At 60.5% G+C, this 56,282-nt stretch carries 52 protein-coding genes and 4 pseudogenes (1 of these 56 only partly in view); 32 read left to right on the forward strand and 24 right to left on the reverse strand.

Features of this window, described 5'->3' with window-relative positions; genetic code table 11:
- Positions 1 to 75: 75 nt before the first annotated feature.
- The 3 genes from AC3FKH_RS21835 to AC3FKH_RS21845 form a co-directional block, all read right to left on the reverse strand.
- Positions 76 to 1,452 carry an MFS transporter gene (locus AC3FKH_RS21835; protein ID WP_483735028.1) on the reverse strand — a complete coding sequence of 459 codons (1,377 nt, stop codon included), beginning with the start codon at positions 1,450 to 1,452 and terminating at the stop codon, positions 76 to 78.
- A 98-nt stretch (positions 1,453 to 1,550) separates the two neighbouring features.
- Complete coding sequence (locus tag AC3FKH_RS21840) at positions 1,551 to 2,585, reverse strand: GlxA family transcriptional regulator (protein ID WP_483735027.1); 1,035 nt, start codon at positions 2,583 to 2,585, stop codon at positions 1,551 to 1,553.
- A gap of 535 nt (positions 2,586 to 3,120) precedes the next feature.
- The gene (locus tag AC3FKH_RS21845; RefSeq protein ID WP_483735026.1) at positions 3,121 to 3,807 is read right to left on the reverse strand and encodes a M24 family metallopeptidase; all 687 of its coding nucleotides are present in this window, start codon (positions 3,805 to 3,807) and stop codon (positions 3,121 to 3,123) included.
- A 278-nt stretch (positions 3,808 to 4,085) separates the two neighbouring features.
- Here AC3FKH_RS21845 and AC3FKH_RS21850 point away from each other — a divergent pair, with 278 nt between their 5' ends.
- Together AC3FKH_RS21850 and AC3FKH_RS21855 are read left to right on the forward strand one after the other, a co-directional pair.
- On the forward strand, positions 4,086 to 5,087 hold the full coding sequence (locus AC3FKH_RS21850; RefSeq protein ID WP_483735025.1) for a GlxA family transcriptional regulator: 1,002 nt from the start codon (positions 4,086 to 4,088) through the stop codon (positions 5,085 to 5,087).
- A 144-nt stretch (positions 5,088 to 5,231) separates the two neighbouring features.
- Positions 5,232 to 6,206 (forward strand): MBL fold metallo-hydrolase, encoded by a 975-nt coding sequence (locus AC3FKH_RS21855; protein WP_488677905.1) that lies wholly within the window; start codon positions 5,232 to 5,234, stop codon positions 6,204 to 6,206.
- Between the two features lie 6 nt (positions 6,207 to 6,212).
- Here AC3FKH_RS21855 and AC3FKH_RS21860 read toward each other — a convergent pair.
- Positions 6,213 to 6,459, reverse strand: a pseudogene (locus tag AC3FKH_RS21860) (H-NS histone family protein).
- 79 nt (positions 6,460 to 6,538) lie between these two features.
- Complete coding sequence (locus AC3FKH_RS21865) at positions 6,539 to 7,243, reverse strand: dienelactone hydrolase family protein (RefSeq protein ID WP_483735023.1); 705 nt, start codon at positions 7,241 to 7,243, stop codon at positions 6,539 to 6,541.
- 316 nt (positions 7,244 to 7,559) lie between these two features.
- Here AC3FKH_RS21865 and AC3FKH_RS21870 point away from each other — a divergent pair, with 316 nt between their 5' ends.
- The gene (locus AC3FKH_RS21870) at positions 7,560 to 7,787 is read left to right on the forward strand and encodes a hypothetical protein (protein ID WP_483735022.1); all 228 of its coding nucleotides are present in this window, start codon (positions 7,560 to 7,562) and stop codon (positions 7,785 to 7,787) included.
- A gap of 890 nt (positions 7,788 to 8,677) precedes the next feature.
- Here the strand turns inward: AC3FKH_RS21870 and AC3FKH_RS21875 are convergent.
- Together AC3FKH_RS21875 and AC3FKH_RS21880 are read right to left on the reverse strand one after the other, a co-directional pair.
- Positions 8,678 to 8,995: pseudogene (locus AC3FKH_RS21875) on the reverse strand (PDDEXK nuclease domain-containing protein); the annotation flags it as partial.
- A gap of 339 nt (positions 8,996 to 9,334) precedes the next feature.
- Positions 9,335 to 9,949 carry a TetR/AcrR family transcriptional regulator gene (locus AC3FKH_RS21880; protein ID WP_483735021.1) on the reverse strand — a complete coding sequence of 205 codons (615 nt, stop codon included), beginning with the start codon at positions 9,947 to 9,949 and terminating at the stop codon, positions 9,335 to 9,337.
- Positions 9,950 to 10,058: 109 nt separating this feature from the next.
- On the opposite strand from AC3FKH_RS21880, the gene AC3FKH_RS21885 reads away from it, so the two are divergent.
- From AC3FKH_RS21885 to AC3FKH_RS21925, 9 genes are all read left to right on the forward strand, one after another.
- Complete coding sequence (locus AC3FKH_RS21885) at positions 10,059 to 11,351, forward strand: NAD(P)/FAD-dependent oxidoreductase (protein ID WP_483735020.1); 1,293 nt, start codon at positions 10,059 to 10,061, stop codon at positions 11,349 to 11,351.
- On the forward strand, positions 11,348 to 12,106 hold the full coding sequence (locus AC3FKH_RS21890) for a DUF1365 domain-containing protein (RefSeq protein WP_483735019.1): 759 nt from the start codon (positions 11,348 to 11,350) through the stop codon (positions 12,104 to 12,106). The genes AC3FKH_RS21885 and AC3FKH_RS21890 overlap by 4 nt, the downstream gene beginning before the upstream one ends.
- A gap of 115 nt (positions 12,107 to 12,221) precedes the next feature.
- Entirely contained in the window at positions 12,222 to 13,379 is a 1,158-nt protein-coding gene (locus tag AC3FKH_RS21895) for a class I SAM-dependent methyltransferase (RefSeq protein WP_483735018.1), read from the forward strand.
- 2 nt (positions 13,380 to 13,381) lie between these two features.
- Positions 13,382 to 13,921: a chalcone isomerase family protein gene (locus tag AC3FKH_RS21900; protein ID WP_483735017.1), complete on the forward strand. Its 540-nt coding sequence runs from the start codon at positions 13,382 to 13,384 to the stop codon at positions 13,919 to 13,921.
- Positions 13,918 to 15,216, forward strand: coding sequence for an MFS transporter (locus tag AC3FKH_RS21905; protein ID WP_488677907.1), 1,299 nt, complete (start codon positions 13,918 to 13,920; stop codon positions 15,214 to 15,216). The genes AC3FKH_RS21900 and AC3FKH_RS21905 overlap by 4 nt, the downstream gene beginning before the upstream one ends.
- Positions 15,213 to 15,749 carry a DUF3833 domain-containing protein gene (locus AC3FKH_RS21910; protein WP_483735015.1) on the forward strand — a complete coding sequence of 179 codons (537 nt, stop codon included), beginning with the start codon at positions 15,213 to 15,215 and terminating at the stop codon, positions 15,747 to 15,749. The genes AC3FKH_RS21905 and AC3FKH_RS21910 overlap by 4 nt, the downstream gene beginning before the upstream one ends.
- Positions 15,750 to 15,759: 10 nt before the next feature.
- Entirely contained in the window at positions 15,760 to 16,548 is a 789-nt protein-coding gene (locus AC3FKH_RS21915; RefSeq protein ID WP_483735014.1) for an SDR family NAD(P)-dependent oxidoreductase, read from the forward strand.
- Complete coding sequence (locus tag AC3FKH_RS21920) at positions 16,545 to 17,006, forward strand: nuclear transport factor 2 family protein (RefSeq protein WP_483735013.1); 462 nt, start codon at positions 16,545 to 16,547, stop codon at positions 17,004 to 17,006. The genes AC3FKH_RS21915 and AC3FKH_RS21920 overlap by 4 nt, the downstream gene beginning before the upstream one ends.
- A gap of 68 nt (positions 17,007 to 17,074) precedes the next feature.
- Positions 17,075 to 17,452 (forward strand): response regulator, encoded by a 378-nt coding sequence (locus AC3FKH_RS21925; protein ID WP_483735012.1) that lies wholly within the window; start codon positions 17,075 to 17,077, stop codon positions 17,450 to 17,452.
- 342 nt (positions 17,453 to 17,794) lie between these two features.
- On the opposite strand, the gene AC3FKH_RS21930 is transcribed toward AC3FKH_RS21925, so the two are convergent.
- From AC3FKH_RS21930 to hpsN, 10 genes are all read right to left on the reverse strand, one after another.
- Positions 17,795 to 18,583 carry an HpcH/HpaI aldolase/citrate lyase family protein gene (locus tag AC3FKH_RS21930; protein WP_488677940.1) on the reverse strand — a complete coding sequence of 263 codons (789 nt, stop codon included), beginning with the start codon at positions 18,581 to 18,583 and terminating at the stop codon, positions 17,795 to 17,797.
- Between the two features lie 122 nt (positions 18,584 to 18,705).
- Positions 18,706 to 20,175 carry an NAD(P)(+) transhydrogenase (Re/Si-specific) subunit beta gene (locus tag AC3FKH_RS21935; protein WP_483735010.1) on the reverse strand — a complete coding sequence of 490 codons (1,470 nt, stop codon included), beginning with the start codon at positions 20,173 to 20,175 and terminating at the stop codon, positions 18,706 to 18,708.
- On the reverse strand, positions 20,172 to 20,531 hold the full coding sequence (locus AC3FKH_RS21940; protein WP_483735009.1) for an NAD(P) transhydrogenase subunit alpha part 2: 360 nt from the start codon (positions 20,529 to 20,531) through the stop codon (positions 20,172 to 20,174). Before AC3FKH_RS21940 ends, AC3FKH_RS21935 begins: the two co-directional genes overlap by 4 nt.
- Positions 20,532 to 20,541: 10 nt before the next feature.
- Complete coding sequence (locus AC3FKH_RS21945) at positions 20,542 to 21,660, reverse strand: Re/Si-specific NAD(P)(+) transhydrogenase subunit alpha (RefSeq protein ID WP_483735008.1); 1,119 nt, start codon at positions 21,658 to 21,660, stop codon at positions 20,542 to 20,544.
- A 648-nt stretch (positions 21,661 to 22,308) separates the two neighbouring features.
- Positions 22,309 to 23,484, reverse strand: a complete 1,176-nt coding sequence (locus AC3FKH_RS21950; protein WP_483735007.1) for a UxaA family hydrolase — start codon at positions 23,482 to 23,484, stop codon at positions 22,309 to 22,311.
- 59 nt (positions 23,485 to 23,543) lie between these two features.
- A complete protein-coding gene (locus AC3FKH_RS21955; RefSeq protein ID WP_483735006.1) occupies positions 23,544 to 23,825 on the reverse strand; it encodes a UxaA family hydrolase in 282 nt (93 codons plus the stop codon).
- 134 nt (positions 23,826 to 23,959) lie between these two features.
- On the reverse strand, positions 23,960 to 24,973 hold the full coding sequence (locus AC3FKH_RS21960) for a galactitol-1-phosphate 5-dehydrogenase (RefSeq protein WP_483735005.1): 1,014 nt from the start codon (positions 24,971 to 24,973) through the stop codon (positions 23,960 to 23,962).
- 55 nt (positions 24,974 to 25,028) lie between these two features.
- On the reverse strand, positions 25,029 to 26,381 hold the full coding sequence (locus tag AC3FKH_RS21965) for an MFS transporter (RefSeq protein WP_483735004.1): 1,353 nt from the start codon (positions 26,379 to 26,381) through the stop codon (positions 25,029 to 25,031).
- A 108-nt stretch (positions 26,382 to 26,489) separates the two neighbouring features.
- Positions 26,490 to 27,272, reverse strand: coding sequence for a (S)-sulfopropanediol 2-dehydrogenase HpsO (hpsO, locus tag AC3FKH_RS21970; protein WP_483735003.1), 783 nt, complete (start codon positions 27,270 to 27,272; stop codon positions 26,490 to 26,492).
- Between the two features lie 2 nt (positions 27,273 to 27,274).
- A complete protein-coding gene (hpsN, locus tag AC3FKH_RS21975; RefSeq protein WP_483735002.1) occupies positions 27,275 to 28,585 on the reverse strand; it encodes a sulfopropanediol 3-dehydrogenase in 1,311 nt (436 codons plus the stop codon).
- A 228-nt stretch (positions 28,586 to 28,813) separates the two neighbouring features.
- Between hpsN and AC3FKH_RS21980 the strand changes: the two genes are divergently transcribed.
- Both AC3FKH_RS21980 and AC3FKH_RS21985 read left to right on the forward strand, forming a co-directional pair.
- Entirely contained in the window at positions 28,814 to 29,824 is a 1,011-nt protein-coding gene (locus AC3FKH_RS21980; RefSeq protein WP_488677908.1) for a LacI family DNA-binding transcriptional regulator, read from the forward strand.
- Positions 29,825 to 30,217: 393 nt separating this feature from the next.
- Positions 30,218 to 30,349 (forward strand): annotated as a pseudogene (locus AC3FKH_RS21985) (LysR family transcriptional regulator); the annotation flags it as partial.
- Positions 30,350 to 30,389: 40 nt separating this feature from the next.
- Here the strand turns inward: AC3FKH_RS21985 and AC3FKH_RS21990 are convergent.
- Together AC3FKH_RS21990 and AC3FKH_RS21995 are read right to left on the reverse strand one after the other, a co-directional pair.
- Entirely contained in the window at positions 30,390 to 32,003 is a 1,614-nt protein-coding gene (locus tag AC3FKH_RS21990) for a Fic family protein (RefSeq protein ID WP_483735000.1), read from the reverse strand.
- 229 nt (positions 32,004 to 32,232) lie between these two features.
- Entirely contained in the window at positions 32,233 to 32,934 is a 702-nt protein-coding gene (locus AC3FKH_RS21995; protein WP_488677909.1) for a P-type ATPase actuator domain-containing protein, read from the reverse strand.
- Between the two features lie 78 nt (positions 32,935 to 33,012).
- Between AC3FKH_RS21995 and AC3FKH_RS22000 the strand changes: the two are divergent.
- A pseudogene (locus AC3FKH_RS22000) lies at positions 33,013 to 33,129 on the forward strand (hypothetical protein); the annotation flags it as partial.
- 272 nt (positions 33,130 to 33,401) lie between these two features.
- Here the strand turns inward: AC3FKH_RS22000 and AC3FKH_RS22005 are convergent.
- Positions 33,402 to 33,590: a hypothetical protein gene (locus tag AC3FKH_RS22005; protein WP_483734997.1), complete on the reverse strand. Its 189-nt coding sequence runs from the start codon at positions 33,588 to 33,590 to the stop codon at positions 33,402 to 33,404.
- 2,088 nt (positions 33,591 to 35,678) lie between these two features.
- Here AC3FKH_RS22005 and hxsA2 point away from each other — a divergent pair.
- From hxsA2 to AC3FKH_RS22065, 12 genes are all read left to right on the forward strand, one after another.
- Positions 35,679 to 35,960 (forward strand): His-Xaa-Ser repeat protein HxsA2, encoded by a 282-nt coding sequence (hxsA2, locus tag AC3FKH_RS22010; RefSeq protein WP_483734996.1) that lies wholly within the window; start codon positions 35,679 to 35,681, stop codon positions 35,958 to 35,960.
- Between the two features lie 61 nt (positions 35,961 to 36,021).
- Positions 36,022 to 36,312: a His-Xaa-Ser system protein HxsD gene (gene hxsD, locus AC3FKH_RS22015; protein ID WP_483734995.1), complete on the forward strand. Its 291-nt coding sequence runs from the start codon at positions 36,022 to 36,024 to the stop codon at positions 36,310 to 36,312.
- Positions 36,309 to 37,769 (forward strand): His-Xaa-Ser system radical SAM maturase HxsB, encoded by a 1,461-nt coding sequence (gene hxsB, locus AC3FKH_RS22020; RefSeq protein WP_483734994.1) that lies wholly within the window; start codon positions 36,309 to 36,311, stop codon positions 37,767 to 37,769. The genes hxsD and hxsB overlap by 4 nt, the downstream gene beginning before the upstream one ends.
- Entirely contained in the window at positions 37,751 to 38,917 is a 1,167-nt protein-coding gene (hxsC, locus tag AC3FKH_RS22025) for a His-Xaa-Ser system radical SAM maturase HxsC (RefSeq protein WP_488677910.1), read from the forward strand. The genes hxsB and hxsC overlap by 19 nt, the downstream gene beginning before the upstream one ends.
- 732 nt (positions 38,918 to 39,649) lie before the next feature.
- Positions 39,650 to 40,969 carry an MFS transporter gene (locus AC3FKH_RS22030; protein WP_488677911.1) on the forward strand — a complete coding sequence of 440 codons (1,320 nt, stop codon included), beginning with the start codon at positions 39,650 to 39,652 and terminating at the stop codon, positions 40,967 to 40,969.
- A 416-nt stretch (positions 40,970 to 41,385) separates the two neighbouring features.
- Entirely contained in the window at positions 41,386 to 42,279 is an 894-nt protein-coding gene (locus tag AC3FKH_RS22035) for a MurR/RpiR family transcriptional regulator (RefSeq protein ID WP_488677912.1), read from the forward strand.
- Positions 42,280 to 42,328: 49 nt separating this feature from the next.
- Positions 42,329 to 43,114 (forward strand): transporter substrate-binding domain-containing protein, encoded by a 786-nt coding sequence (locus tag AC3FKH_RS22040; protein ID WP_488677913.1) that lies wholly within the window; start codon positions 42,329 to 42,331, stop codon positions 43,112 to 43,114.
- A gap of 34 nt (positions 43,115 to 43,148) precedes the next feature.
- Complete coding sequence (locus AC3FKH_RS22045; protein WP_488677914.1) at positions 43,149 to 44,531, forward strand: MmgE/PrpD family protein; 1,383 nt, start codon at positions 43,149 to 43,151, stop codon at positions 44,529 to 44,531.
- Positions 44,528 to 45,190 (forward strand): amino acid ABC transporter permease, encoded by a 663-nt coding sequence (locus AC3FKH_RS22050; protein ID WP_488677941.1) that lies wholly within the window; start codon positions 44,528 to 44,530, stop codon positions 45,188 to 45,190. The genes AC3FKH_RS22045 and AC3FKH_RS22050 overlap by 4 nt, the downstream gene beginning before the upstream one ends.
- A 3-nt stretch (positions 45,191 to 45,193) precedes the next feature.
- Positions 45,194 to 45,838, forward strand: coding sequence for an amino acid ABC transporter permease (locus tag AC3FKH_RS22055; protein WP_488677915.1), 645 nt, complete (start codon positions 45,194 to 45,196; stop codon positions 45,836 to 45,838).
- A 38-nt stretch (positions 45,839 to 45,876) separates the two neighbouring features.
- On the forward strand, positions 45,877 to 46,641 hold the full coding sequence (locus tag AC3FKH_RS22060) for an amino acid ABC transporter ATP-binding protein (RefSeq protein WP_488677942.1): 765 nt from the start codon (positions 45,877 to 45,879) through the stop codon (positions 46,639 to 46,641).
- A 99-nt stretch (positions 46,642 to 46,740) separates the two neighbouring features.
- Positions 46,741 to 47,706: an agmatinase gene (locus AC3FKH_RS22065; protein WP_488677916.1), complete on the forward strand. Its 966-nt coding sequence runs from the start codon at positions 46,741 to 46,743 to the stop codon at positions 47,704 to 47,706.
- Positions 47,707 to 48,002: 296 nt separating this feature from the next.
- Here the strand turns inward: AC3FKH_RS22065 and AC3FKH_RS22070 are convergent, their stop codons facing one another.
- Both AC3FKH_RS22070 and AC3FKH_RS22075 read right to left on the reverse strand, forming a co-directional pair.
- Positions 48,003 to 48,392: a hypothetical protein gene (locus AC3FKH_RS22070; protein ID WP_488677917.1), complete on the reverse strand. Its 390-nt coding sequence runs from the start codon at positions 48,390 to 48,392 to the stop codon at positions 48,003 to 48,005.
- A 176-nt stretch (positions 48,393 to 48,568) separates the two neighbouring features.
- Complete coding sequence (locus AC3FKH_RS22075; RefSeq protein ID WP_488677918.1) at positions 48,569 to 49,591, reverse strand: GlxA family transcriptional regulator; 1,023 nt, start codon at positions 49,589 to 49,591, stop codon at positions 48,569 to 48,571.
- A 112-nt stretch (positions 49,592 to 49,703) separates the two neighbouring features.
- Between AC3FKH_RS22075 and AC3FKH_RS22080 the strand changes: the two genes are divergently transcribed.
- Genes AC3FKH_RS22080 through AC3FKH_RS22100 form a run of 5 tightly spaced genes read left to right on the forward strand, consistent with a single transcriptional unit; the run spans position 49,704 to position 54,498 of the window.
- Positions 49,704 to 50,753 (forward strand): ABC transporter substrate-binding protein, encoded by a 1,050-nt coding sequence (locus tag AC3FKH_RS22080; RefSeq protein WP_488677919.1) that lies wholly within the window; start codon positions 49,704 to 49,706, stop codon positions 50,751 to 50,753.
- A 15-nt stretch (positions 50,754 to 50,768) separates the two neighbouring features.
- Positions 50,769 to 51,821 (forward strand): ABC transporter ATP-binding protein, encoded by a 1,053-nt coding sequence (locus AC3FKH_RS22085; RefSeq protein ID WP_488677920.1) that lies wholly within the window; start codon positions 50,769 to 50,771, stop codon positions 51,819 to 51,821.
- Positions 51,818 to 52,660 (forward strand): ABC transporter permease, encoded by an 843-nt coding sequence (locus tag AC3FKH_RS22090; RefSeq protein WP_488677921.1) that lies wholly within the window; start codon positions 51,818 to 51,820, stop codon positions 52,658 to 52,660. The genes AC3FKH_RS22085 and AC3FKH_RS22090 overlap by 4 nt, the downstream gene beginning before the upstream one ends.
- A complete protein-coding gene (locus AC3FKH_RS22095) occupies positions 52,657 to 53,445 on the forward strand; it encodes an ABC transporter permease (RefSeq protein ID WP_488677922.1) in 789 nt (262 codons plus the stop codon). Before AC3FKH_RS22090 ends, AC3FKH_RS22095 begins: the two co-directional genes overlap by 4 nt.
- A gap of 39 nt (positions 53,446 to 53,484) precedes the next feature.
- The gene (locus AC3FKH_RS22100) at positions 53,485 to 54,498 is read left to right on the forward strand and encodes a proline racemase family protein (protein ID WP_488677923.1); all 1,014 of its coding nucleotides are present in this window, start codon (positions 53,485 to 53,487) and stop codon (positions 54,496 to 54,498) included.
- A gap of 170 nt (positions 54,499 to 54,668) precedes the next feature.
- Here AC3FKH_RS22100 and AC3FKH_RS22105 read toward each other — a convergent pair whose 3' ends face one another.
- Complete coding sequence (locus tag AC3FKH_RS22105; RefSeq protein WP_488677924.1) at positions 54,669 to 56,042, reverse strand: MFS transporter; 1,374 nt, start codon at positions 56,040 to 56,042, stop codon at positions 54,669 to 54,671.
- 228 nt (positions 56,043 to 56,270) lie between these two features.
- Positions 56,271 to 56,282 carry the final stretch of a pyridoxamine 5'-phosphate oxidase family protein gene (locus AC3FKH_RS22110; protein ID WP_488677925.1) on the reverse strand. The gene runs 612 nt beyond the window's last position, so only the last 12 of its 624 coding nucleotides appear in the window; the start codon falls outside the window, past its right edge; its stop codon occupies positions 56,271 to 56,273.

Here is a 56,282-nt window from a genome sequence, read left to right on the forward strand (position 1 = left end):
GCCGTTGTTGGCATTGGCAAGCAGCCAGCTGGCGGCGCGGCATGGTGTTCGAGCCAAGTTTGGAAGCGTGTCAGGTCAACGCGCGTTGCAAGGCTGAACACTACCTTCCTGCGGGCGCGTGGCAGTGACCGTCATCGAGTTCTGCCGTCGGTCAATTAATGCGACTGCAACCATTGCGATAGCAGCTGGAATCGCCATAAGCAGGAAGTTTTGATGGAGCGGGAGTTGCATCCCGACCACGGCGCCCAGGACGACGGGCGCCGAGATGGCGCCCGTCCGTCCCACGCCGGAACCGACACCGATGCCAGTCGAACGAACCGACAACGGATAGTACTGTCCCGCATAAGCGTAGACGACAATCTGCGTGCCAATTGTCGATGCACCCGCTACGCACAGGAGGAAATACAGCACCGGCGTTGATGACCTGAATCCCAGCAGCGTGATGGAAACACCGGCCAATGCGAACATGAAGATGAGCACACTGCGAATCTTCATGCGGTCCGCAAGCATGCCACCACCAATTGCGCCAAGCATGCCACCAATATTCAGGATGAGAACGAACGTCAACGCCGATCCCAGGCTATAGCCCGCGTTGGCCATGAGCTTCGCCAGCCAGGAACTCAAGGCGTAGACCATGAACAAGCACATGAAGAACACAATCCAGAACATGCATGTACTGAGGGCCCTTCCATCGCTGAACAGGGTGCGCAGCGAAGCCTCGCCATCGCGGTTCGCGCCAATAACGAATTGATCATCGTGGCGGAACACGTAGGTACTATCGAGCTTTGTACAGATGCGGCTCAACTCCTGCCGGTGATCGTGCTTGACCAGGTAAGCGATCGACTCCGGAACATACTTCAAGACCCAGGGAACGACCAGTACAGGCGCTGCCGCTGCGTAGAAGACCGCCTGCCATCCGTAGCTCTCGATGAGACCCTTGCCGAGCAGGGCGGCGATCATGCCTCCGACAGAGTAGCCACTGAACATCACCGTAACCAGCGTGGTCTTCAACTTGCGCGGCGAGTATTCCGTCATCTGTGCCACTACCGCGGGCATCACGCCACCGATGCCGAGTCCGGCAATAAATCGCGCAATGCCAAAGGCCACCGGAGTTGTGGCCATGCCGGCTATCGCTGTAAACAGACTGAAGAGCGAGACGCACAGCGCGATTGCACGACGTCGCCCGATACGGTCAGCAAGGGTACCGAGCAACACCGCGCCGCACATCGCCCCAAACAGTGCTGAACTGACCATCATGCCGGCGCCGGTGGCGTTGATATGCAGATCGCGCATGATGGATGGCAGCGCTATCCCCGCAACAGCGAGGTCATAACCATCGAAGATAATGATCAGCCCGCACCACGCCAGTACCAGTGCATGGAAAGCGCTGAACTTTGCATCGTCCGCGACCTTTAGCAAATCGATAGAACACCCAGTTCGTTTTTCGTCCACCGTTGTCTCCTTTCTGATATCGCCTGATTGAATGCGAAATGGTTCCCCATCCTGGAGAGTCCTTAATCGCCAGGAATTGCACTGCTGACAATCTCGAGTCACGCGGTTATGGTCGTCTCGTGCAGGCGCTCATCAGGCCGCACCTTGCGCTGACTGCGCGTCCGGGTCGCTGAAGACGGATCAAGAAAATGTGCGCGATAGTCCTGGGGTGAAATCCCCAGGCGCCGCCGAAATACCGAACGCATACGGTGCGCGCTGCAGAATCCGCACTGGTACGCGATGGTCTTGATGGGCTTCGATGAGGTTTCAAGCAGGCCTCTTGCCGCATCTATCCGCACGGCCTCGACGAAATCCATGACGCTGAGGTTGGACTCGCGCATGAAGATTCGCGTGAAGTGGCGGACGCTCATTCTCACGACGTCCGCCAGAACGTTGAGGGAAAGATCAGCAGCCAGATTGGCAAATACATACTGCTGTACCTGCGAGACCAGTGAATTCGGCTCTACCGAGATATTGAGGTAGGAACTGAACTGGGACTGTCCGCCCGCGCGATGGGTAAAGAGCAACAACTGCTTGGCCACGTTGACGGCGACTTCCCGGCCATGGTCTCGCGCGAGCAGATAGAGGCTCATGTCAATGCCGGCGGTGACTCCGGCAGACGTGACCAGATTACCGTCCTGGATATATAGTCTGTCCGCATTTACCACGGCGGACGGACATTCCCCTGCGAGACTGGCCGCGTCGTTCCAGTGCGTCGTGACATGCTTGCCATCAAGCACGCCAGCTCTGGCCAAAAGAAAGGTGCCATTACAGATGGTGCAAACACATGCTGAATTTGCGGAGGCCGTCCGCAACCAGGCATACAAGGACGGCGCAAAGCGCTGTTCAGGCAACGTAGGACCTCCTGCTATGAGCAACAAGTCGTAGGCGCCATCCGAGTCCGAAAACAAGCGATTGGCATGGATTTCCAGGCCATTCGAGCAACGTACGCGGCCGCTCTCCGTGCCCAGGATTTCAAAGCTGTACTGATCGTCTGCAGAAAGAAAGCGATTCGCTTCCGCAAAGACATCGAGCGGCCCTGAGACATCCAGCCCCTGAACCCCCGGGAATACCAATATGGCTGCGGTTTTCATGTACGGGCCTGCACTTCAGGTGATCTCAAACCACGGCACCTCTACAAGGCCGCACTGGCCGTCTTGCTGTCACCCGGGGCCGGGCTGGCTTGCCCTGCGGGTCCGTCATACAGATCGGCAAATCTTCCGCTCCGGCTTGCTTGCTCAAGCACGCGTTCCGGAATCAGTGTGACAAGGAAGTATGTTGTGTACCCGCCGAACAGTAGCGCCAGCAGAAAGTACGTCACGGAAAGTAGCGCGAACATTTAATGGTGCCAGTCCAGGAACCTAAAGAAAGTGCGCTATAACGTCCTTCTCAAGACGGTCCAGCGACACGCTGATTGGCCCGTCGCATCCCTGTATGCAGGTACGGGCCCTCACACGGCAGTGTAGGCGGTATGGAACGCGTCTCTCGTGCAGAGGGCGAACGAATCCGGCCAAAGTACGGTGGTTTCGGGTCGCGGTGGTTTGGACGATATCCCAGAGGGGATACGGCACAGCATTTTGTGATGGATCCTGCCACCGCACTTCGCGTTGTGACCAGCGCAGAGCCGAGTTATCGGTAGTCCGCGTCTTCCAGCAGCATGTCCTCGAAGAACGCGCCGAATCGTTTCCTCGGATCGCGCAGGTGGATCTCGAGAATCCAGCGCATTGCCGCCGGGCTGTCTTCGAAATCCGCCAGCGAGCCGGCGTGGATCGTGGCGTGGGGAAAGTCCGACACACGGTGACCCGGCAGTTCGAAGTTGAGTTCCCAGCCCATCGACTTCGCCATACGGTCCGCTTCGGCGTACAGCTCCTGTCCGGTCAGACGTTCACGCTTCCAGACACTGCGTACCTCGTGGAACAGTACCTCGGCATCGCGTGCACAACGTTCGTACTCCGTATGCTGCCCCACCACGAATGACGCCCCGCCGTCGCCTTCCCAGGCATCCACGCGAGGCGCGATGTCAATGAAGAAGATGTCGTTCTCCTGCAGGATCACACCGGGCTCCGAAGCCAGCTTCATTGGCTTGATGGTGTTGCGGCCGAAACGGACACGAGTGGGATGCCAGCTAAGGACAAGGCCTGCGTCAAGCATGACGCCCTTGGCCATCGCGACGGCGTCTTCCTCGACCATGCCCGGAGTAACGCGTTCCGCGATCCGGGCGATTGCCTGGCGGGTCTTGTTGCGCGCCAGCAGCATGCCATCGACAGTAAAGGCCGGGCCGACGCGCTCGGCGGGGGATGCGGGAACTGCGCTCATTCAATGCTCTCCTGTGAGAAGGCCGAAACCGCTTCGGCCTTGAGCAGTGATTGTTCCCGCGTTCGTCGTTCCAGGCAGCGCAGACAGACAGCTTGGGAGTGCCAATCAGCGTGCCTTTCGTGCCAGTCTCTAGTGGCCGCGATGTCAGGGGAGATTTCGGGCCAAAATGCGTTCAATTCCGGCTATGGCAGAGGAGCTGCCATGGCTCGAACCGAGGCTTTCCGATATCGTTCGAGATTCAAAAAAGCCCTCGTCCGCCGCCTTTTGCATCTGCGCCCGTGACCCGAACTGTTGCCCTCCTCGTTTTCCCCGGCGTGCAGGCACTGGACGTCGGCGGTCCGATGGACGTGTTTGCCGAGGCGAACCGCTTCGTCCCAGAGGACGCTCGCTACGAGATTGAAGTCATCGGCATAGGCGTTGATGGGTTGATCGCCTGCTCCAATGGCTTGCTGCTCAAAGCGCATCGTGCGTATGGCGACGTCGATCCCGTGGTAAGCAGTTACGACCTGGTTCTGACAGCGGGCGGGCCAGACTTTCCCAAGGTCATATGGAATGCCGGTGTCTATGACTGGTTGCGGCGCATCTGCGCAGTATCGCGGCGTTACGGGTCCATCTGTAACGGCGCCTTCGCTCTCGCGCGTGCAAGACTGCTCGACGGGCGCACCGTCACCACGCACTGGAGCGATGCCGGGCAGCTTGCGAACCTATGCCCGAACGCACGGGTGGAGGCTGACCGGATCTTCGTACGTGACGGCAACCTTTATACGTCGGCAGGCGTGACGGCGGGCATTGACCTCTCGCTGTACCTGGTTGCGCAGGACCATGGTGACGATGTAGCACTCAACGTTGCCCGACGCCTCGTCGTGTTCAGGCAGCGCGCGGGTGGGCAATCGCAGTTCAGTCCCTACCTCACTCCCTGTGCGGAGCCGACTTCGCCGGTCGCGCTGGTGCAGGAATACGTGCTTGGGCACTTGTCGGAAGAGCTCAGCGTTCGCGTCCTCGCCGGCGTTGCGAGGATGAGCTTGCGCAACTTCGCGCGGGTCTTTGCGCGGGAAGCCAGGATGACACCCGCCGCCTTCATCGAAAGCGCTCGAGTCGATGCGGCGCGTGCCATGCTTGAGAAAGGCAAGGCACCGCTCAAGCGCATCGCCTACGAATGCGGATTCGGCGATGCCCACAATATGCGGCAGATCTTCAAGCGGCGCTTCGGCGTGTCTCCTCAGCAATACCGCGCCACCTTCTCTGCACCGGCAACTGACCCGGTCCTCCCAATACGTTGACGCCAATGCTTAGGCTGGCACGAAGGCATTGCAGTTTGGCTTGAATCGTCCCCCTGTCGCGACGCTGACGCTCGCCCCCCATTGCCATACTTATCGCTGATGCAGGCAATCCAGCTCGCGTCCCCGTATGAGACACACGACTTCATGTTAAAGCGACTTCTTCTATCTACTCTTATCGTGGCGAGCCCGCTGCTCCCGTGCGCAGCGATTGCAGCCAATCGTGGCAGTCAGTCGCTCGCCAGCCCCGAAGCCACACCAGACGATTACTTCCATACCGGTGCAGGGGCCCGCTATCTGCGTCGCGCCGATGCCGATCTCGTTGTTCAACCCTTGCGCGGAAACATCACCGTGCTGATGGGATCCGGTGGCAATATCACGGTGCTGTCGGCCAAGGAAGGAATGTTCCTAGTTGACGCAGGTATCGGCAAGTCGCAGGAGAAACTGCGGGCGGCGCTCATGAAGATCAGCCCGGCCCCGCCAAGGTTTGTCGTGAACACGCATTGGCACTGGGATCACACCGATGGCAATGCGTGGATGCACGCGGCGGGCGCCACCATCGTCGCGCAAGAGAATACCTTCAGGCATCTGACGGAAACCACGCATGTGAACGCCTGGAACTGGAGATTCGATCCTGTGCCCCAAGCGGCCCGTCCAACGCTGCTGGTCAAGGACGGGAAGATCTTCAACTTCGGGGGCACCCGAGTCGAAGTGGAAAATTTCGGCCATGGCCATACCGATGGCGATCTATGGGTCTACTTCAAGGACGCAGACGTACTGGCGCTCGGCGACACCTTCTGGAACGGCTTCTATCCGTATATCGACAACGAGGACGGCGGCAGTATCGACGGCGCAATTAAATGGGCCAACAAGGCTGTCGCGCGTACCACCGCGCGCACCATTGTCATTCCCGGCCACGGTGCGATCGGCACGCGCACGCAGCTGGTCGAATTTCGAGACATGCTAGTCACGGTACGCAACAACGTGGCGGTCCTGAAAAAGCAAGGCAAGTCACTCGACGAGGTCATCGCGGCCAGGCCGACGGCCACGTTCGACGCGAAATGGGGAAATTTTGTGTTCAACGGCGACCAGTTCACAAAGATGGTCTACGCCGGCTTGTAGACATCGCTATCCGATGCGGAAAAACTCGATGCTCTGCCCCGCATTGACGGCACGCTTGAGCCACGATGGCATCTCGCCCTGCCCGCCCCAGGTCAGCCCTTCCGCGTTGCGGTAGCAGACCATCGGCGCCGGTGATGCGGGCGGTGTTCGTGGGGGTGGACGTGGCCGCTGCATCCAGGTCTTCCAGCGTCAGCCCGTAGGCGGCCATCTGGGTCTGGATCCGGCGGATGGCCGCCGCCCGCTCATCTTTCATGTCATCGTTGCCGTCGCTGCCATCATCCCAGCTTCAGGACAGCGTGGGCGCAGACGGGATGCTTCCCGGCTGGCGATGATCAGCGCCAGAGGTGGCGCGCGAAGAACGTCAGCGTGCGGTCCCAGGCGACCTGCGCCCAAGCGGCGTCGTACTGAGTACCGGCGATGCGGCCGTCGCCGATGGCTTCCTCGTTGGCAAAGGCATGGTGCGCGAGGTAACGGTGAAAGGTCGCGTCGACGCCGCCGGCGCGCAGCTTCTCCTCGAGCTTGTCGAAGTCCTCGGCCGCAAAGAACGCGTCCTGCGTGGCCGAGTGGACGAGTACCGGCGCCTTGATATTGGCGGGGTCGATAGCTTCCAGCGGCGGCATGCCGTAGAACGGCACACCTGCCTTCAGTTCGGGAATGGCGTTCAGCGACAGCAACGTCAGGGCACCACCCATGCAGAAGCCGGTGATACCGATGCGGCTGCTCAGGGTGCCGAGGTACTGCACGGCGCCGCGGATGTCCTGCGCCACGGCGTCGCCGAAGTTCAGATTGGACATCAGGTGGTGGGCCTCCTCCTGCTTGACCGTTATAGCGCCGCGGTAGAGGTCAGGCACCAGCGCGTAGTAGCCGGCACGCCCAAGGCGGTCGGCCACGCCGCGAATCTGGTTGTTCAACCCCCACCACTCCTGGACAACGATGATGGCCGGGGCGCCGTCGGTGAGATCCGGCTTGGCAAGGTAGCCGTTGACCGACTGGCCGTCTGGACGGGTGAACGAGACTGTCTGACCGATGTGTCGCATGATGGGCCGCTCCTGTCGTTTGCTGTGGACCAGATGGGCCGGATGATAGCGCAAGGGAGGTGCTCCGGAATGCGCGGGCAGCGACAAGCGGCGATCCCGGCGGCTATCCGACCCGGAAAAACTCCGCGTTCTGCACTGCGATAGCTGACTACAGCTGGCGGTAGCGAGGCGGCGGATCGAAGCACCCCACCGCTTCCAGTCTTCCAAAGTCGACGCCAAGTCCGCCCTGTGCGCCCGGATTCAGCGAATCGCTGCGCACCGTCACAGACGGCCGCCTCGTCGGCTAGACTGGCGCAGGAAGCCACAAGGAGCCACGATGGACCCGGATGACGTGATACGTGACTTCGAGCGCCTTGCGCTGGATGACACGACAGAATTGGAGGTTGACGACGCGATTGCGGGCTTGGCGGTGCTGTTGGCCGATCCTGCGATTGCGGGGAAAGAACGGGCCCTGTTGACCCAGGTAGGTGCAACACTCTACCGGTTAGGCTTGAACGAACGAGTGCTGGCGGCGCTCACGAAGCGGGGCAACACGCCTCAGTGACCCTGCCCATCCACCGGCCGCCGCGGCTTTCCTGGGCATTGAAGGACAGTGGGGGAATGCTGAGGCACCGGCTTCAAGACTCTCGACAACGAGCCCGTGGTGGCTCGTCGGCATCCGCCGAGTCCGCGAAAATGTGCCGGTTGTGAAGGCGGCTGTGCACCGTCTCGCAGCGGATCAACCTCTTAGCCGCAGGCTCCTCATCCTCATCGGCAGTGCTGGCTTCCGCGGCGCTCCGTAGGTAGACTTGCCGGGACACGATAGCGACGATCACAATGATGGTGCCGACGCAGCAGGCTCGGGCCAAAAATTGAAGGTATCGTGCCATGGGAATCGCACCGGATTGCAAGGTGATGGGTGGCGAGACTACACGAAAGTGCCACAAATCGATTGCTATGCCGTGGCAGTATTGACACCGCCTCCGTTACGTCATAACGGGGTCGGACTGCGGCGTGTGTACCGGGCTGATGGCCTTGCCAAAGACAATCGCGCACCGTGTCGAGCGACCATTACCGGGCCACGCTTCATCTGCCCTTTCCGCTGGACATGCGAACGGCTATGACGAAGCTTTCACCGACGCGCACTGCGTCAACGACGGCAAATGGGCCATCTAGGGACGGAGAAGAGGTCCGGGCGTGAAATACCATCTATGCCGCTGCGCATTTCGACTTTTCAGCCATTTCGAGTGCCTGGACGTCGACGACTGACTGAGGAGCTGGCGGCGACAATGGGCATCCGTCTCTTCCTTAAACTTACTCTCCCACCAACCAGCAAAAATTCGGTTCGGGTGTTATGTTGAGTGAGGAATCCAGCCAGCCTGTGATGAGGGCAGCCCAAGACATTAACGAAAACTGCGGTCCTGCGGGATCGTAGACAAGCCTCAGTTAAGCAATGACGGTCGGATGATCCGCCTCGCTTTTCATCTGTGCGTCAACGGCCCGACAGATAGAAACTGATTTGATCAGCATACTCAGGTTTAAAGGCGCCCGTTTTTAATTCAATGACGATATAGCAGCGCAGCTTGAGGTGATAGAACAGTAGATCAAGATAGAAGTCATCGCCTCCAACTTCGAGGTAAACCTGTCGGCACGCCATAGGCGAAGCCGGCCCCGAGCTCGAGAAGGAAAACGAGTAATATGATCGACCAGCGCTGCCTCCAGGTCTCGTTCGGTCGCATTAGCACGCAAACTAAAAAAATCGAAGACGTAGGGATGAGTCGGCCGATCAACCGCCGGAGCGATAGTTGAGGCGGATGACCGCTAGACTCGGATAGCCGCCATCGAGTTGTGGAAGCCTTGAGCGGCTCAGAAGGGTCGAAAGCGGGAGTCCGTGGTTGCTGCGGGCCTGGCGACCGGCGAACTTCCGCGTTCGGCTATCACAGCCATTGGACAATATTTGACTAGCGTCTGCTGTTCGAACAAGAGCCGACCCTAGTGCGGCTTTCTTGATTGGCCCAATGGCGCTCGTCCCAAATCGTCTGGCGTCGACGCGGTCAAGCGCCGAAGCAGAAGCAACGGCTTGGGGCACAGTGGAAAGCGAGACGACCCGGATTATTGACGCGCGGCGATGCCATGAAAACACACGTCTAGCATATGGGAAACGATTTGCTCGTCGTCCATCTTGCCATATAGGCGCAAGTAGTCGACCGCCGGGTCGCAAGTACGCGAGTAATAGGAAAAAAGGATGACGTCATCAGGAAGCCCCGCGTCCAAGTCACCTGCCTTCTTTGCTTCGCCCACCAGCCCCTTCAGAACCCCGTTCAGCTTGAGCACGCGCGTCACATAGTGCAAATTGCGCGTGAGCATATCGCGAACGCTCGGGCTCGTTGAAGGCAGGAACGGCAACCCGCCCTCCAGGCGGACTCGCAACGCCCACGCCAGCAGCGCACGCAAGTGAAACGCCGCAGTTTGCTCTTGCGGCAATCCATCAAGAAATTCCAGCGCACCGTCGATCAAGCGAATCATTGCTGCCCCAACGAGGTCGTCCTTTGACTTGAAATGCTTGTAGAGGATGGGCTTTGAAATTCCCACCTCGCCCGCGACGTCGTCCATCGTCATCAAGTCGAACCCCTTCCCCGCCAGGATACGTGTCGTGGCATCCAGGATTGCGTCCTCGCGCAACCGGAAGGTTTGGTCCTTGAAGCTCAGCTTGCCCAGAATACCCATTTGTAAATTTCGTTACTATGCAGTAACCTTCTTTCCGAGACAGTAGGGATATGGTAGCACCCTGGTTAGACGGCGCATCAATAAATGCAAAAAAACTAGGAAGGTGGTCATGAGCGCTTCTTCAGTCACTCAAACGGGATTGCGAATTGCTGTGGTTGGGGCCGGGATCTCGGGGTTGGCGAGCGCCTGGATGCTTGCACGGGATCACGCCGTCACGCTTTTTGAGGCGGGTAACTATCTTGGCGGCCATTCCAACACGGTCGACGTGTCCCTTGATGGCTACCTTTGTCCGGTAGACACCGGCTTCCTCGTATTCAACGAACGCACATACCCGAATCTGGTAGGGATGTTCGAGGCGCTTGGCGTACGGACTCATGCGAGCGATATGTCTTTCGCGGTCTCACTGGATGAGGGACGTCTTGAATGGGCTGGCACGAATTTGAGCACCGTCTTTGCCCAACGACGCAACGCCTTTTCACCGACGTTTCTCGGCATGCTGCGCGACATCGTGCGATTTAACGGTGCTGCCCAACACCATCTCGCGTTCGCCGAGCGCAGCGGCTGTTCAGTGGGTGACCTGTTGACGGCCGGCCAATATGGACAGCCCTTCCGTCACCATTACCTGCTGCCCATGGCCTCCGCCATCTGGTCGTGCGCGACGACCGACGTCCTGCGCTTCCCGGCGGCCACCTTCCTGCGCTTTTGCTTGAATCACGCGCTTCTGCAAGTTCGCAACCGCCCGCAGTGGCGCACGGTCGCGGGCGGTGCACGTGAATATGTCAGACGCATCGCCGCGCATCTCGACGACATCCGGCTGGGCGTTGCCGTGCGCGCGGTACGCCGGGACGAAACCGGCGTGACGGTTATGACCGACGAAGGCTCTGCGCGTTTTGATGCCATAGTGTTCGCATCGCACGCCCCGGATACCCTCAGGATGCTTGCGGATGCGACAACAGATGAACGAGCAGTGCTTGGCAGTGTGCGCTACGCCCCGAATGTCGCTATCTTGCACACCGACGCAACGCTGCTGCCCAGGCGCTCGCGTGTATGGTCCGCCTGGAACTACCTCGGTCGCCGCCATGGCGATGCCGAGCGTGCAGTGTGCGTGAGCTACCTTCTTAACCAGTTGCAACCTTTGCCGTTTCGCTCGCCCGTCGTGGTGACGCTCAACGCCTACCGGGACCCGGCTCCCGGCACGGAGTTGCGCCGCTTTCACTACGAGCATCCTCTCTTCGACCTCGCTGCCATTGCAGCGCAGCGGCAACTCCCCGCGTTGCAAGGCAAACGACGGACCTGGTACGCCGGCGCCTGGACCGGCTACGGCTTTCACGAAGACGGCTTGAAATCGGCTCTGAGAGTGGCTCGCGATTTTGGCGCCTTGCCGACCTGGTCAAAGCTATGAAGCCCCCTGCATTGCTATTGCGCTGCCGCGTCATGCACGACCGCCTGCGCCCGGTGCGCAACCGCTTTGTTTACCCCGTCTTTTGCCTGCGCGTCGACATCGATGGGCTGACGGCCTTGCAACAGTGGTGGTTCGGCGTGGACCGCCAGAGACTTTTCAGCCTGCAAACGCGCGACTACGGACCACGAGATGGCACAAGCCTGAGCGATTGGATTCGTCCACGTCTTGCAGCCCTGGGGCTGCCCGATGACGGACCGATCTGGTTGCAGACCACACCCCGCATCTTCGGGTATGCCTTCAATCCCGTGAGCTTTTGGTATTGCTACGACAAGGCTGGCGAACTGCGGGCGTTTGTCGCTGAAGTGAACAACACGTTCGGCGACCATCACGCTTACCTTGTTACGGCACCGGACCTCGGGGCGATCCATGCGCGCACAGTGCTCGCGACCCGCAAGGTCCTGCATGTGTCGCCCTTTAACACCATGCAGGGCCACTACGCGTTTCAAGTGCGCGAGACGGAAAGCACTGCCTATGCCGCCATTGACTATTTCGACGACGGCGGCCTGTTGCTTCGCACCTCGATCGGCTGTCGCAAGTTCCCGCTCACCCTGCCGCGCATGCTGATGGCCTTGGCAACTCAGCCTTGGGCGGCAATCGCCGTCATCGTACGCATTCACTGGCAGGCGTTTCGATTGTGGCGGATGTCGGTTCCCTTTCATGGCAAGCACCCGCCTTCGGTACCTCCCGTCGGCTAACACCCATTTCTGTCCGGCAATATCCGCTCATATGACCCGCCCTCCTGACCAACGTGCACTGCTACAACCTTGTATCCCGGCCCTGCTGCCGTCACGAACGTCCGTATTTGCCCGGATGTTCCTGGCCGCGCTCGAGCGCGTGGCCGTGGGCCATCTGGTGCTCTTACGGCCGGACGGGGAGGAGGCGATTTACGGCGATCCGCATGAAGCGCCGGGGGCTCGGCTGACGTTGCGAGACTGGCGCGCCTGCGAGGCCATCCTTCGCGCCGGCGATATCGGTTTTGCCGAGGCCTATCGTGCCGGCTGGATCGACACGCCCGATCTGGTTGCCCTGCTTCGCCTGGCCCTTGAGAACGAATCGGTCTTGTCAGGCGCCATTGATGGTGCATGGCTGGGCCGCCGCTGGTATCAACTGCGACAGATTTTCCGCAGGAATACACGGCGCGGCAGCCGGCGCAATATCCACGCGCACTACGATCTGGGCAATCCTTTCTATGCCCTGTGGCTCGACGAGACGTGGAGCTATTCCGCCGCGTACTTCGGCGGGCACAACGAGCGCCTCCTGGCAGAGGCACAGGAAGCCAAGTACGCGCATATCTTCGACACGCTTGGGCTGAAGCCGGGGATGCACGTCCTTGAGATTGGGTGTGGTTGGGGCGGCTTTGCCATGCACGCGGCCAGACGCGGCGTGAATGTGCACGGCGTCACGATTTCCGCCGCTCAATTGGCGCAGGCACAGATCCGCATTGAGCAGGCGGGCATGACCGACCGTGTCAGGGTGGAGTTGCGCGATTATCGCGACCTGCAAGGCAATTACGACGCCGTCGTATCCATCGAGATGTTTGAAGCGGTGGGGCAGGCCTATTGGCCCGTTTTCTTTGATCAGGTCTGCCGTAGGCTTCGCCCGGGCGGCCAAGCCGTCGTGCAATCGATCACGATCGACGATGCACGCTTCGATGCGTATCGGTATGGCAGCGACTTTATCCGCGAGTACATCTTTCCGGGCGGAATGCTCCCAAGCCCGGAGAGATTTGCACAAGCCGCCAGCCGAGCGGGGTTTTCAAGCCGTCAGGTATTGGCCTTCGGCAAGGACTATGCCGAAACGCTGCGGCGATGGCGCGAACGTTTCGAGGCCCAGAACGGAGCAATCCTGACACTTGGCTTCGACGACGCATTCGTACGCATGTGGCGGCTATATCTGTGCTACTGCGAGGCAGGATTCGATGCGGGTCGCATCGACGTCGTGCAATTCCTTCTCACGCGCGGCGACTAGCAATGGGACGGCACCTGGCAGCCTGGACGCTTGCGCTGGCAACTCTGCCCGGTATTGCGGCCGACTCGTGGCGCGACGCCCTGCCGCAAGCGCATATGGTCGGGCAAGGTGAATACCGCTGGTTGGGGATGCGCATCTATGAAGCGCAGCTTTGGAGAGGCCACCCTCCCAGCCCCGGGGACCCGGCGGGCGTGCTCGACGAGCCGTTCGCGTTGCGCCTCATCTACGCGCGAGACATTGGTGCACAACGCCTGGTGGACACCAGCATCGAGGAAATCCAGCGCATCTACGGAAATGCCTTGTCCGAATCCACCGTTGAACAGTGGCGACAGGCGCTTTCACGTGTATTGGTCAACGTGCGTGCGGGAGATCGCTTAACCGGCGTGTACGCGCCAACGCTGGGCGCGCGCTTCTTCGCCAACGACCGCGAGACCGGCCAAATCGCCGATCCGGTGCTTGCCCGTGCATTCTTTTCCATCTGGCTTGGGCCCTCGACGCGGGATCCGGCACTGCGCCAGAAGCTCCTTGGATTGGCACGATGACGATACGCTCGACGCAGCTCCTCGCCTATGGTGCCCTTGGCCTCCCGCTCGCCATGGTGGCGCTGCCGGTATACGTGCAGGCCCCAGCCTACTACACCTCTCGCCTTGGCATGCCTTTGTCCACGGCTGGCCTCATCTTGTTTCTCGCCCGCCTTGTCGATACAGCACAAGACCCGTTCTTCGGGCGCTGGGCAGATACTCTGGCGCGCAGTGGCCGGCTGCCAGCGACCTTGTGGATCAGTGCCGTATGTCTTGCCGCCGCCTTTGCGGCCCTGTGGATGCCGTTGGCAGAAGGCACGGCATTGGCCGTCTGGTTTACCGTAGCCGTTGTTGTGGTATACGCCACCCACAGCTTCATGAACATCGCGTACCTCGCGTGGGGAGCCAAGCTAGGGAACGATAGCGACGTGTTGACCAGGGCGGCAGCGTGGCGGGAAGGCGCTGGCCTCGTGGGCGTCCTCATCGCCAGCGCGGGCCCCTCATGGCTACTGGCAGGCGAAGCGTCGGCGCCGCAGGATGCCATGTCCCCGTTCATTGTGCTTTTCTCCGTTCTGCTAATTGGAGCACTGTGGGCGCTCCGCTTTGCTCCGCCCTGGCAGGCATCACGCCCGCCGTTACATAACCCCGGGGGCGGGCGAGCAGACCCTTCCATTCGGATTGTATGGAGAGCCGTGCGCGACAACCGCTCGTTCCGCAGGATCTTGCGGCCGTATTTTCTGAACGGCCTAGCTGTCGCCATACCCGCCTCCCTGGCAGTGTTCTTTATCGAAGACCGCCTGCGTGCCATGCACTGGGTCGGGCCAAGTCTTGGACTGTATTTCCTGGCTGCCGCCCTGGGGCTCCCAATATGGGTTCGGATATCCAGGCGCGTCGGTCCCCAGCGTGCCTGGAGCACCGCAATGAGCCTGGCAATCGCCGCGTTCGTCTGGACGGCGACGCTCGGACAGGGAGACCTGGTGCCGTTCCTCGTGGCATGCATCGGATCGGGATTTGCGCTCGGGGCCGATCTTGCATTACCGACGGTCCTGCTGGCCCAGTGCATTCCCAATCGGGAAGGGTCCGGCGCCTACCTGGGGATCTGGACCCTTATCGGCAAGCTATGCCTGGCACTGTCGGCACTGATGCTGCCGGGACTGGCCTGGCTGGGCTATAAACCGGGCGCACCCGCCGTCGGCGCGCCAGGGGTGGCGCTCGCCCTTGCCTACGCTGGCCTCCCCTGCCTGCTCAAGTTCGGAGCCCTTATGGCACTGCGCGCGAATTCGTCCACCACAACCGTCACAGAGGAACGCCAATGAAGCCGCTCGCCGCGATGATCTTCGGTGCCGCTACGATTCTCGGCACGGCCTGCACTACGCCAGATGTCAGCCTGTATGCACAGGAGCGCCCCGTTTTGGACGTGACGCAGTTCTTTGCAGGCAAGACCGAAGCCTGGGGAATGTTCCAGAAGCGCAGTGGCGAAATCGTCAAACGATTCCATGTGGCCCTCGACGGTCGCATGTCTCAGGATCAATTCGTCCTGCACGAGGCGTTTCGCTACAGCGATGGCACGACACAGGAACGTACCTGGACGCTCCAACGCGGGCCCGACGGCGCCTGGCGTGGCGAAGCCCCGGACATCGTTGGCACGGCGAGAGGAGAATCTGCTGGCAATGTCCTCCGGTGGCGCTATACCTTGCACCTTCCGGTCGAAGGGAAGGTCTACGACGTCCAGTTCGACGACATGATGGTCCTTATCGACCCGCAGACGATGATCAATCGCGCCCGTGTCACCAAGTTCGGCTTCGAAGTCGGACAGGTGACGCTCGTTTTTCGCCGTCCGGCACCGTAGGAGCACGAACATGATCCTCGGTTGGCACCTTAACCCCCGCTTGCGCGACTGGCATGGCAAGCGCGTCTGGCTGGTCGGCGCCTCGAGCGGGATCGGTGCGGCACTCGCCAGGGATTTGCTTTCAAAAGGGGCATGGGTCGCAGTGTCGGCGCGTCGCGCTGGCGCACTGCTGGCGGTCGTTGAGGGCCATCCCAAGGGCGTCGTGCTGACCATGGATGTACGCCAGCCTCAAGATTGGAAAGCGACTCACGACGCGCTGTGTGAAGCGTGGCAAGGGGTCGACCTCGTGGTCTTCTGCGCGGCAGATTACCGCCCCCTAAGCCCTTGGGAATTGAATGCGCGAGAAGCACACGACACGATGGAAACCAATGTTTGCGGCGTGTATTACGGGTTGAGCGCCGTGCTGCCTACGATGCGTTTGCGGCGCTCGGGCGGTATCGCCATCGTCGCAAGCGTCGCAGGCTACGTGGGCTTACCCAACGCCACGCTATATGGACCGTCCAAGGCGGCCCTGATCAACCTGGCAGAGCTCTTGTACGCGGAACTCCATGCGCACGGCCTCGGCGTGTATCTGATCAACCCGGGCTTCGTCAAATCGCGCCTGACGGCACGCAACACCTTCCGAATGCCCGCGCTCATGACACCAGAAGCCGCTGCCGAAGCGATTGTCGACGGGTTGGAACGAGGCAGATTCGAAATCGCATTCCCGCAACGGTTTACGCGCCTGGTTCGCCTCGTCAGTCTGCTGCCTTACCGGTTTAGCCTGGGCCTGCTGCAGCGATTAACCCATGCAACATGAACGCTTCGTCCGACATGCCCGATCAAGATACCCCGACGCCCCATGCCCTCGCCCAATTGTTGACGTGGTACGAGGCGTTATCGCCTTCCTCGCTAGCGCATCTGGAACACTATTACGCACCGCATGCGCGCTTCTGCGACCCATTTAATGACGTCTGCGGGGTCGCCTCGATCCGTGCGGTCTTTGAGCATATGTTCGAGAGTGTCAAGACGCCACGTTTTTCGATCCAGGCACGAGCGAGCAGCGGGCGTGAAGCGTTTGTTGCCTGGAGGTTCACGGGGAAAGTGCGCCGGCATCCCTTCGACGTACCCGGCTGCACCCAGCTTTCCTTTGATGACGACGGCCTTGTTGCAAGCCATCAAGACTTCTGGGACGCTGCCACACTGTGGCGTCAGTTGCCGCTCATCCGCGCTCCCGCTGCGTGGCTGTGCAAACGCTTTTCAGCAACAGTTGCATGACACATGCCTCCGAGTTGGAACAGTCATACCGTCATGCCCCGCTAACACGTCTTGCGAATTTCCGAACCATGGCCACCATTGTTGTCATCGACGACGAGCCAATGAATGCCGATGCGCTGGCCCTCATGCTTTCGGCGGAAGGGTTTTCAGTGCGAACCGCCGCCGATGGCGAAGCAGGTCTGCGTTTGGTGGCAGAGACTCATCCGGACTTGATCATCACGGACTTTATGATGCCTTTAATGACGGGGCTTGAACTTGCGCGGGAGCTGCGAGCCAACGCCACCACCGCTCATATTCCCGTCGTGCTATTGACTGCTGCTCAGGCAGAATCCGGCCGCCGTTATCCACACCTGTTTGACGCCGTCTTTGCAAAGCCTTGTCTTCCCTCAGACATTTTCGGCGCGGTGTCGCGACTACTGAAAAGCCAAGCCAGTCGTCGAATATAAGGCATTCATGACTCGACAATGGCTGATGCCTCGGCAGCAAATCTGAAAACACGCAATCAGCCAAACCATCGCTGAGTTTGCCGGCCGCAAGGACGGCGTCTCCCAATACCAACATGGTTCTCTATGTAGGGATTCGTCTGGAGTCGCGCCAACTTCGGACGTTCGTTTCGATGTACCGAGAGACGGAGATGGGTCGTACTCTGCCCTACGCGGACCGGTCCAGGGGGAGCGCTCGGTTGTGCTCGGCGTCGGGCCGGACCCGGCCATTTACGGACGCTCACCCGCGGCTTCAAGCGGATATTCGAACGGCGCATCTACATCGGAAACCGGCCATTCGGAAACTCAGTCTTCTCCCTCAACGTGGGAGAGGATTCGATGCGCTAGTCGTAAATGCGGTCGGTCGACCATAGCGTTTCCAAGCCTCGCCACACCTGAGGCACCGACGCTTGAGAACGCACTAACAATTTCCCTCGCCCATCGGACCTCTTCCTCCTGAGGCATAAAGGCCTCATTTATTGCGCGGATGTGGGAGGGGTGAGCTGCAGCCTTCGCAGTGAATCCGTCGCGCTTTGCTCGCGCTGCTTCTTGACTAATATGCGACGGGTCGGCAAGGGTCGTGCTGACGGCATCGATTGCATCAATGCCGGCTTGCGCGGCTGCAAGCAGACACATCGTGCGCGCCACTGAGAACGGGGCAGTCAACTCACTGCCAGCATGAGATGAGAACGCGCCGAGGTCTGCAGCCAGATCGTCTACGCCCCACATAAGTGCTTGGAGGCGCATCGGAGCGTTTCGATAGGATGAAAGCCCCAAGACGCCTTCCGATGATTCTGTCGCCATGGCAATGACGGCCGTCTCCCACTTGCCATCCAGAAGAGCCCGCAAGGAAATCGCAGATTCTATGCACATCCTGAACGCTGCGGCATTTGGGCAGCACGATCTGTCGCTATCAGCCGGAACGAAGAGTAGGGACCGCAGTCGATGGGGCAAGGCCGGATGCATTCTCGTTGATCTCCTGAGGTGCGCCGAGTTGTCTAGCAGCCGGAAGCGGCTCCCTTTGACTCTGATGGCGCAAGTGGGAAGAATCGACATGCGGAAGCGCACGATCGAACTGCACCTTACCCGCCGCATATGAATCTTCGACGACACGGCTTATCTCACTTCCACAAGATCGGCAAGTGGTGCCGCTCGTCCAACTGGGCCCGGGGAGATGCTCAGATAAGCGCAACGCCGGTCCCGGAAACGCCAGCTATTCAATCCACCGCCTTGAACATATCCTCGACCACCTTCTTGGCGTCGCCGAACACCATCATGGTCTTGTCCAGGTAGAACAGTTCGTTGTCCAGGCCGGCATAACCGGCGGCCATCGAGCGCTTGTTGACGATGATGGTCTTGGCCTTGTAGGCCTCCAGGATCGGCATGCCGGCGATCGGCGACTTCGGGTCGGTCTTCGCCGACGGATTCACCACATCGTTGGCGCCGAGCACCAGCACCACGTCGGCCTGGCCGAACTCGCTGTTGATGTCTTCCATCTCGAAGACCTGGTCGTACGGCACCTCGGCCTCGGCCAGCAGTACGTTCATGTGGCCCGGCATGCGTCCCGCCACCGGGTGGATCGCATACTTCACGGTCACACCCTTCTCGGTCAGCTTCTCGGTCAGTTCCTTCAGTGCGTGCTGGGCGCGCGCCACGGCCAGGCCGTAGCCCGGCACGATGATCACGGTCTCGGCATTGCCCATCAGGAACGAGGCGTCATTGGCCGATCCCGACTTCACGTTGCGCTGGGCCTGCGCGCCGCCCGCGCTGGCCGCCGTCGCATCGCTGCCGAAGCCACCCAGGATCACGTTGAAGAACGAGCGGTTCATCGCCTTGCACATGATGTACGAGAGGATCGCACCGCTGGAACCCACCAGCGAACCGGCGATGATCAGCATGGGGTTGTTCAGCGAGAAGCCGATGCCCGCCGCCGCCCAGCCCGAATACGAGTTCAGCATCGACACCACCACCGGCATGTCGGCGCCGCCGATCGGGATGATGATCAGCACGCCGAGCACGAAGGCGATGGCCAGCATCACCAGGAAGGGCATCCAGTCCTGCGTCATGAAGAACGCGATGCCGAAGCCGACCATCGCGACCGCCAGCGCCAGGTTCAGCATGTGCTGGCCCGGGAACACCACCGGTGCGCCCTGGAACAGGCGGAACTTGTAGCGCCCGGCCAGCTTGCCGAACGCGATCACCGAACCCGAGAAGGTAATCGCGCCGACGAAGCAGCCGATGAACAGCTCGATGCGGTTGCCCGTCGGGATTTCATGCGAGCCCGCCGCCGCGATGCCAAAGGCCGCTGGCTCCGCCACGGCTGCCACCGCGATGCACACCGCGGCCATGCCGATTAGCGAGTGCATGGCGGCCACCAGCTCGGGCATCTTGGTCATCTCGACCTTCTTCGCCACATAGGCGCCAATGCCGCCGCCGACCACCAACCCCGCGAGAATCAGCGCTAGGCCCGAACCCGCACCCGTGCCAGCGCCAGCCGCGAGGAACTCGCTCTTGAGCTTGGCGATCAGCGCCACCGTGGTGAGCGCCGCCACCGCCATCCCGATCATGCCGAAGGCGTTGCCCTTGCGGGCCGAAGCCGGATGCGACAGGCCCTTCAAGGCCTGGATGAAGCAGACCGACGCACCAAGGTAGAACAGCGTCACCATATTCATGGACAGGGCATTCATCGCGGCATCTCCACCAGTTCGCCGCCCGCATGCGGGGCCTTCGCGTTGCCTTCGGCCTTCACCTTGGGCGCCTTCTTGCGGAACATCTCCAGCATGCGCTGCGTGACCAGGAAGCCGCCGAACACATTGACCGCGGCCAGTGCCACCGCCAGCGTGCCCATGGTGCGGCCCACGCCGCCTTCGGTCAGGCCGGCCGCCAGCATGGCGCCGACAATAATGATGGCCGAGATCGCATTGGTTACGGCCATCAGCGGCGTATGCAGTGCGGGCGTGACGGTCCAGATCACGTGGTAGCCCACGTAGATCGCCAGCACGAAGATGATCAGGTTGATCACCGTGTGGTTCACCATTTCCATCGAACTCTCCTTAACAGGCCAATGCCTCTTCTTCCCGCCGTGTCATCAGGCAGGCGGCGACGATGTCGTCGTCCGGGTTGAGCGTGAACTGGCCTTCCTTGTCGATGACCAGCTTGAGGAAGTCCAGCACGTTGCGCGCATAGAGCGCCGAGGCATCGGCAGCAACCATGCTGGCGAGGTTGGTGTGACCGACGAAGGTCACGCCATGGCGCTCGACCACTTCGTCTGCCACGGTCAGCGGGCAGTTGCCGCCTTGCGCGGCGGCCAGGTCGACCACCACCGAACCCGGCTTCATCTGCTGCACCGTGGTTTCCTGCAGCAGCACAGGTGCCTTGCGGCCGGGGATCAGCGCCGTGGTGATGATGATGTCGGCCTGCTTCGCGCGTTCGTGCACCAGTTCCGCCTGGCGGCGCATCCAATCCGGCGGCATCGGGCGCGCATACCCGCCTACGCCCTGGGCGATTTCGCGCTCTTCGTCGGTAATGAATGGCACGTCCAGGAACTTGCCGCCGAGCGATTCGATCTGCTCCTTAACGGCCGGGCGCACGTCGGAGGCCTCGATCACCGCGCCCAGGCGCTTGGCCGTGGCGATGGCCTGCAGGCCAGCCACGCCGGCGCCGAGGATCAGCACCCGCGCCGCCTTGACGGTGCCGGCGGCGGTCATCAGCATCGGCATGAAGCGCTGGTAATAATGAGCGGCCACCAGCACGGCCTTGTAGCCGGCGATATTGGCCTGCGAAGAGAGCACGTCCATGCTCTGCGCGCGCGTGGTGCGCGGCGCGGCTTCGAGCGCGAAGGCCGTGATGCCGGCGGCCGACATGCGCGCCTTGTTCTCGACATCGAACGGATTGAGCATGCCCACCAGCACGGCGCCCGGCTTCATCTGGGCCAGTTCCGCGGCTTCGGGCGCGCGCACCTTCAGCACCAGATCGGCCCCGAGCGCCTCGGCGGCGCTGCCGATGCGGGCGCCCGCGGCCTCATAGGCGGCATCCGGCTGGCTGGCCCGTACCCCGGCACCCGCCTGCACCACGACCTGATGGCCCTGAGCGACGTATTTCTTGACCGTCTCCGGAGTGGCGGCGACTCGAGTCTCGCCGACTCGTGTTTCTTGAGGGATGCCGATGTGCACGTTACTTTCCTGTTTTGATTACGTTAAACCTCTGCAACAGACCGGCTTTCTTGCTCCTTAATTACCGGCGACTTACTGTCACTCAACTGTGATGTGCTTCTCTTCCATGAGCTTTGCCCACCGCATCACTTCCGCGCTAAAGTATTCGGTGAACGGCAGGCCGTTCTGGCGTACCAGCGTAAAGTCCGCCGCGATAATGCGATTGCGTACGGTTTTCAGATGCCAACATGCGAGAAGCGGAGGTGGCAACCGTGTCGACAATTGGGCGCGACGAGCCAACGGACATCAGCAAACCAGTCCCGTTTTCGACAATCACCGGATAGCCGACCTCGGTCACGGTTGGCAAGTCAGGCAGCAGCGGATACGCGTGGTCAACGCCAGGGCGCGCAGCTTGCCTGACTTCACATATGCCAGCGACTCTGGAAAATTGGAGAAGACCACCTCGATCTGATCGTGAGTGCTGCGGCGCAGTCAGCAGCCCCGCAGCTACCTGGGTGCCCTACGAAGATCAGCACCGGGGCACCACTAAGAGCCTCGACCAGGTGTTGCGCATGCCGACTTAGCCCGGCTCGTCCCGTAAGTCAAAGCCGGGTGTCAGCGCCTGCACCGCGAAGGGGTTCATGTCTGCACTGATGCAGCGCGGTATCGTTATGCGGACTCGTGGATGCGGGTCAGCACGAACTCACGATGGCCGAGCGCCTCAGCCGCGGTCCAGCGACCATTGACAGTCTCCAGCATGCATTCGAGCAGCTTGTCGCCAGTCTGGTCCAGCGTCTGTTCGCGTTGCAGCAGCCCCGAGCAGTCCACGTCCATGTGCTCGCTCATGAGACGCACTGTACGCGGGTTGGCGCACAGCTTGATGACGGGGACGATCGGGTTGCCGATCACATTGCCTTGGCCGGTCGGGAAGAAGTGGACGACATAGCCGGCGGCGGCGCAGAGCGTGACCATCTCGGCAGCAGCCGAGGATGAGTCCATGAACCACAGGCCCGGATGGGTCGGCTCTTCTGCCTTATCCAATACACCATCGACGGTGCACTTCTTACCAATCTTCTGGATGTTGCCGAGCGCCTTCTCCTCAATCGTGGTGAGACCTCCAGCGATATTTCCCTTGGTCGGCTGCGACTCGGAAAGGTCTGAGGTCTTCCAGCGGTCAATCATGCCCTGGTAGCGCTCGAACATTTCCATGAACTTATGGCGAACGTCATCGTTAGCGCAACGGGCAGCGACGATATGCTCGCCACCAGTCAGCTCCGAGGTCTCGCCGAACACCAGCGTGGTGCCAAGCGGATGGAGCTTATCGAAGGCATTGCCGACCGTCGGGTTGGCACCGCAGCCGGAAGTGGTGTCCGACTCACCGCACTTGGTCGACACCCACAGTTCGCTGATCGGGCACTCGACGCGTTGCAGTGCAGTGGCGTACTGCACGAATTCCTTTGCTGCCTTCGACGCCCGCATAATGGTTTCATGGTCGCCGTGGCCCTCGATGCCAAAGCCGACCACCGGCTTGCCGGTCTTGGCGATGCCATCAACGACCTTCTTCGTCCAGCCGTCTTCGATACCGATTACTACTACCGCCGCGACGTTCGGGTTGCTGCCCGCGCCAATCAGGGTACGGAAGTGCAGGTCGAGGTCCGGACCGAACTGCAGGCGCCCATACGGATGAGGGATGGCCATCGTGCCCTTGATGGCGACAGCGACGGCTTCGGCGGCGGCGTTGGACAGGTCATCCAGCGGGAGGATGATGACGTGGTTGCGAACGCCCACGCGACCGTTGTCGCGGCGGTAGCCCCAGAAAGTGGTGTTTTGGTCAATAACGGACATGACGTGGTCCTCGGATGCTTTGATGAAAAGGTGGATTCGGAGGGATGCGGTGGTGCGGCTTACCAGCGCTTGGTCTTGATGTTGTGAACGTGAGCGTGTTCACCCGCCTTGATCGGCGCGACAACATTGCCAATGTCGATGCCGTACTTGTAGACCGTCTCGTTCACGTCCATGTCGCGCAGCGCGACCTTGTGGCCGATGGGAATCGGCTGGAGCGCGGTAACCGTGATGACCTTGTCCTCGTCCATGATCCAGGCGTTCAGCGTGGTGCCCGGCTCAATCCCCTCGACCACGGCCACCGCGACGGTGTCCTTGGCGTCATGTAGTACTACGTGAATCATCTTTGTCTCCTTCGTGCAGTTTATCGGTGAAATCATCTTAGGTAGCCAATTCATCCATGGCACCTAGATCATATATATGACGTGGCAAGGCAAAAAAATTTCTTCTACGTAAGTCGATACGGGTTGGGACTTTCCTAGGCAAGCTCGGGAATCAATACAACTTTCCCCGCTGCCACCCGCCCCGCGGCGAGATCAGCAAAGGCGGCCGGGCCATCTGCCAAGGAGCGGGTTTCTACCCATTCAAGCGAGCCAAAGTTGCCTTGCTCTAGCGCCTGAACAGTAGCGTGCATGTCGGACATCGTGTAGGTGTAAGTCCCCAGCAGCGTCAACTCGGCAAGGGTCAATTTGCGCATATCGATCTCGCTCGACCATGCTTGCAAACCGATATGCATGACAACTCCCCCGGGTCGCGTCGCGGCGATGGCAAGGTTCCGGGTTGGAGCGGCGCCAACCGCATCGATGACAACGTCGAACGCGGATTCGGGAGGCAGACTGACAGTTGGATCGATCACCTCGCATCCAAGATGCCGGCTTACCGACGCCTGTCGGAGGGCATTGGTCTCAGCCACGCAGACACGTTTGCAGCCGTAAGAGGTCACCAAGGCAGCGGTCAGCATGCCTATCGCGCCGCCGCCGATGATCAGCACACTCGCCTCCGGCAAGGGCCGACTCATCGCCCGCATCGTGAGGTTGACAGCATGGAGCGCTGTGGCTGCTGGTTCGGTCAGCGCTGCGCTGACGCTCGGTAGCGTGTCGGGGATCGGGATTGCGCAGCGAATCGGGATCGCGAGATATTCGGACAGTGCGCCGGGCCGGTTCATGCCAACCATGCCGCGATTGGCGCAGAGGTTGTCACGTCCCTGGAGGCAGTAGTCGCAGTGACCGCATGTAACAAGTGGGTTCGCTGTGACGCGCTGACCGACGGCCATGCGGGCTTCGTCGGAAGAGGCGATGACAGTACCCGCAAACTCATGGCCGAGAACCAGCCCGGGCTTGCGGCGGGGATCGTGACCATGGTAGGCGTGGAGATCCGAACCGCAGATGCCACTAGCATCGATGCGCAACAGAATCTCACCGGGCTCGAGGTCCGGCATGTCTCGGTCCAGTACCGCGACGGCGTCCGGTTGGGTATAGACGATTGCTTTCATGGTTTACCTTATCCTGAATCGGGTGTTAATGCAGGTGATGAAGCGGAGTCGCGCGTTAGCCATGGACCTTGGAAGGCTCCAGGCTTACGCGGTTGGCGTGCGCCGACCGAAAGGCAATCCACATCGTGCAGGCGGCGCTCATGATGCCGACTGCCAGCACGTATGAGCACAGATACCAGGGTTCCCCGCCTGCCTTGGCGTTAAGCCAGGTGGCGATGATCGGCGTCAATCCTCCCGCAAACACGCCGGCGAACTGGTAGACAAAGGAGATGCCGGTATATCGAACGCCAGGGTCGAACACTTCCGAGAACATCGACGACATCGTGCCAAATACCGCCGCGTGGAAGATGCCGAACGGAATGATGATCGCTGCCCACACCAGCAGCACATTGCCACCGGAATGCTGCATCAGCCAGAATGCCGGGAAGGCCGAAAGACCTGCGAGCAGCGCGCCGGTACCGTAGACGATGGGCCGTCCGACACGGTCGGATACGGCGCCCCATAGCGGAATGAAGAACGTCATCACGCCAGCACCGATCAGGACGCCCAGCAACGCCTGGTCACGGGACAGCTTCAACGTCTGCGTAAGGTATGCCAGCGAGAAAACGCCGAACACATTGAAGAAGACCCCATCGATAAAGCGCGCCCCCATGCAGGCAAGCACCACGGCCGGATACTGTCGAAGCATGGCGAAGAATGGAAGTCCGGTCGCCTCCTTGCGATCATGCTGCGCGGCCGCGAACTCCGGGGATTCCTCCACATGCGAACGCATGTACGAACCGATCAAGACCATCACCGCACTCAGCATGAAGGCAATGCGCCAGCCCCATGCCAGGAAGTCCTTGTCGGACAACAAGAGAGACAGGATGGCGATGACGCCGCTCGCTAGTACCAGCCCAAGAGACATACCTGTCTGCGGCAGACTCGCAAAAAATCCACGACGATGGCTTGGAGCGCTCTCGAAGCTCATCAACACCGCCCCGCCCCACTCGCCACCGAGGCCAATCCCCTGCGCTACCCGACATACCAACAGTAGGATCGGCGCCCAGACACCAATTTGCTCATAGGTGGGAATCAGGCCGATGGCAGTAGTCGCCACGCCCATGATCATCAGCGTCAGTACCAGCATGCGCTTGCGACCCAGGGTATCGCCGAAGTGTCCGAAAATCACCCCCCCAAGCGGCCGGGCCACAAAGCCTGCGGCGAAGGTTGCATAGGCCAGCAGTGTGCCGACCACGGGATCCGTTGAAGGAAAATACAGCTTGTTGAACACGAGCCCAGCTACCACCCCGTAAAGGAAAAAGTCGTACCACTCAACCATCGCGCCAATCGTGCTCGACGCAACAACCTGGCGTAATTTTCGCGCCGCGTCCTGGGCGGACTGCACCACCGTTGCCTGCTTCGTCATGCTTGCCTCCTAATTCGGTCTTGTCCCGTGGTTGCGCATCAGAGGCGCTATTTTCGGTACGGACAGCGGCGGTGTTGCGCGCGCTGCCCTTGTGGGTTGCCGCGTTGCTTACCGAGCTGTATAGCCTCCGTCAACCATGAAGGTCTGGCCAGTGATGTACGCTGCCATATCGCTGGCTAGGAAAGCGACCAACCCGTGCAGATCCTCGAGTTCGCCATTGCGCCCAATACAAGTACGGCTGGCGTGATACTCCGTGAGACCGGCATCCGCAAACACGGGACCGGTCAGCGCTGTCGGGAAGAATCCCGGACCAATTGCGTTGCAAGTGACCCCGTGACGAGACCACTCTTCGGCGATAGCTCGTGTGAGCTGGACGATGCCACCTTTTGCCGCACCATACGGCGCACTGTTAGCGAAGGCGCGGTGCGACTGCAGGGAAGCGATGTTCAGGACCCGTCCCCACCCCTGAGCCTGCATTGCGGGTGCAAGCGCCTGCGTGAGGAAAAATGGCGCACCGAGATGGGTGTCGAGCTGGAGCCGCCACGAAGACGGCGTGACGCTTGAGTACGATTCACGCAGATTCATTCCCGCCGCATTGACGAGGATATCGATGGTGCCATGTTGCTGTTGCAGTGCATTCGCCGCAGCCGGAATGGCATCGAGATCGGACACATCACACACGTGGGTATCGACTGCGATTCCCATGGCGTCGAGGCGGGATGCAGCGGCATCGAGCTGGGACTGGCGCCTCGCCACGAGAATCACTCGCGCGCCGACCAAGCCCATCGCAGTGGCAATGGCCTCTCCGATGCCGGAACTGCCGCCCGTTACGAGGGCCTGCCTTCCTGAAAGATCAGGCACAAGCCTCCCGGCATTTTGGAGTCCGGTCATCGTTATACCTCCACCGGCGTGCCCATTTCGAAGGACGCGTTCGGAAAGTACTTCACCATGCGGTCATCCGCGGTACGGGCATGTGCTTCCATGCCTTCGAGCCGCGAGATGCGAGCTGTCACCTGGCCAATCTGGCGGGTCGCTTCACGCGTCATTTGTTGCCACGTCAGCGTCTTCATGAACTTGTGCACGGACAGGCCGCCGGAGTAACGCGCCGCGCCCTTGGTCGGAAGCACGTGGTTGGGCCCGCTGGTTTTGTCGCCGAACGCCACGGTTGTCTCCTCACCGAGGAAGAGCGAGCCGTAGCAGGTCAGATTGGCCAGCCACCAATCGAGATCCGCCGTGTGGACTTCCAAATGCTCGGAGGCATAACGGTCAGAGACCTCCGCCACCTCTTCCCGGGTGTCACACAGGATTACCTCGCCGTAATCACGCCAAGCGGCGGTGGCGGCATCGCGGGCGGTCGGGGGAAGCTTGGCGATCAGTTCCGGCACCAGCGCCATGACACGGTCTGCCAGATCACGCGAAGTGGTGAACAGCCAGGCGGGCGACTCATGGCCGTGCTCGGCTTGCCCAACGAGGTCGCTGGCGACGATAGTCGGGTCGGCGGTCTCATCGGCGATGACGGCGACTTCCGACGGTCCGGCGAACACGTCAATGCCGACTTGGCCGTAGAGGGTCCGCTTGGCCTCTGCCACGAATTTGTTGCCTGGGCCAACCACCACGTCGGCCGGCTTACCAGTGAAGAGACCATAAGCCATGGATGCGATCGCTTGCACCCCGCCCAATGCCATGATGACGTCGGCGCCTGCAGCCTGGAAGGCGTAAAGGACGTGCGGATGGATGCCTTGGCCGCGGAACGGGCTCGAGCACGCCACTACAGTCTTGACACCCGCAGCCTTGGCAGTAGCCACGCCCATATACGCTGACGCGATGTGCGCGTAACGCCCTGCCGGCGCGTAGCAACCAACCACATTGACTGGCAGCACCCGTTGTCCCGCAGTGACGCCCGGATGCAGTTCCACAGAGAACTCTTTCAGGGATTCGCGCTGCGCCAGTGCGAAATCGGTGACCTGCCGAATGGCGAAGTCAATGTCGGCGCGCACGGCCGCCGACACGTCCCTGGTCTGCTCTCGGATCTGATCAGGCGTAAGGACAACATCGCCACTCCAGCCGTCGAGTTGTTTGGCGTACTGACGCACGGCGTCTTCACCGCGCGCTTGGATCTCGGCAAGCATCTCCGTCACAACCTTCTGTGCTGTCGCCGTTTCGGTCTGGGGCGTCTTTTCCGCTTTTTTCAGATACGAGATCATTTCTGCAAGTCCTCAGGTGTGGGTACGATAGAAATGTAAGCGCTTTCATTTTTTGACACACAGCCACCAATTTCGGTTGTGTTTCGAATGAAAGCGCTTTCATGTAAAGAATAACTCGTACGCGGCGGACCGCAAGAGGGGGTTTTCCCGAGGGTTGTACGCACCCACGTTGTAGTTGCTACAGCACCTCCTTACAGATCGGCGACAATAAGGCACTGGACGGGAATAATGAAAGTGCCTAAAACGAAACTTGAAGATGTAGCGAGGTTAGCCGGCGTCTCCATGGCGACTGTGTCGCGAACACTCTCCTCACCTTCGTTGGTGCGTGAAGATACTTTGGCGCGGGTGCGGCATGCCATTCAGGCACTCGGATATGTCCCCGACGCTTCTGCACGGACGCTGGCTTCTGGTCGGTCCCGCACGATCGCAGCGGTTGTGCCTACTCTGGACAACGCCATCTTCTCGCATGCCATCCAGGGGATGCAGGGTGTGTTGGCCGCGAACGGCTACCAACTTCTCCTGGGCTCCCACAACTACGACTCTCAAACCGAGATAGATGTCGTCCGTGCATTGTCAGAGCGCGCCGTGGATGCAATGGTTCTGGTCGGCGCCGACCACGCTCCTGAAACGCTCTCAGTTCTACGACAATCGGGCACGCGGACTATCATCACGTGGGCGTTGTCGAACGACTGTCCCTGCATCGGGTTCGATAACTTTGAAATCGGAGCGCTCGCGGCCAGATACCTGTTCGATCTTGGGCATCGGCACTTCGGCATGATTTCCGGTATCTCGCGGAACAACGATCGCGCACGATTACGCACCGAAGGCTTCGTCAATACTTTGCGAGCTCTGCGTGCCGAAATCGTTCCCGGCGCGGCCTGCGAGCAGCCCTACTCGTTTGCAGGTGGCCGTATCGGACTGCGAAACATACTTCGCGACGCATCGACCAGGCCAACGGCGATCTTTTGTGGCAATGACGTGCTAGCGCTCGGTTGTCTGTTCGAGGCAACAGCGCTAAACGTCAAAGTGCCTGATCAGCTTTCGATCGTTGGCTGCGATGACTTGCCGATTTCGGCCGAAGTCGCGCCGGGCCTCACAACCGTAGCGTTGGAAAGTAGCTTGTTGGGCAAGAAAACTGCGGAGGCTTTATTGCGATGGCTGCAGGACGGCACGGAACCGGGTCGTACGGAGATGCCCATTTCACTGATTCAGCGCGGCACTGCGGCTCCGCCTTCGTGACTCGATCGCGCAGTCTCGGAATCCGTTATGCTCGTTAAGCATCAGCCTTTGCAGAGGCTCCCGCGTGCCATCCTTGCTCAGCTACCGCACCTCTTGCAAATTCAGGCCGGTGTCCCCTTTGCCCAATTAATCGTCCGGCAATTAAGCCGGGCGAACGGCGCCTGTATTTCCGGAAGCGGTCGTTACGGCCTCTGAAATCCGAAAGGCGGTTGAGAGTCGTTCTGGGACGGTCTGGCTCGCGCCGCGGCATCTAGGTTGGCCGAGTGGGGACTAGTGCGAATCATCTGAACCGTCAGAGCGCATGCCCACGGGCTGCACCATGGCCACGCGCACTGCAAATGTCAACCCCCGTCGTTTCTCTGGCTGGCCAGCTTCGCAATATCCCTGCCCAACATTGCCGAGAGAGCGGGCGAAATCTACCGGCACGCAGAAGAGGCTGAGCACGCCGCCAAGGACCTGTCGACGCAGCCACGGGGCCTCATCCGCCTTTCTGTACCGATGTCCTTTGGCGTGCGCTGGGTTAGCGCTACTTGGCGTGTCCATAAGTCGACCGGTCTCGCGCACATTACTTGCCCGGGGGTTTGGTCGGGTGATAGCGCTCGACCACGTGCGGGTCCGCCGGCGCATCGTTGCGCAACGCTGCCTCGACAGTCTCGACAACCGTTTCCCAGATGCCGGGGCGCTCAAGCACAGGCATTTCCTTTGCCAGGACGTTGCTGAGCTTCCCCTTGTTCTGCTCGATGGAGCGCAACACCCGGTCGGCTTGCTCGTCGGGCATCTCCACGATTTCCTTGAGCGCTAGCCTCGCCTGCGTGTGGCTGCGCAGATATTTCGATTCCTCTCGCATCTGTTCGGTGAGCGTGCGCTCGATGATCTTGGAGAGATACACGACGTGGGGAGTCAGATCGAGATGTCGCCACAGCGGCCGAGCGAGCTCATCGCCGTGGAACTCCAGGTTAGACGAGATGCCGTCCGGATATTGCGTTCTCGTGGATGCGAACTTAACGTGGTCGCGAACGAGTCGCATCAGCGGGGCAGACACCTCATCGAGCACCCGAGCGTATGCGCGGCGCTCGCCGGCGTCATCCGTGATGACCGCTGACACCGGGAGGATCACCGGCGCGGGGATGACGCCGTCTCGACGTAGCACATCGTTGATCAGGAATCGATGCACCCGTCCGTTGCCATCCGCCATCGGGTGGATGTAGACGTAGCCAAACGCGGCCACCGCGCTACGCATCACCGGCGACTGGCCGGCGGTGCGCGCGAGGAACACCCGCAGCCCTTCCATCATGTCGGCGACATCTTCCTGACCAGGTGCGACGTAGTGAACGACTTCGCTGAAGCGGACGGTCTCGCCCACGAACACAGGCGATTGGCGAAAGCCAAAGCGCGTGACCGTCGTGATCTCGCCAAGAATCTCGCGTTGCAGCTCGGCCGTTGCCGCGTCCGTCAGCGGCAGCTCGCCCTCACCTGTACGCCGACCCATCACATCAGCGAAGCGCTGGATGCGCGTGGTGCGATCGCCCTCGCCCTCAATGACGAAGCTGCTCTTGCTCTCGCGCAACGTAATCCAGGCCGCGGCGCGCATGAGCAACTCCTCGCCGAACTCGTCCGTCAGGCCCGTATAGAGAGCGGCGACATCGCGTGCCGCCGCAATCAGATAGGCATCAGTCTTCACGAGCGTGGGGCAGAAGTAGCGGGTGCCAGGCATGTTGTCGTTTACGCGCCAGCGGGCAATCTTCTGAGTCGCGTTTGCCGACGCCGTCACCTGCTTGTCGTCGTCAAGTGCGTCGACGTAGTTGCCGCCCAAGCGTTGGGGAACCTCGAGTTCGGCACCGGTGAGCCATTCATAAAGGAAGGCGGCCCGTCGGGCGTATTGCCCGGTAGGCTCTCGAGCGACCCATTCCTGGACAAACTCTCCGCCCGCCCGCGCGAAGAGCCTTGCTAGGAATTCCAGTTGCGGGACCTCATGGCGCAGATGGAACTGCAAGTTCGCCGCCGGCGTCTCGTCGGGGCGCATCTGCTCGGTGTAGGTCTCCAGACGAAAACCATCCTCCGCCTCGGTCGTGCGGCGGGTGCCGATGCGGCTACTCACGGGCAGTGTCGCCATCTGCGGCAGATCGAAATGCCTGATGAGCCAAGCCGCGCCGATCGGGTTGTCGAAGGGTTGTGGCATGCTCCTCCGTATGTCAGCGCCGCGACGGATCGATTAAGAGGCGGGCTCATGATGGGGTTGACGATTACGACTGCGTGAAATCGATTATAAACTGGCGCATCTGCACAAAATCAATTATCAAATGTGCGCTTTACGGCTCATCAAGGATTTCGGGTGGTGCTGAACGGTAGATGTGGCGTTTTTGCTCGTTTGGAACCCGCCTGTCCAATATTTTGAACAGTTTTGGACCTCACTGTGCCGCCGCGGCGGCGACCATGCGGACGATGCCGGCAAACGTACTTTCCGCCTCCGTGGCGCCAGACATCATTTCCAGCGCGACCCCGGTATTCACGGCGCCGCTCTTGATTGACTCGCCCGCGACGCACTGGCGCATGGCAGACTCGCCAGTCAGCGCCGACTCGTCCAACTCCGCGGGCATCGTCAGCGCGCCGTCGACGGGCAAGACCACGTGTCGGACCATCAAACGGCCTCCCGGACGGACTTCAGCGACATCGACCTGCCGCCATTGCACCGCCTCGAGCCGATTGGCGACCTGCGAGCGTGGCTCAGGCTGCGCCGTCATCTCCCGCCGGGCGCGAGATCGGGCGTAGTTCTGCAAGGCACGACCGGTCGCCAGCATCAGCGATACGACAGCCGGCACGAGAAACTCTCCGAAGATCAGCGCGACCACGATGGATAGCAACGACAGCGCGTCGATGCCAGATTGCCTACCGATCGCTGCGCCCGCGCTGGACATCACCAACGCCATCGCATTAGGCAATGTCCCGGCTATCCAGATCCACTCGGCCAGCGTCTCGTCTTGCATCTGGCGCGCAACGAGACCTCCCGCCAGCGTCACGGCGGAAACCGCAAGCAGCGCACCGGTGAGCCGGCCAGCGGGCAATCGCATGCCCGTCCCCTGCAACATGCGGCGTCGGGCGCCGTCCTTCATGACGAAATCGTGCCAGAGTGCACCGGACTCATGCAACCCGACAAAGACATACACAACGGGTAGGGGGAATCCGGAAGGCTGCGGCGCGATCACGCGCCGAAAATCATCCTTGCCGGCAGCGGCATGGCGACGGGCGGACATGGGGTGCACCATCTTGCCACCTTCAGCACGGACCCGCGCTGCACCATTCTGCTACGCCCTATCCTCTTTCCGGACGGCTTTGAACAATCGCGAGCATCCGCTGCTAGGCCCTCGTTAGCGGATCGCCGAGCATCAGCGCTTCGCTATGCGCGTAGCGTGGCATGATGGTGTTGCGGCCAGCCGCTTTTGCCTGATACAGGCCCAAGTCCGCCTTGCACAGCAACTGTTCGGCGGATTCGCCCGGAGATCGCTTGCCGTCGAGCGTGGCCGGCGCATAACAGGCGCTGGCGACCCCGATGTCGCTGGGGGCCAGAATGGCGGCGAGTTCAATGATGTCTGCCGATGGCCTCGAGTAGTTTGAGCCCTTTCCCCGTCACGCGTATTTCACGTTCCGCCAGTTCGAGACGCACCAGTTGGCGCTCTACGAGCGCGTCGACGTCAGCGGGATCCAGTGCCTCATGGGCGTTCGCATCGTTCAGAACCAGCAAGGCCGCAATTTCGTGTGGACTCAGCATCGCCTGTCTCCGGCATGGTCGTTGTGTCTCGTGCTTTTTCTTGTGCGGCGCACTGCCATGGGTTCTGTTCAGCTTCTGGCCAATCGGTGTGCCGGCAGGTCCAAGGCACTATATAAGTTGACGCCCCATGGGCGTAGATGGATCCACCAATTATTGCGTTTCGTCAAACTGGTGCTGGTACGGTGTGCCCAAAACGCCGGATGGAAGATGCCAGCCGTCCATACTCAACATTGCGCAACGCGAGCAGCTTGCCAGGCGGGCTCCCCGGCGCGATAACGCGCGTCGCGCGATCCGATGCGCTGCAGGCACGCTGCATCAGCCTGCGCCGAAGTGCGCGCCCGGATACGTTGTGGTACTGCACGTCGAATTCCGTGTCGAGCCTCCCCTTGGCGGCCACGCGGCTGCGCGGGATGGCCTCAGCGTCCGCGTCTGCCGCCCCGGCAGCGGCACGCCGGTGGGCGCTGCCAAGCGGCGCGGTCACACTTGCGCTGGGTATGTGATCGGCCCCGCGAGAAACGGGACGAACATGCCGACCGTCGAATCCGGCTTACGCTCCAAGTCCGGGCGGATCGCTGGCGCAGTGCCGCCGTTTCCTGCGCTATTCGAGGACCAATAACGCGTGCCTGCCGGGCAAGTCCGCGCCCAGCGCGTCGGGCGGTCTTATGGAGCGCCGGGGACAGCAGCGCGTCCGTGCTGATTTGCCGATGCGGCGAGTCTCCAACAATTCATTCGGTGTGACAAGAACCGTGTCCCACCGTACGCAGAAACAGGTACACGCTCTAACGCGTCCGGCAAGTATCAGATATGGCCGGGCAAGCACTATGCTGCGCTGCTGGCGAATAAATCATCGTCTCCCTGTCGCCGGTAACTCGACGAATGCTACGACAAGATCACCGGAATCGAGCACGGCGATACCTTCGGCGTGGGCATGCGCCACAAGTACCTCAAATCTTGCGACATCAGCTGCAAGCTAAGCGGGCGAGAGACTGTGCGACCTCGCTACAAACTACAAAGTTACAAAGGAAAGGCTGTGACGACTTTGCCGTCGCCGGAGTTCTTCACTTCAAACACAACACGTACCCGCGTTGTCGACTTGCCGCTCACGCCGGTTCCAACCTGCTCGCCCACTCGGGTACCTTCCGCCTGTGACATCACGACAAAGAATTTTTCTTTGTTCAGGCGTTATGTCAAACGAGCGATCGTGCTGACTCATGACAAGACAGCCCAGGCCTCGACGAAAGCCGAAGCCGTGTGGGATCGGAGCTAGCCTCCGGTTGATGCGATGATTTTCCATCTATCTCAAGCAAGGGCGGCGGATCTCACTCTGAATCGCCCTCCGGCCGGACGTCCAATTCCAGTTCTTGTGTCAGTGTTGTTTTCGCTGAAAGCTGATCTTCAACGAGCCGAGGACTTGGCGTGGCACGCAGCAAGGGCGATTTGGGGCCAAGCACGAGATGTTCGGTCTTGCCTAGTCTACCGACACCTTGATCCAGTAGACGAGTCGCGAGCCGATATCTTCGGCGATGCGCTCACTCTTATTGCGGGCCGTGCGCTTGCGTCCAGCTCGCGTAAGCTGCGCCGCTCGCTGGCTTCGGCGCGTTCCTGCGTCACCGCCTCGCGGGCCGGCTCCAGCTCCGTCGAGAATTGGGTGCGCAACGCTTCCATGTGGCGCCTGCCCGTCTTGAGCTCCGTCCGCCCCGCCTCGAGCCGGGCCTGCGTCGCGGGGCGGGCCTGCCGCTCGGCGGCCAAGTCCGATGCGCGAGCTGGACGGCAATCGTCGCGACGTCCTCGCGTGCGGCGGCCTTCTCCACGCGCGCCGCATCTCGCTCGGCTTCCGCAGTCCGCGAACTGCAAGTCGGATGAGCCTCATCCTCGACGGTGGGCTCGCCCCCTACAAGAGAGGGGTCGTTGAGTGCTCTAAAGTAGGCACCAACTTGGGGTCACCCGGTATACACTTGCGAAACCTGCTAGTAACTATTTGTAACGTCGCCGGACAAGCCAGATAAGATTCTAGGACGGCTGCGAAATGCGCACCAAACGCGCATTTGTTGCTGTGGGGAAACATATCAACCAGGGGGGACGGTCAAAATGAAGGTATTCCTCAAAGCATTTGCAGCAGTGGCAGCGGGATTCGCCGCGCAAAACGCGCCGGCGATGCAAGTTCCGACTCATGATTCTACGGGGCAGAACTCGATCTCACCGTCGGATTCGAAGCCGACGGAGCGAATCGCAGTACGTACTCAAAGCGGTGATGCATTCAACTTCGTTCTGAAGCGCAACGCCGAAGAAGGCACGTTGATGGCCTACCACCATTCCCACGCCTCGCATGCTTCGCACGCATCCCACGCATCGCATTACTCTGGTCGTTAATCGTCCAGCAGACTGATTTGCAGTATCGGCTCCATATCGGAGCCATTTTTTTGAACCTACGATGACACTACGTCTGGAACTGGACCCCGCCATCTATCGACTGGAGGCTGTTCAGAAGGCAGCCTATCGGTTCATTGATCGCCTTACTATCCTGATATCTCAAAGCGGGGATAAGCTCGTCTGCGAAATCGATCCAGTGAAGGCGGGAAGCACCACGCTGGACGACATGGTGGCCAACTTTAAGAGAGAGTTGCTTGACCAGCAGTTGCGCCTGCAAATCAAAGAAGAGACGGAGCCTGCCCGAAATCTCATCCTGGCATACGCCTTTTCGCGCACCGGGCTCCAAGGATGAGTAAGTTTCAGCCCTTCGAGAGTTACCTCGACAGCTCCGGTAAGTATCATCTCTTGCCGTTTCGATTCGAGCCGTTGAATGACGAAGAAGTAGTTCTCACGAACGCAGTCGGCGAGTTCACTTTCTTGTCGCGCGCAAGGCTCGACGACCTGCTTGCCCATCGTCTAAAGGCCACCGACGATGACTATATTTCGCTACGGTCGCGGCACTTTATTAGGGAAGAGGGCGACGAAGCCAGCCTGGAACTTCTCGCACTCAAGACGCGCACGAAGTTCAGCAAGCTCGCGAATTTTACGAACCTGCACCTGTTCGTCGTTTCGCTTCGTTGCGACCACAGTTGCCAGTACTGCCAAGTATCACGTCAGTCGGAGGACAAAGGCGCCTTCGATATGACGCGCGAGACCGCAGACAAGGCCCTGGAGCTTGTCTTCCGGTCGCCCAACTCGGCCATCAAAATTGAGTTCCAAGGTGGTGAACCTTTGCTCAATTTCGACCTAATTCGATACGTAGTCGAGAAGGCCGAGCGACGTGGCCTAGCGGAAGACCGTGATCTGGAGTTCGTCATTACGACGACCCTTGCACTAGCTACCGACGAAATCTTGGAGTACTGCAGGGACCACCATATCTATCTGTCTTCATCGCTTGATGGTCCGGAAGATCTACACAATAAGAATCGTCCGCGCCCAGGACGTGATAGTCATGCACGGTTTGTCGCAGGACTTCAACGAGCCAGGGATATTGTCGGGTACGACTCTGTGTCGGCGCTGATGACAACATCGCCAGCGAGCCTGAACAGAGTTCGCGACATCATCGACGAATACATCAAGCACGGCTTAAGCGGCATCTTTTTGCGGCACCTCTCGCCCTATGGGTTTGCTCTGAAGACGAAGAGCTTCCAAGCCTACAACGCAGAACGCTGGCTGCAGTTCTACAAGGAAGGTTTGGACTACATTCTGGAACTTAACAAAGCCGGTTTGCCATTCACCGAGTATTACTCCAGTCTCATTCTGACGAAGATGTTGACGTCGGATGATCCTGGTTTCGTCGACTTGATGAATCCGGCAGGCGCAGGTATCGCTGCGGTAGTGTTCAACTACGATGGCGATGTGTACGCGTCGGACGAGAGCAGGATGCTTCGAGAAATGGGCGACACAACGTTCCGGCTTGGCAACGTCCACGAGAACACCTACGAGCATATCTTTACGAACGACGCTTTGCTCAATGCGCTAGAGGATTCTTTCACGGGTTCGGCGCCGATGTGTAGCGATTGTGCCTTCGAGCCGTGGTGCGGAGCCGAGCCGGTGTTCCATCATGCAATGTACGGCGATGTCCTGGGACGAAAGCCAGAATCAGAGTTTTGCAAACGCATGATGGGCGTAACCAAACACTTGCTAGACATCATGCGCCGAGATGCCGACGCGAAGGAAATCTTCATGCGGTGGGTAAACCGATGCTAACTCTCTCAGGCCGCGTCATCTGGACGGAAAAAACTACCGCTCGGCGCCAGATTTTAAGTCTGAGCACAAATCGCACGCTACCCGCACCGCTGCGCGGAGGCAAGGCTTTCCTGGTCAAGGGCTCCGGGCCTGTACCGGCTGGATTTGCGCACTATCTGGCGTTCAATCGCCGCCCCGCAGATCTCAGCGAAAAAACACCGTGCACGCTGTTAGGCGACGAGTTTGCGTATCTGGACGATGGCGATGTCATCGCTCTAAGCGGCGATGGCCGTGTTCGATCCTTGTATCGCGCAAGTTCCAATCACAACAGCCTTTTGCTTACGGAGCAGTGCAACAACTATTGCTTGATGTGCTCCCAGCCGCCAAAACGCGTAGATGACAGCTGGCTCTTGGAAGAAGCGAAGGAAACGGTTCGCCTCATCCCCCGAGAGACTCGCAATCTCGGTATCACCGGAGGCGAGCCAACGTTGTACGGCGACGGGTTCATTGGCTTGCTTTACCATATCAAGAACTGGCTGCCACACACCTCGCTGCATATCCTTTCTAACGGCCGAACCTTTTCGGATTCCCAGTTCGCCGCGAAGTATGCTGCTATCGGCCATCCCGATATGATGGTCGGCATCCCAGTTTACTCGGCGGATCCGTCACGCCATGACTATGTCGTACAGGCAAAGGGAGCATTCGACGAAACCGTCCGCGGCATCCTGAATCTCAAGCGCCTGAACCAGAAGGTCGAGATTCGTGTGGTGCTCCACAAGCAAACCTGCGAGGGCTTACCGGAGTTGGCTGAGTTTATTGCGCGCAATCTACTGTTCGTGGACCACGTTGCTCTCATGGCTCTCGAGATGACGGGCTTCACTCGAGCGAATCTGGATGCGCTCTGGATCGACCCTATCGAGTACAAATCGGAACTAAGCAAGGCCGTGAAGATATTGAGGAGCTACGGCCTCAAGACATCCGTGTACAACCATCCGCTGTGTCTCGTGAATCGTGACATCGAGCCATCCTACGTCAGGTCAATATCGGACTGGAAGAACGAGTACGCGACGGAATGCGGACCTTGTGTGAGGAAGTCCGACTGTGGTGGCTTTTTCTCGTCTGGCATCCAGCATGGTTACAGCAAGTCTATACAGCCGTTCCTGGCATAAACTCCGCGAAGAGGGGGCACGCGCTTAAGTCCTCTTACAAGGGCAAGTGCTCCCGTATCACGGGAGCCCACTGCCGCCGCGTTGTGTTTTCGCGACCGGAGCGAGTCCCGCCTTTGGCCGCGGCGTATCCTGGCACACCGGCCCTGAGCCAGACTTGGGGTGGCACTTAAACGCGACGATCTGTTGTGCCCGCCCGGAGACCGTCAGTGCAACCGGACGCCGACACCCGGCGCGCGCGGTTGGAGCAGGCCGTGGCCCTGACGCGGGCGGCAGGATGGACGTCGGCCGGCGATCCGACCATTCAGCCGAGCATTGGTCCGACGAGGACGGCCATCGTCGCAGCGTTTCCCTCCGCCACGCTCGTATGCAAGATCGGCGAACACCGCGTTGCCATCCGACGCTCCGAACGCTGGATCAGGCGCTGCGCGCGACCCTGGCGAAAGCCCGTGCGCGTCCATGCGGCGGGCCCTCCTATTTCTGACGGCTCGTTGCCACACGATCGGGAATAGACAAAGGGGGGTATGTCAAAATTCTGCGAGAGGGGCGCCTTGCGAGCAGCCCAGGGGCACATCGCCACGACCGCTCAGCCAGTCAAATGGGCGGTATGAATCGCGCACCGTAATCCCTCCGACAGATTCGCGCGCCCAGCGCCGAAGCGCGCGAGTGGCTGGCAGCAACTAGGCAGACGTCCCGTCGCCTGCAAGGCACGGCTACGCGACAAAAGGAGATGCAATGGCAGCAGCGCAGCCAACAGAGATGGCCGCATCGAAGCCAACACGCTACCGATGGTTCATGGTGGGCCTCGCATTCATTGCGATCGTGACGAACTACATGGACCGGGCAAACCTGTCCGTAGCTCTACCCTATATGAACGCGGAACTGAATCTCTCTGGCGCAGAATCCGGAATTATCCTGGGAGCTTTCTTTTGGACCTATGCCGCGTTTCAAATCCCGGCCGGCGCACTTGTCGACCGCCTGGGCGCCCGAGTGGTATTTGCGGCAGCGGTAGTCTGGTGGTCGACGTTCACGATTGCAACAAGCTTCGTCCGGTCCAGTGCCGGGCTGCTCGGTGTCCGTCTGATGCTCGGCGTGGGGGAAGCTGGCGCGTTCCCCGCGGCAACCAAGTTCGTCGAACGGTGGTTCCCACCGACCGAGCGAGGGCTGGCGACCGGCATCTATGACAGTGGTGCGCGGGGCGGTACGCTAATTGCGATTCCGTTGTGCACGGCAATTATCGCCGGATTCGGATGGAAGGCCTCGTTCATTGTCACAGGTCTGATCGGATTCCTTTGGACAGCGGTATGGTTGCTCACTGCGACCGAGTTTCCGGCGCAGAGTCGGTTCGTGAACAAGGCCGAAGTCGAGCATATCAACCACGGCGAATCGGACGAGCACCTCTCGTCGGTACGCATCAAGTGGCGATCGCTGCTGAGATCGAAGACGATCTGGGCGATGTCTCTTGGGTTTGCATGTCAGAGCTACGTGATCTACTTCTTCATTACCTGGTATCCCACATACCTCGTCAAAGAGCGCGGGTTTTCGCTTCTGCAGCTAGGCTTCATCGGGATTCTGCCCGGCCTGCTTGGACTAGTAGGCTCCTGGGTGGGTGGTTGGGCCTCCGACAAGATTGCAGAAACCCGCTATGGTCTCAGCTTTGGACGCAAGATCTGCATCGTCGTCGGTATGTCGTTGAGCGCGACGATTGGACTGGCAGGCATCGTTCCGCAGGCATGGTTCGCCCTTGCGCTCCTGTCGATCGCGTTTTTCGGCGTCTCCGCTGCGACTTCCGCGATTCTTGCACTACCTGCCGACGTATCGCCTCGGGGGTCGCGCTCGATCGTGGGTACGATCGCCGGATTCCAGAACTGCGTCGCAAACTTCGCGGGCCTTGCCAGCCCGGTTGTCATTGGCTACCTCAAAGACCGGACCGGCTCATTCACGCCAGGGTTGGTGTCCGCATCTATCGTCGCCCTCGTCGGTTGCCTCATCTACATCTTTGCATTGGGTCCTATCAAGGCTGATCTCTTCGAGCACGCAATCGAAGACCGCTAGCCGATCAATCTCCACAAGCCTCTCCGCCTTTATCCCACCTCTGCCGTGTTCCCAGCATCCCGGTAGATCACTCACGCCACCCTTCAGCAACGACCAAAGCAAGTCGGCCGATCACTTCGTGCCATAAGCGACTGCATCGGTCGCGTGCCGCACCGCGACGAGCTCACCGTCGACGGCCCCGTCCACAACTGAGCGCTGCACAACCTCGACGCTGCAATGCTCCTGCGGACCAAAGATCTATGGACCATCGGTCTTATACGGCACATTGGATCAATTTTGATCCAGCCCGCGGCGCCCTTGCGCGTTCCCCCCCAGCAAATCAAAGGCTTAGCAGGTAAACCCTTACACGAATTATTGACCCAAATGACCCATTATCATCTATCAATGACTCGTCTGAACTACACTCGACTCACACCATGAACCGCGCAACGAAAGTGGAATACTCAACGATCATCACCCTCCTGAAGGAACAGCTGGACGTCATGCCGAAGCAAGAGCGGCAGGCTGCCAAGTTCGTGATGGAAAGCCCTCAGGAAGTGGCTGTGATGTCAATGCGTGATCAGGCTCGGATGGCTGGCGTTCCGCCGTCCACCATGACGAGACTTGCAAAGCGTCTGGGCTTCGCCGGCTTTGACGATATGCGGCAGGTATTCATTGACTCGGTCCGCTCCAGAAGTCCGGCGTACGGCGGACGCGTAGAAGGATTGATCGAACTGAACCGTCGCATTGGCGAACATGCACTGGTCCAGGACATGGCGAACAACGTCATCTCGCATATTCAGTCAATTTGCTCGGAAGCAAATCTGGCCGCCATTGTCCGGTCCGCTCGACGGCTCGCGGCTGCCCGAAACATCTACTCGCTCGGCGTACGCTCGTCCTATAGCGTTGCCTTTCAGTTCGCTCACGTCGCAGCGTACTTTGCCCGTAATGTCCGGCTGGTCGAAGGGGCGGGTGAAAGTGGTGCGATGACAATCATCAACCAGGCGGGCGTCGGCGATGTCGCGCTAGTCTGCAGCATGCCCAGATATGCCCGCCGCGCAGTGACACTCGCCAATTTTCTACATCAGCAGGGCGTGGCGATCATTGCCATCACGGATAGCCCAGCATCCCCGGTCGCGCGCTTCGCTAGCGAAACCATCATCGTCAGAAACGAAGCACCCTCGTTCTTCGACACAGCTACTCCAGCTCTGCTAGTCAGCGAGATTCTTGTGGCGCTGCTTTCTGCCAAGAGCAAGGGTGACACGCGTAAGGCTGTGACTGAGAACGAGCAAAAGCTAATCGGTCTCGGGGAATGGTGGGACATCAGTTGACGTCCCTATCCTCAAACATCAACGCCCTGCCCCTACAGGAGACATCACCATGAAGCTGCTCAATCCGCTCGTCATTCTTCCGCTCGCTATAGCAATGCTCCCCGCCTCGAATGCTGTTGCCGGTGAAGCGCTTGCGCGCATTCAGCAACAGAAATCCATCCGCGTGGCAGTGCCGGTCGACTACCCACCTTATGGCTTCGTCGGCGGTGACATGCAGCCAAAGGGGCTTGATATCGACATGGCAAAGCATATTGCAGACAAGCTCGCAGTGAAGCTGGAGTTGGTGCCGGTCACGGCACCCAATCGAGTGGCCTACATCCAGACAAAGAAGGCCGACCTGACTATTTCTTCGCTGGGGAAAACCGCAGAGCGCGAGAAGGTGATCGACTACAGCATCGCTTACGCCCCCTTCTTTGATGCGGTATTCGGCGCGAAGGCCCTTCAGGTCAAGAACTTCGAGGAGATGGCCGGAAAGACCGTGGCCGTCACGCGAGGATCCATGCAGGACAAGGAACTTGAGGAGCTGGCACCGAAAGCTGTTCCCAAGCGCTTCGATGATAACAATGGCTCAATTTCGGCGTTCCGGTCAGGCCAAACTCAAATGGTTGCCATTGGAACGACAGTTGTTGCCGCCATCAAGCAGCGAGATCCGTCGCTCGATATCGAGCTGAAGGCAATCCTGTCGAATGCTCCCTGCTACATCGGGATGGGCAAGAACGAAGCCGAGCTACGCACCAAGATCAACGACGTCATCCGCCAAGCCAAGGCCGACGGGACCATCGACGGGCTATCGAAGAAATGGCTGGGCGCCTCCGCTGGACAACTCCCCGAGTAAAGGCCCGGATGAACGAGATCAGGAAAGGTTCGTGATGTCGCAAGCCCCCACTTCGGCTCTGGCAGCACTAGCAAACTGGTGTGCCACCGTGAGCGCCGAAATCATCCCGGCCGAAGTCTGGCACGTCGCCGAGCGTTGCCTCATCGATACGGTTGGCGTCGCTTTGGCCGGCGCGGCCACCACTGTCGCAGAACACGCCCGGCACCTCGCGGTCGAAAGCAGTCGCACCGGACATGCCCGGATTGTGAGCCACACGGAAAGTGTTTCGCCGGATGCAGCCGCTTTCGCGAATGGTACGGCGGCCCATGCCCTGGACTTTGATGACAACAGCTATGCGGGCTTCGTCCACGGCTCCGCCGTGATCGCCTCTGCCGCCATTGCGATGGCTCAGTCTAACGGCTGCTCCGGACGAGAACTTCTGACAGCCTTCATCGTGGGCTCGGAGTGCGAGTATGCGCTTGCGATGGCCCTCGGCGCGAACGTCTATGAGGCGGGATGGTGGACCAGCGGTGTATTTGGCGTGATCGGCGCATGCGCCGCGGCAAGTCGGGCGCTCCATCTCGACGCTAACCGAACGCTCAACGCTATGGCCATCGCCCTCTCCGGGGCTGGTGGAGTCAAGGCATGCTTTGGCACGGACGCCAAGCCCCTGCTTGCGGGCAAGACGGCTCAGGCGGGTATACAAGCTGCAATGCTTGCCCGTCTCGGCTGCACCGGCCCCGCCGACATCCTGCAGCATCCAAGCGGGATGGCTCTCTTCGGCAGCAACCAAGTACAGTCGACAGCCTTTGACAGGCTGAGCGATGCCTGGCGGTTGACGTCGCCCGGTATTGATGTCAAGCGGGTGCCGGTCTGCCTCTCGTCGCATGCTGCGATCGACGCTGCGCAAGCGCTCGTTGCAAGGCATGGCATCCGTCATGAGGACATTCAGTGTATTGAGTGCGACGTACCGCCGATCGTCGTGGCGAATCTCCGGCACGTGCTACCTGCGACACGTCAGGCGTCGCAATTCAGCATGGACTACGCCATAGCCGCCAGCTTGTTGCACGAACAGATCACACTGCGTCTTCTCGATGACAGCAGCGTTCGCACCGCTCCGGGGCTCGTTGCGTTGATGAAAAAAGTCACCATGGAGTCGAGTCGACGTTGGGATGCCAAGACCCTCGAGCTGGCACCCGAGGGCGCCTGCGTGCGGATCACCTGCCGCAATGGGCGCATCTACGAGCACTTCCAGCCAAAGCCTATTGGCTCCGCATCGCTTCCGCTCTCGATGCAGCAACTGCACGAAAAGTTCATGTCCTGCGCAACGCTGTCGATCTCTCCCCAGTCAGCGAAGCAACTGCTCAATCAATTGTCCGGGCTCCCTGCCATGAACAACGTTCAGGCGTTGCTTCTCGGGAGCGATAACGAGGTCTGAAGATGGAATTCGATTTTAGTGCGGTACTAAAGCAGTGGCCGACGTTGTTGAACGGCCTGTGGATGACCTTGTTGATTACGGCCGTCTCAGCTCTGCTCGGAACCCTGCTCGGCATTGGCTGCGGCTGGGCTAGAGCCAAAGGGCCGGCGTGGGCAAAGTGGCTGGTGGGCGGTTACGTTGAGCTGATCCGCAATACGCCGTTCATCGTGCAATTGTTCTTCATCTTCTTCGGTCTCCCTCCCTTGGGGATCAAGCTTACTGCCTTGACCGCCAGCCTCCTGGCCAACGTCGTCAATCTCGGGGCGTATGTCAGCGAGATCGCAAGGTCCGGCATCGAGGCGACGCCCCGAGGTCAGCTAGAGGCGGGACAGAGCCTGGCGTTGTCGCGTTGGCAGATATTCAGTCGGGTCGTGTTGCCGCCGGCTCTGAAGAAAGTATGGCCGGCACTGGTGGGGCAGATCATCATCATCATGCTGGGATCGGCCGTCTGCAGCCAGATTTCGATGGATGAGCTTTCTTACAGTGCGAATCAGATAGCGAGTAACACATTCCGAAACTTCGAGGTCTACATCGTTGCTGCCCTTATGTATCTCCTTCTCGCCATGTTCGTCAGGCAGGCGCTGAACTGGCTCGGCCTTCGGCTCATTTTTGGACGCTAAGCCATGTACGAGTTCTCCTTCGTTGATATCGCACGGAACCTCGCGCTAGCAATGCGCTGGACCGTTGGTCTGTCGTTGATAGCCTTTCTTGGTGGCGGATTGCTCGCCGGCATCCTGGTCCTCCTTCGCCTTACCGGCGGTACGCTTGCCAGCCGCCTGGTTGGTGGTTACGTTCAGGTATTCCAAGGCACGCCGCTGCTCCTGCAGCTCTTCCTTGCCTACTTTGGCCTCGCGCTGATCGGCCTTGAGACGACAGCCCTGCTCGCCGCATCTGTCTGCCTGATCTTCTATACGGCCGCATATCTGAGCGAAATCTGGCGAGCCTGCGTCAAGGCCATCGACAAAGGTCAATGGGAGGCTGGAGCGAGTCTCGCGCTCTCGTTCGGCGAACAGATGCGCTTTGTCATCTTGCCTCAAGCGCTCCGGCTCGGTATTGCGCCGACTGTCGGTTTCCTCGTCCAGGTTGTCAAAGCGACCGCCGTCACATCGGTGATCGGATTCGTGGAGATGACAAGGGCCGGACAAATGATTACCAATGCGACATTCCAGCCCTTTACCGTCTACGGATGTGTCGCTCTCCTCTACTTTGCAGTCTGCTTCCCGCTGTCGGCTTGCAGCCGCACGCTGGAGCGCCGGTTCCGTCGCTAAGGATGACCAACATGCATGCCACTGCCGTGATCGAAGAAATGATCGTGCCCGCCTCACAAGACCAGACCGCCGACGGCGTTGTCAGCATCAAGGCCCTTCGCAAAAGCTTTGGTACCAACGAAGTTCTCAAAGGAATTGATCTCTCCATCGCCCGCAAGGAAGTCGTCTGCATCATTGGCAAGAGCGGTTCCGGGAAAAGCACCCTGCTCCGATGCATCAATGGACTGGAAGTCTTTCAGCAAGGGGCGATCGCTGTTGATGGCCGACCCCTCAAGCACGATGACCACAAAGCCATGCGTGAACTGCGCCAGCACGTTGGAATGGTCTTCCAGAACTTCAACCTGTTTCCGCATCTGACGGCGGCGCAGAACGTGATGCTGGCGCCGCGTCTGGTCAGGCAAATGCCCAAGGAACAGTCGAGCGCCGATGCGAAACGGCTTCTGGAGCGGGTAGGCCTTGGCGAACGCGCAGACCACTACCCCGATCAATTGTCTGGAGGTCAGCAACAACGCGTTGCCATCGCTCGGGCGCTGGCCATGAATCCCGCGGTACTGTTGTGCGATGAGATTACGTCCGCGCTGGATCCCGAACTGGTTGGCGAAGTGCTTGCCGTTGTAGAGGGATTGGCAAAAGATGGCATGACCCTGATCATGGTGACGCACGAGATGAACTTTGCGCGCAAGGTGAGCGACCGCGTCATCTTTATGCACCAGGGCAAGGTACATGAGATGGGACCGCCTGACCAACTCTTCTCATTCCCATCGACACCCGAACTGCGGCAGTTCCTTTCCAGCATCCACTGAATACTCCTCTTCCGTTGACATTATGTGGTCTGCCGTTGCGTGCGGCGGTTGGCCACCGTTCGCCCGCGATTCCGGCACCCTTGCAGTATGGAGAAAATCATGTCCTTTCCTCTCACAGTCCCCCCGTCGAAAAAGCATCAGAGCTTCCTGTGGTCGCCGATCTGCACTGATCTGGATAAACTCGATGCGCACGTCGCGATCCTGGGGATTCCGTATGGCCAGGCCTACTCTGCGGATCACATCAGCAATGACCAGAGCAAGGCACCCGATGCTGTGCGTGCCATGAGCGATCGCATTTGTCGAAATCTTAATCATTACGATTTTGACGTCGGCGGGCCGATCTATGACAACCGCGCGCTCAAAGTGGTCGACTGCGGTAACGTTCCCGCTGATCCTCAGGACCTGAGTACTCACTCGCAAAGGGCAGAACAGGCAGTTCGAAAGATTCTCGATGCTGGGGCGCTTCCCATAACGCTAGGTGGTGACCACGGGATTCCCATTCCGATTCTGCGCGCATACGAGGGGCGTGGCCCAATCACACTGATCCATATCGATGCTCACCTGGACTGGCGAGACCACGTCAATGGAGTGCGAGATGGCCTGTCCAGTCCGATTCGACGCGCCTCCGAGATGGATCACGTCAACGAGATCTTCCAGATCGGCCTGCGCGCCCAGGGCAGCGGCCGCCCGGAAGAGTACGAGGCGGCCGTCGCCTATGGCGCGCACCTCTACACGGCCTATGACGTTCACGAGAACGGCATGAAGTCTGTACTGGATGACATTCCCGATGATGGCAACTACTACCTGACGATCGACGCCGACGGAATCGACCCTTCGGTGATGCCTGCTGTGGCCGGGCCCGCCTTGGGTGGCATCACATACGTGCAGATGCGCCAGTTGATTCACGGTCTCGTGAAGAAGGGACGGGTCGTCGGCATGGATATCGTCGAAATTACGCCGTCGACGGACGTCAACAACATCAGTTGCATTGCAGCAGGGCGGCTGATGGTTAACCTGATCGGGGCAGCGGTCCGAGCCGACTACTTCGATGCTCCCAAGCTTTAATCGACAGCCGCTCGAGGGGAATGCGCACCAAGGGACCGGGTGGGTCTGCGACGGTGCGCAACGATTTGCTCATCTCTATTTGAGGTCATCGTACTTTTGGTGCGAAATCTGGCGGTAGCTCGCTGGGGAACCGCATGCAGCTAGGCTTCATGGCCGCTTGCACTTTGTGAGGCCGGGTTTCGTGCAAGCCATTGATCCATATAAATTTTGGCTTCCTATCCGCCAGATACGATCACCCCTGGAGGCGCGTCGGCACCGGTCAGGCGCCGCGTGCGGGCGTGAGTAACGTGACCCGCTCAGGCCCCGTCGAGGAAGGGGCTGCGCCGGCCAAGGCGGGTGCCGAGCGCATCGGGCGCTAGGCTCATGTTGGCCGGATCGATGCCCTGGCCCGGGCCGCGGGCCACAGTCGGATCGATCGGTGCGGGAACTATGCCCGACTGGTTCGGCTGTGCAGCCGTCTGTGCGTAGGTATTGCCGCCGGCTGTCGGGCTGGTTAGCGCCGGTGCTGCCTGAACTGCCTGTGCGCCTTGCATCGGCTGGGCTGCAGGCGCAGTCGGCTGGATGGATTGCATAGGCCCTGACGTCGGCTGGGTCGGCTGAATGGACTGGGCCTGCTGCGCGAATAGCGGGTAGGACGCGAACATCGCGCCAGCCATCAATAGGGATTTCGCCAGATGTTGCTTCATGCGATTACCTCCTGGAATAGCCTACAGGCATGGGAGTAATCACTGTAGCGGCGCGGCGTCTGACATTCTGTTCGATTTTGCAACGGGCATTTACGAGGCTTGCCATCGGGCCAGTGAGGCGCTATTCGCACGCGCGGGCCGCGCGAAAAACACGCGACCTCAGGCGCCAGACGGCCTTACGCCCCCCCCAAAGCGCCACCGCGCCGTTTGAATTCGCGCGGCGTCAGGCCGAAGCGCGCGCGAAAATCGCGCGAGAAATGCGCGCCGTCGGAGAAGCCGCAGTCCAGCGCGATCTGCGTGATGTTGCTGTGGCCGTTCTGCAGCAACCAACTGCCGTACTCCAGCCGCAGCCCACGCTGGAAGCTCATTGGCGACATGGCCAGCGCCTCGTGGAAAGCGCGTTCGAGCTGGCGGCGCCCCAGCCCCACATAGCGCGCGATGGCATCGAGCGACGGAGGATTGTCGATGCGCTGCTCGATGAAGTGCGCGGCCTGGCGCACGCGCGAATCCTGGATGTGGGTCAGGTCGGCGTAGAAATGAGCCTGCGGGAGCTTGGCCGGACGCATTCCCTGCAGCATCATATGGCGCACCGCCTGCTGCGCCTTTTCGCGCCCGCAATGCCGCGCCACCAGGTACAGGCCGAGGTCGATGGCAGCGGTTGAACCCGCGCAGGTGATCAGGTCGCCCTCGTCCACGAACAGGTGGTCCACCACCGCGCGTACCTGCGGAAAGCGCGCCCGGAAAGCGTCGAGCACGTTCCAGTGTACGCAGACCGTGCGCGAACCAATGATGTCGGCCTGCGCCAGCGCAAAAGTGCCGGTGCAGATGCCGAGCATGCGCACGCCACTGGCGGCGGTCTGCTGCAGCCAGTCGCGCAGCGCCGGCGGCATGTAGGTGTTGGGGTAATCGTTGCCGCCGCACACCGCGATGTAGTCAAAGCCGGTCGGGTCATCGGGCAATGCGCCCGCGACCTCGATCGCAAAGCCCGCGCTCGACGTACGCGGCCGCCCGTCCATGCTCATCACCCGCCACGCAGTGTGGATCTGCCGGCTGCGCCCGCCGTGGTCGGCGGACAGGCGCAGCACATCGATCAGACCTGCAAAGGCGGCAAGGGTGAACTGGTTTAGCAGCACGAAACCGACACTCAGCTCGGGTTTACCCGCGCCAGTCTTCGGTGTATCCGGAGAGGTCATCAGCATGACGCAATTATTCAAGTTTTTGTCGACGACTTGCAAGAGGCGGAATGCCCGTTACGCCCACAATGCCTCCACAGCCTGAGACCACAGAATTCCACCTCAAGGGGAGCAGCAAATGGGACTGGAGACACGCACCACCCTCGTCGGCGCCGCACTGCTGGCCGCCACTTTCGCCACTCCGGCCTACTCGCAGAGCGGCAAGCTGACCGTTGCCATGTACGGCGGCAACTGGGGAGACGCCTTTCGCAGCTGCGTGGCGGAGCCCTTCACCAAGGCAACCGGTATCGCCGTGACGCCTGAGATCGGCACCTCCACGACCACGCTGGCCAAGCTGCAGCAGCAGAAGGCCGCGCCGACCATTGATGTGGCCTGGATGGATGGCGGCATCAGCGAGCTGGCGCTGCAAGCCGGCGTGGTCGACAACCTCGATGGCGCGGCCATTCCGAATCTGAAGAATGTCATCAGCAAGGCGCTCTATCGCCAGGGATCGACCAACTATGCGGTGGGCACGGGCTACTACTCGCTGGGCCTGACGTACAACACGCGTGAGGTCAAGCAGCCGCCGACCAGTTGGAAGGACCTGTGGAATCGCGAGTATGCCGGAGCGGTGACGGTACCCTCGCCCGCCAATTCCTCGGGCGTACCCTTCGTCATGTTCATGGCCCGCGTATGGGGCGCCGACCCGGCCAATCTCGCGCCAGTGTTCCAGAAACTTGCGGCGCTCGACACGGCACTCTTCTTCGACAGCTCGGGCGCGGCCACCAATGCTTATCAGAGCGGCGAGGCGGTAATCGGCGCGCACTTCAATGTGGGCGCCTGGGACCTGATCGACAAGGGTGCCCCGATCGGCTTCGTGGTGCCTAAGGAAGGCGCATGGGCCACTGATGCCCGGCTGCACCTGGTCAAGGGGGCGCGCAACAAGGCCGCCGCGGAGAAATTCATCAATACCGCGCTGACGCCTGAGGTCGCCGCCTGCCTCGCCACCCGCTTGTACCTGGGTCCGGCCGTGCAAGGCGTGCAGGTGCCCAAGGACGTGGCGCGCAAGCTGCCGTGGGGCGCTAACGGCTCAGTGGACAGCCTGACCCTGTTCGACTGGAGCACGATCAACGCCCGGCGCACCGAAATCACCGATGCATGGAACCGCCGGGTTGCCCGCAAGCGCTGAATGCAGGAGACCAAGATGACTGCCCTCTTGACCGTCGACGCGCTGTGCAAGGCATTTGGCGCATACCAAGCCTTGGACAGGGTTTCGTTGGAGATCGGCCACGCTGAATTTATCGCGTTGCTCGGGCCGAGCGGCTGTGGCAAGACCACACTGCTGCGTGCGATCGCCGGGTTCCTGCAGCCGGACAGTGGCCGCATCGTCATCGATGGCCAGGATGTCACCGCGCTGCCGCCGAACAAGCGTCTGCTCAATACGGTGTTCCAGAACTATGCCCTGTTCCCGCATATGACCGTGCTGGAGAACGTCGCCTACGGGCCGCGGCGCCAGGGCGCTGGTCGGGATGAGGCCAGGCGCCGTGCCCTGGAAGCGCTTGACATGGTCGGCCTGACCGCGCTGGGCGAGCGCTATCCGCGCGAGATGTCAGGCGGTCAGCAGCAGCGAGTAGCGCTGGCACGCGCCATCGTCAACCGGCCGCGCCTGTTGCTGCTCGACGAGCCGCTTTCGGCGCTGGACATGAAGTTGCGCAAGCGGATGCAGCTGGAACTGAAAGACCTGCAGCAGCAACTCGGCATCGCCTTCGTATTTGTCACGCACGACCAGGAGGAGGCCATGGCCATGGCAGACCGCATCGTGGTGATGAATGCCGGCCGCATCGAGCAGTGCGGCGCCGGCACGGAGATTTACCGCGCCCCTGCCACCCGTTTCGTGGCTGAGTTCATCGGAGACGCCAACCTCCTGCCGTGGGAGGCCGCCGGTGCGGGATCCATCCGCCTGTCGATGCAGGATGCACATCTGCCGGTGACCGCCGTCAATGGCACTGAGCGCGGGCTGGCGGTGCTGCGCCCGGAACACCTGAGTGTGGCCCGCGCCGATGCGCCGGGGGGCCTGGATGGCACGCTGGTCGATGTCATCAGCTTGGGCAGCCATACGCTGCTGCACGCCAACGTCGGCGGACAGACGCTGGTAGCGCGGACCATGGGGCTGCCCGATGCAGCGCTGGAGCGCGGCAAGCCGATCCGGCTCGCGTTCGACCCCGCCAACCTGCACCTCATCGGAGATGCGGCATGAAACGGCTGCAGATCACGCCGGCGCTGATGCTGGCGCCGCCGCTGGCCTTTTTTTTGGCGTTCTTCCTCGCACCGCTGGCGGTCGTGCTGATTGCCAGCGTCACCGGCGGCCAGCCGTCTGCGGTGACGTTGTCCAGCTATGTGCGCGTGCTGGCGGACCGCTACCACTGGGACGTCATCCTGGTGACCTTCCGCATCGCCTGCCTGACCACACTGTTCTGCCTCTTGCTGGGCTACCCGCTCGCATGGTACCTGGTTCGCATCGTGCGCTGGTCCGCGTGGCGGCGCGTCTGCGTCATCCTGCTGGTGGTGCCAATGTTTACCAGCAACATTGTGCGCTCGTTCGGGTGGATGGTCCTCCTGGGTCGCAACGGGCTGGTCAACCATGCGCTCATCGAGACCGGACTTGCCGAGCGACCGGTGCGCTTCCTCGGTACCGAGACCGGCATCCTGGTCGGCATGGTCTACGTGCTGCTGCCGTTCGTGGTGCTGGCCGTTGGCAATGCTTTGGCACGGGTCGATCCGGCCTGCGAGCAGGCCTCGGCCGACCTCGGCGCGAGCCCGCTTGCCACTTTCCGTCATGTCACCTTCCCGCTGACCCTTCCAGGCGTGGTAGCAGGAGCGATCATGGTGTTCACCCTGGCGGTCAGCGCCTATGTCACGCCTGCCTTGCTGTCGGGCGGCCGCATCTCGGTGCTGTCGATGCTGATTTTCCAGCAGTACAGCACCGTATTCGATATCCACTACGGCGGCGCGCTCAGCATCGTACTGTTGGTCTTCACGCTGGCGATGGTGGCCATGGCCGGCCGCGTCGGCGAACACCGGGGGATTGCGCGATGATCGCCGCCCTACTCATTCGCATTGTCTCTTGGACAGTGCTTGGCTACCTGGCACTCCCTCTGGTGGTGATCCTGGGCAGTTCCCTGACCGCGTCCGCTTTCCTTGCCTTCCCGCCAGAAGGCCTGACGCTACGCTGGTACCACCAGATGCTGGCTGAGCCAGACTACGTGGCCGCTTTCACCACCAGTACGGCATTGGCACTGGCGGCGACCGCCGCAGCGCTGGTGCTGACCGTACCCGCCGCGCTCGCTGTCGCTCGCTACAATTTTCCGGGCAAGCGTGCCCTGACATCGATGCTGATGTCGCCGCTGGTCCTCCCTCATATCGTGCTCGGCGCAGCCTTATTGCAGTTCGGCGGCTATTTCGGCCTGACACGCAGCTTCACCTCGTTGCTGATCGGCCATACCGTGATCGTCGCACCGTTCGTGCTGCGTGCCACCTTGGCACTGATGACGCCCGAGCAAAAGGCTCTAGAAGAGGCGTCCGGTGACCTCGGTGCCAACGCGTGGACTACGTTCTTCCTCGTCACCCTGCCTCAGATCCGCGCTGGCATCGTGACGGGATCGATCTTCGCCTTCATCTCTTCCTGGATCAACGTCGAGCTGTCGATTTTTAACACAACCGCCGACCTCAACACGATTCCGGTGAAGCTCTTCAACTATGTGCAATACACCATCGATCCGACCATCGCCGCCGTGTCGGGGGCGACCATCGTGGTAGCCGTTGTCGCCATCACCATCCTGGACCTCACCATCGGCCTGGACATGCTGTCTGACCGAAAGTAATTCCCAATCGGCATAACCTCACTGCAAGGAGCCTTAGCCATGCGCAAGCAGGACGCATTCGACGTTATCTATACCCATACCGAAGGGGAACCCCTTTGCATCGTCCACAGCGGCATCCCCTATCCGGCCGGATCCACCATTCTGGAAAAACGCGCCTTCCTGGAAGAGCACTATGACTGGCTGCGCAAGGCCCTGATGCGCGAGCCGCGCGGCCACAAGGACATGTTTGGCGTGTTCCTCACGCCGCCGTCGAGCCCCGAGTATGACGCAGGCCTGATCTATATCGACGGCACAGAGTACTCGCACATGTGTGGCCATGGCACCATCGCCGTAAGCATGGCCATGGTGGCGCTGGGCCTCGTGCGCCGCGGCGAGGGCGGCATCACCCGCATCCGCTTCGAGACTACCGCTGGCCTTGTGGTGTCTGAAGTTGCCTCGGACGGCGACAAGGTGCTGTGGACGCGCTTCGAAAACGTGCCCGCCTACGTCGCAGAGCAGGACATCCCCGTGCACCTGCCGGGCTACGGTGACCTCAAGGCAGACTTGGTCTGGGGCGGCAACTACTTCGGCATTGTCGACCTGTCGCCCTGCGCGCTGCGCATCTCGCCGGACAACGGCACCGAACTCTCGCGCCTGGGCATCCTGGTGCGCGAGCAGATCAAGGAAAAGCTGCGGATCCAGCATCCGACAGAAGCGCACATCAACAACCTCAACTTCGTGACCTTCTGGCACCAGCCAACGATCGAAGGTGCCTTCTACAAGAACGTGCATGTGTTCAGTGCTGGGCAACTGGACCGTTCGCCTGGGGGCACAGGCACCAGCGCGATGATGGCGATGTTCGAGGCGCGCGGCAAACTTGGCATGAACCAGCCCATCCTTTCCGAGGGGTTGCTGGGCAGCGGCACGTTCGAAGGCTGCCTGCTCGGCGAGGTAAGCCTGAATGGCACGCGTGCGGTGCGCCCGACCGTCAAGGGCACGGCCAGCATCCTGGGCACAGCCCGTTGGCTGATTGATCGCAACGATCCGGTAGGCGCGGGATTTCTGGTGCGTTGATGCTTTTGATTGTGTCCCGCCTGTTCAGGGCGGGACACTGCACCTTGCCAGACCGGCTTCTGGGCTATCCGACTAGCGCAGGGAAGCGATTTGAGAATCCTGGTGCGCGTCGTTCATCACTGCAATAGCCGCAGTGCGTTCCCACGCGTCGACAATGTGGTCTGAACAAGTCACTCCGCTATGCTCTCCAGCGCCCGCCCTCGTGTTTCGATGCCGAATTTTGCGACGATCACCGCCGCGGAAAGAAAGCACAGCGCGCCCAGGCAGAACACGCCGGCTTGACCAGCAATGGGCAGTACAAGTCCAACCAGCGTAGGCCCCAGCAACGAACCGAAGCGGCCCACCGTCGAAGCGAGCCCACATCCGGATGCCCGCGCACGGGTCGGATAGAGTTCCGGTGTGTAGGTATAGAGCACAGCCCACATACCGAACATAAAGAACTGCATTAGGCCGCCCGACAAGAACAGCAACGCGGTGTCCGCGGAAGAGCCGGCGATCTTCCCATAGAAGAACACGGCGCAGGCACCACCCACCAGCGTCGCGACGCAAGCCGGTTTGCGTCCCCAATGCTCGACAGCGAATGCCGCGCATAGAAAGCCAGGAATGCCGCCAATGGAGATATACACGGTATAAAGCACGGACTTGGTGACATCCATCCCGGACTGCTGCAGTAGCGCGCCGATCCACGTGTTCAAGCCGTAGAAGCCAAGCAGGGCAAAGAACCACAGTCCCCATACGGTGAAAGTCCGGCCCCGGTACTCGGAGGACCAAAGCACGCGAATGCCTGACACTTCCGGCTCCGCATTCGAAAGTGATGGTGCGATTTCCGGCAAGGTAGTCAGCTTCAATCCACGCATGACGCGCTGCTCTATGCGCTCGACAATCGCCGATGCCTGGTCGTGCCGCCCCTTCGATTCAAGCCAGCGCGGCGACTCGGGTACATACCGGCGAACGACAAACAAGAACAGCGCCGGAATGGCGCCCAGCAGAAACATGGTTCGCCAGGTATAGGCGTTCAGCACGTAGTACGACATCAGGCCCGCACAGATGAAGGCTATGGGCCAGTTCCCGTCCATCAAGGCCAGGTACTTGCCGCGCTGGCGCGCCGGAATGAATTCCGACATCAGCGTCTGCGCCAGCGGCAGTTCCATGCCCATGCCAAGTCCAAGCAGAAGCCGATAGGCCGCAAGCGCCTGTGGCGTGTCTGCCGTCGAGCACAGATAGCTGCCGACACCCCAGATGATCATGCTGACCTGAAATACCGGCTTGCGCCCGAACCGGTCGGCCAGGATGCCAGAGCTCAGCGCCCCGATCCCCATGCCAACGAAGCTGGCACTCCCGAGCATGCCGGCCTGGGCAGCAGTCAACCCGAACTCGGTACGAATCGATCCGAGCAGGTAGGTCATCATGGCCAGGTCGAGGTTATCGAAGAAGAATGCCAGGGCGATGATTGCGAACAGTGAACGGTGATAGCCACACACGGGCAACCTTTCCAATCGGTCGCCGGTGCGCACGCGCATCAGCTCGATAGGGGTGAGCTTCATATTGTCTCCAGTCGTTTTTGGGCCAGCGCGTATGCGCGCCAGCTACATTCGATAGCGCAATGTCGCGATACCAATCGCTACTCTGGCGCGGGATGGGGGATGAGGCGCGCGCTGGAATGCCAAGCTCTGTCTCGCAGATGCCATCAGAGCAAACTGATCCGCGAACGAAAAAAAGAGGTGCTTGCGCACCTCTCCGAACACGATCCAGCTCAGCCGGCTTGGCTGGCGTCAGCGACCAAA

The sequence above is a fragment of the Cupriavidus sp. 21MJTG02-4 genome (genome assembly GCF_057798975.1).

What these genes read in the sequence shown, in the direction of transcription:
- AC3FKH_RS22055 (WP_488677915.1), top strand. Translation starts at nt 45,194, where the DNA reads ATGTACGAGTTCTCCTTCGTTGATATCGCACGGAACCTCGCGCTAGCA.
- AC3FKH_RS22100 (WP_488677923.1), top strand. Translation starts at nt 53,485, where the DNA reads ATGCGCAAGCAGGACGCATTCGACGTTATCTATACCCATACCGAAGGG.
- AC3FKH_RS21920 (WP_483735013.1), top strand. Translation starts at nt 16,545, where the DNA reads ATGAACGCTTCGTCCGACATGCCCGATCAAGATACCCCGACGCCCCAT.
- AC3FKH_RS21845 (WP_483735026.1), bottom strand. Translation starts at nt 3,807, where the DNA reads ATGAGCGCAGTTCCCGCATCCCCCGCCGAGCGCGTCGGCCCGGCCTTT.
- AC3FKH_RS22095 (WP_488677922.1), top strand. Translation starts at nt 52,657, where the DNA reads ATGATCGCCGCCCTACTCATTCGCATTGTCTCTTGGACAGTGCTTGGC.
- AC3FKH_RS21940 (WP_483735009.1), bottom strand. Translation starts at nt 20,531, where the DNA reads ATGGAAATGGTGAACCACACGGTGATCAACCTGATCATCTTCGTGCTG.
- AC3FKH_RS21885 (WP_483735020.1), top strand. Translation starts at nt 10,059, where the DNA reads ATGAGCGCTTCTTCAGTCACTCAAACGGGATTGCGAATTGCTGTGGTT.
- AC3FKH_RS22035 (WP_488677912.1), top strand. Translation starts at nt 41,386, where the DNA reads ATGAACCGCGCAACGAAAGTGGAATACTCAACGATCATCACCCTCCTG.
- AC3FKH_RS21925 (WP_483735012.1), top strand. Translation starts at nt 17,075, where the DNA reads ATGGCCACCATTGTTGTCATCGACGACGAGCCAATGAATGCCGATGCG.
- AC3FKH_RS22065 (WP_488677916.1), top strand. Translation starts at nt 46,741, where the DNA reads ATGTCCTTTCCTCTCACAGTCCCCCCGTCGAAAAAGCATCAGAGCTTC.
- AC3FKH_RS22030 (WP_488677911.1), top strand. Translation starts at nt 39,650, where the DNA reads ATGGCAGCAGCGCAGCCAACAGAGATGGCCGCATCGAAGCCAACACGC.
- AC3FKH_RS22090 (WP_488677921.1), top strand. Translation starts at nt 51,818, where the DNA reads ATGAAACGGCTGCAGATCACGCCGGCGCTGATGCTGGCGCCGCCGCTG.
- hxsA2 (WP_483734996.1), top strand. Translation starts at nt 35,679, where the DNA reads ATGAAGGTATTCCTCAAAGCATTTGCAGCAGTGGCAGCGGGATTCGCC.
- AC3FKH_RS21900 (WP_483735017.1), top strand. Translation starts at nt 13,382, where the DNA reads ATGGGACGGCACCTGGCAGCCTGGACGCTTGCGCTGGCAACTCTGCCC.
- AC3FKH_RS21990 (WP_483735000.1), bottom strand. Translation starts at nt 32,003, where the DNA reads ATGCCACAACCCTTCGACAACCCGATCGGCGCGGCTTGGCTCATCAGG.
- AC3FKH_RS21895 (WP_483735018.1), top strand. Translation starts at nt 12,222, where the DNA reads ATGTTCCTGGCCGCGCTCGAGCGCGTGGCCGTGGGCCATCTGGTGCTC.
- AC3FKH_RS21880 (WP_483735021.1), bottom strand. Translation starts at nt 9,949, where the DNA reads ATGGGTATTCTGGGCAAGCTGAGCTTCAAGGACCAAACCTTCCGGTTG.
- AC3FKH_RS22040 (WP_488677913.1), top strand. Translation starts at nt 42,329, where the DNA reads ATGAAGCTGCTCAATCCGCTCGTCATTCTTCCGCTCGCTATAGCAATG.
- AC3FKH_RS21870 (WP_483735022.1), top strand. Translation starts at nt 7,560, where the DNA reads ATGGACCCGGATGACGTGATACGTGACTTCGAGCGCCTTGCGCTGGAT.
- AC3FKH_RS22060 (WP_488677942.1), top strand. Translation starts at nt 45,877, where the DNA reads ATGATCGTGCCCGCCTCACAAGACCAGACCGCCGACGGCGTTGTCAGC.
- AC3FKH_RS22080 (WP_488677919.1), top strand. Translation starts at nt 49,704, where the DNA reads ATGGGACTGGAGACACGCACCACCCTCGTCGGCGCCGCACTGCTGGCC.
- AC3FKH_RS21855 (WP_488677905.1), top strand. Translation starts at nt 5,232, where the DNA reads ATGTTAAAGCGACTTCTTCTATCTACTCTTATCGTGGCGAGCCCGCTG.
- AC3FKH_RS22085 (WP_488677920.1), top strand. Translation starts at nt 50,769, where the DNA reads ATGACTGCCCTCTTGACCGTCGACGCGCTGTGCAAGGCATTTGGCGCA.
- AC3FKH_RS21960 (WP_483735005.1), bottom strand. Translation starts at nt 24,973, where the DNA reads ATGAAAGCAATCGTCTATACCCAACCGGACGCCGTCGCGGTACTGGAC.
- AC3FKH_RS21910 (WP_483735015.1), top strand. Translation starts at nt 15,213, where the DNA reads ATGAAGCCGCTCGCCGCGATGATCTTCGGTGCCGCTACGATTCTCGGC.
- AC3FKH_RS21930 (WP_488677940.1), bottom strand. Translation starts at nt 18,583, where the DNA reads ATGCGGCGGGTAAGGTGCAGTTCGATCGTGCGCTTCCGCATGTCGATT.
- AC3FKH_RS21935 (WP_483735010.1), bottom strand. Translation starts at nt 20,175, where the DNA reads ATGAATGCCCTGTCCATGAATATGGTGACGCTGTTCTACCTTGGTGCG.
- hxsB (WP_483734994.1), top strand. Translation starts at nt 36,309, where the DNA reads ATGAGTAAGTTTCAGCCCTTCGAGAGTTACCTCGACAGCTCCGGTAAG.
- AC3FKH_RS22070 (WP_488677917.1), bottom strand. Translation starts at nt 48,392, where the DNA reads ATGAAGCAACATCTGGCGAAATCCCTATTGATGGCTGGCGCGATGTTC.
- AC3FKH_RS21980 (WP_488677908.1), top strand. Translation starts at nt 28,814, where the DNA reads ATGAAAGTGCCTAAAACGAAACTTGAAGATGTAGCGAGGTTAGCCGGC.
- AC3FKH_RS21840 (WP_483735027.1), bottom strand. Translation starts at nt 2,585, where the DNA reads ATGAAAACCGCAGCCATATTGGTATTCCCGGGGGTTCAGGGGCTGGAT.
- AC3FKH_RS22005 (WP_483734997.1), bottom strand. Translation starts at nt 33,590, where the DNA reads ATGCTGAGTCCACACGAAATTGCGGCCTTGCTGGTTCTGAACGATGCG.
- AC3FKH_RS22105 (WP_488677924.1), bottom strand. Translation starts at nt 56,042, where the DNA reads ATGAAGCTCACCCCTATCGAGCTGATGCGCGTGCGCACCGGCGACCGA.
- hpsO (WP_483735003.1), bottom strand. Translation starts at nt 27,272, where the DNA reads ATGACCGGACTCCAAAATGCCGGGAGGCTTGTGCCTGATCTTTCAGGA.
- AC3FKH_RS21915 (WP_483735014.1), top strand. Translation starts at nt 15,760, where the DNA reads ATGATCCTCGGTTGGCACCTTAACCCCCGCTTGCGCGACTGGCATGGC.
- AC3FKH_RS22045 (WP_488677914.1), top strand. Translation starts at nt 43,149, where the DNA reads ATGTCGCAAGCCCCCACTTCGGCTCTGGCAGCACTAGCAAACTGGTGT.
- AC3FKH_RS21890 (WP_483735019.1), top strand. Translation starts at nt 11,348, where the DNA reads ATGAAGCCCCCTGCATTGCTATTGCGCTGCCGCGTCATGCACGACCGC.
- AC3FKH_RS21995 (WP_488677909.1), bottom strand. Translation starts at nt 32,934, where the DNA reads ATGAAGGACGGCGCCCGACGCCGCATGTTGCAGGGGACGGGCATGCGA.
- AC3FKH_RS22075 (WP_488677918.1), bottom strand. Translation starts at nt 49,591, where the DNA reads ATGCTGATGACCTCTCCGGATACACCGAAGACTGGCGCGGGTAAACCC.
- hpsN (WP_483735002.1), bottom strand. Translation starts at nt 28,585, where the DNA reads ATGATCTCGTATCTGAAAAAAGCGGAAAAGACGCCCCAGACCGAAACG.
- hxsD (WP_483734995.1), top strand. Translation starts at nt 36,022, where the DNA reads ATGACACTACGTCTGGAACTGGACCCCGCCATCTATCGACTGGAGGCT.
- AC3FKH_RS21955 (WP_483735006.1), bottom strand. Translation starts at nt 23,825, where the DNA reads ATGATTCACGTAGTACTACATGACGCCAAGGACACCGTCGCGGTGGCC.
- AC3FKH_RS21905 (WP_488677907.1), top strand. Translation starts at nt 13,918, where the DNA reads ATGACGATACGCTCGACGCAGCTCCTCGCCTATGGTGCCCTTGGCCTC.
- AC3FKH_RS21950 (WP_483735007.1), bottom strand. Translation starts at nt 23,484, where the DNA reads ATGTCCGTTATTGACCAAAACACCACTTTCTGGGGCTACCGCCGCGAC.
- AC3FKH_RS21965 (WP_483735004.1), bottom strand. Translation starts at nt 26,381, where the DNA reads ATGACGAAGCAGGCAACGGTGGTGCAGTCCGCCCAGGACGCGGCGCGA.
- AC3FKH_RS21865 (WP_483735023.1), bottom strand. Translation starts at nt 7,243, where the DNA reads ATGCGACACATCGGTCAGACAGTCTCGTTCACCCGTCCAGACGGCCAG.